This window comes from Rhodococcus jostii RHA1 (assembly GCF_000014565.1).
Taxonomy (GTDB): Bacteria; Actinomycetota; Actinomycetes; order Mycobacteriales; family Mycobacteriaceae; genus Rhodococcus_F; species Rhodococcus_F jostii_A.
On the sequence record NC_008268.1, the window covers coordinates 7619873 to 7677543 of the forward strand.

Annotated in this window: 55 protein-coding genes (1 of these 55 cut by a window edge); 47 read left to right on the forward strand and 8 right to left on the reverse strand. The window is 69.3% G+C overall.

Annotated elements, in window-relative coordinates; translation table 11 throughout:
* Nucleotides 1-99 precede the first annotated feature (99 nt).
* Nucleotides 100-489, reverse strand: a complete 390-nt coding sequence (locus tag RHA1_RS34750; protein WP_423816270.1) for a RidA family protein — start codon at nucleotides 487-489, stop codon at nucleotides 100-102.
* A 117-nt stretch (nucleotides 490-606) separates the two neighbouring features.
* Here RHA1_RS34750 and RHA1_RS34755 point away from each other — a divergent pair, with 117 nt between their 5' ends.
* The gene (locus RHA1_RS34755) at nucleotides 607-1650 is read left to right on the forward strand and encodes an Rv2578c family radical SAM protein (protein WP_011598846.1); all 1044 of its coding nucleotides are present in this window, start codon (nucleotides 607-609) and stop codon (nucleotides 1648-1650) included.
* Here the strand turns inward: RHA1_RS34755 and RHA1_RS34760 are convergent.
* Complete coding sequence (locus tag RHA1_RS34760; RefSeq protein ID WP_050787543.1) at nucleotides 1637-2059, reverse strand: PPOX class F420-dependent oxidoreductase; 423 nt, start codon at nucleotides 2057-2059, stop codon at nucleotides 1637-1639. The genes RHA1_RS34755 and RHA1_RS34760 overlap by 14 nt on opposite strands.
* Before the next feature lie 130 nt (nucleotides 2060-2189).
* Here RHA1_RS34760 and RHA1_RS34765 point away from each other — a divergent pair, with 130 nt between their 5' ends.
* Nucleotides 2190-2645, forward strand: coding sequence for a hypothetical protein (locus RHA1_RS34765; RefSeq protein WP_011598848.1), 456 nt, complete (start codon nucleotides 2190-2192; stop codon nucleotides 2643-2645).
* A 17-nt stretch (nucleotides 2646-2662) separates the two neighbouring features.
* Here the strand turns inward: RHA1_RS34765 and RHA1_RS34770 are convergent, their stop codons facing one another.
* From RHA1_RS34770 to ypfJ, 3 genes are all read right to left on the reverse strand, one after another.
* Complete coding sequence (locus RHA1_RS34770; RefSeq protein ID WP_009480399.1) at nucleotides 2663-3379, reverse strand: SRPBCC family protein; 717 nt, start codon at nucleotides 3377-3379, stop codon at nucleotides 2663-2665.
* A 2-nt stretch (nucleotides 3380-3381) separates the two neighbouring features.
* Entirely contained in the window at nucleotides 3382-4008 is a 627-nt protein-coding gene (locus tag RHA1_RS34775) for an ArsR/SmtB family transcription factor (protein ID WP_011598849.1), read from the reverse strand.
* Between the two features lie 65 nt (nucleotides 4009-4073).
* A complete protein-coding gene (gene ypfJ / locus RHA1_RS34780; protein WP_016880313.1) occupies nucleotides 4074-5000 on the reverse strand; it encodes a KPN_02809 family neutral zinc metallopeptidase in 927 nt (308 codons plus the stop codon).
* A gap of 143 nt (nucleotides 5001-5143) precedes the next feature.
* Here ypfJ and aspS point away from each other — a divergent pair, with 143 nt between their 5' ends.
* From aspS to aroB, 14 genes are all read left to right on the forward strand, one after another.
* Nucleotides 5144-6952 carry an aspartate--tRNA ligase gene (gene aspS, locus RHA1_RS34785; protein WP_011598851.1) on the forward strand — a complete coding sequence of 603 codons (1809 nt, stop codon included), beginning with the start codon at nucleotides 5144-5146 and terminating at the stop codon, nucleotides 6950-6952.
* A gap of 70 nt (nucleotides 6953-7022) precedes the next feature.
* Entirely contained in the window at nucleotides 7023-7994 is a 972-nt protein-coding gene (locus RHA1_RS34790; protein ID WP_011598852.1) for a DUF389 domain-containing protein, read from the forward strand.
* Complete coding sequence (locus RHA1_RS34795) at nucleotides 7994-10573, forward strand: circularly permuted type 2 ATP-grasp protein (protein ID WP_011598853.1); 2580 nt, start codon at nucleotides 7994-7996, stop codon at nucleotides 10571-10573. The genes RHA1_RS34790 and RHA1_RS34795 overlap by 1 nt, the downstream gene beginning before the upstream one ends.
* A complete protein-coding gene (locus RHA1_RS34800; protein WP_011598854.1) occupies nucleotides 10570-11520 on the forward strand; it encodes a transglutaminase family protein in 951 nt (316 codons plus the stop codon). Before RHA1_RS34795 ends, RHA1_RS34800 begins: the two co-directional genes overlap by 4 nt.
* Before the next feature lie 65 nt (nucleotides 11521-11585).
* Nucleotides 11586-12761 carry a phosphotransferase family protein gene (locus RHA1_RS34805; protein ID WP_009480406.1) on the forward strand — a complete coding sequence of 392 codons (1176 nt, stop codon included), beginning with the start codon at nucleotides 11586-11588 and terminating at the stop codon, nucleotides 12759-12761.
* A 54-nt stretch (nucleotides 12762-12815) separates the two neighbouring features.
* Nucleotides 12816-14252: a replication-associated recombination protein A gene (locus RHA1_RS34810; protein WP_009480407.1), complete on the forward strand. Its 1437-nt coding sequence runs from the start codon at nucleotides 12816-12818 to the stop codon at nucleotides 14250-14252.
* A gap of 88 nt (nucleotides 14253-14340) precedes the next feature.
* On the forward strand, nucleotides 14341-17013 hold the full coding sequence (gene alaS, locus RHA1_RS34815) for an alanine--tRNA ligase (RefSeq protein ID WP_011598855.1): 2673 nt from the start codon (nucleotides 14341-14343) through the stop codon (nucleotides 17011-17013).
* A 2-nt stretch (nucleotides 17014-17015) separates the two neighbouring features.
* Nucleotides 17016-17552 carry a Holliday junction resolvase RuvX gene (gene ruvX / locus RHA1_RS34820; protein WP_009480409.1) on the forward strand — a complete coding sequence of 179 codons (537 nt, stop codon included), beginning with the start codon at nucleotides 17016-17018 and terminating at the stop codon, nucleotides 17550-17552.
* Nucleotides 17549-19288: an endolytic transglycosylase MltG gene (locus RHA1_RS34825; protein WP_011598856.1), complete on the forward strand. Its 1740-nt coding sequence runs from the start codon at nucleotides 17549-17551 to the stop codon at nucleotides 19286-19288. The genes ruvX and RHA1_RS34825 overlap by 4 nt, the downstream gene beginning before the upstream one ends.
* The gene (locus tag RHA1_RS34830; protein ID WP_011598857.1) at nucleotides 19278-20105 is read left to right on the forward strand and encodes a shikimate dehydrogenase; all 828 of its coding nucleotides are present in this window, start codon (nucleotides 19278-19280) and stop codon (nucleotides 20103-20105) included. The genes RHA1_RS34825 and RHA1_RS34830 overlap by 11 nt, the downstream gene beginning before the upstream one ends.
* Before the next feature lie 34 nt (nucleotides 20106-20139).
* Entirely contained in the window at nucleotides 20140-20799 is a 660-nt protein-coding gene (locus RHA1_RS34835) for a prepilin peptidase (protein WP_011598858.1), read from the forward strand.
* A 75-nt stretch (nucleotides 20800-20874) separates the two neighbouring features.
* Complete coding sequence (gene aroC / locus RHA1_RS34840; RefSeq protein WP_009480413.1) at nucleotides 20875-22062, forward strand: chorismate synthase; 1188 nt, start codon at nucleotides 20875-20877, stop codon at nucleotides 22060-22062.
* Nucleotides 22063-22100: 38 nt separating this feature from the next.
* Complete coding sequence (locus RHA1_RS34845; RefSeq protein WP_005241678.1) at nucleotides 22101-22607, forward strand: shikimate kinase; 507 nt, start codon at nucleotides 22101-22103, stop codon at nucleotides 22605-22607.
* Nucleotides 22608-22672: 65 nt separating this feature from the next.
* Nucleotides 22673-23785, forward strand: a complete 1113-nt coding sequence (aroB, locus tag RHA1_RS34850; protein WP_029537754.1) for a 3-dehydroquinate synthase — start codon at nucleotides 22673-22675, stop codon at nucleotides 23783-23785.
* Nucleotides 23786-23872: 87 nt separating this feature from the next.
* On the opposite strand, the gene RHA1_RS34855 is transcribed toward aroB, so the two are convergent.
* Nucleotides 23873-24619 carry a B-4DMT family transporter gene (locus tag RHA1_RS34855; RefSeq protein WP_011598859.1) on the reverse strand — a complete coding sequence of 249 codons (747 nt, stop codon included), beginning with the start codon at nucleotides 24617-24619 and terminating at the stop codon, nucleotides 23873-23875.
* 135 nt (nucleotides 24620-24754) lie between these two features.
* On the opposite strand from RHA1_RS34855, the gene RHA1_RS34860 reads away from it, so the two are divergent.
* The 19 genes from RHA1_RS34860 to RHA1_RS34950 all read left to right on the forward strand — a co-directional run bounded on the left by RHA1_RS34860 (nucleotide 24755) and on the right by RHA1_RS34950 (nucleotide 45576).
* A complete protein-coding gene (locus RHA1_RS34860) occupies nucleotides 24755-25858 on the forward strand; it encodes an aminopeptidase P family protein (RefSeq protein WP_009480416.1) in 1104 nt (367 codons plus the stop codon).
* 34 nt (nucleotides 25859-25892) lie between these two features.
* The gene (gene efp / locus RHA1_RS34865; protein WP_009480417.1) at nucleotides 25893-26456 is read left to right on the forward strand and encodes an elongation factor P; all 564 of its coding nucleotides are present in this window, start codon (nucleotides 25893-25895) and stop codon (nucleotides 26454-26456) included.
* Complete coding sequence (gene nusB, locus RHA1_RS34870) at nucleotides 26457-26966, forward strand: transcription antitermination factor NusB (protein ID WP_009480418.1); 510 nt, start codon at nucleotides 26457-26459, stop codon at nucleotides 26964-26966.
* Nucleotides 26967-27108: 142 nt separating this feature from the next.
* Nucleotides 27109-27738 carry a bifunctional pyr operon transcriptional regulator/uracil phosphoribosyltransferase PyrR gene (gene pyrR, locus RHA1_RS34875; protein ID WP_009480419.1) on the forward strand — a complete coding sequence of 210 codons (630 nt, stop codon included), beginning with the start codon at nucleotides 27109-27111 and terminating at the stop codon, nucleotides 27736-27738.
* On the forward strand, nucleotides 27739-28683 hold the full coding sequence (locus RHA1_RS34880) for an aspartate carbamoyltransferase catalytic subunit (protein ID WP_009480420.1): 945 nt from the start codon (nucleotides 27739-27741) through the stop codon (nucleotides 28681-28683).
* Nucleotides 28680-30023 (forward strand): dihydroorotase, encoded by a 1344-nt coding sequence (locus tag RHA1_RS34885; RefSeq protein WP_011598860.1) that lies wholly within the window; start codon nucleotides 28680-28682, stop codon nucleotides 30021-30023. Before RHA1_RS34880 ends, RHA1_RS34885 begins: the two co-directional genes overlap by 4 nt.
* Complete coding sequence (locus RHA1_RS34890; RefSeq protein WP_009480422.1) at nucleotides 30020-30586, forward strand: PH-like domain-containing protein; 567 nt, start codon at nucleotides 30020-30022, stop codon at nucleotides 30584-30586. The genes RHA1_RS34885 and RHA1_RS34890 overlap by 4 nt, the downstream gene beginning before the upstream one ends.
* A complete protein-coding gene (gene carA / locus RHA1_RS34895) occupies nucleotides 30583-31743 on the forward strand; it encodes a glutamine-hydrolyzing carbamoyl-phosphate synthase small subunit (RefSeq protein WP_009480423.1) in 1161 nt (386 codons plus the stop codon). Before RHA1_RS34890 ends, carA begins: the two co-directional genes overlap by 4 nt.
* Nucleotides 31743-35111, forward strand: coding sequence for a carbamoyl-phosphate synthase large subunit (gene carB / locus RHA1_RS34900; protein ID WP_011598862.1), 3369 nt, complete (start codon nucleotides 31743-31745; stop codon nucleotides 35109-35111). Before carA ends, carB begins: the two co-directional genes overlap by 1 nt.
* Nucleotides 35108-35947, forward strand: a complete 840-nt coding sequence (gene pyrF, locus RHA1_RS34905) for an orotidine-5'-phosphate decarboxylase (RefSeq protein WP_011598863.1) — start codon at nucleotides 35108-35110, stop codon at nucleotides 35945-35947. The genes carB and pyrF overlap by 4 nt, the downstream gene beginning before the upstream one ends.
* Before the next feature lie 126 nt (nucleotides 35948-36073).
* Nucleotides 36074-36394, forward strand: coding sequence for an integration host factor, actinobacterial type (mihF, locus tag RHA1_RS34910; protein WP_005262298.1), 321 nt, complete (start codon nucleotides 36074-36076; stop codon nucleotides 36392-36394).
* A gap of 8 nt (nucleotides 36395-36402) precedes the next feature.
* Nucleotides 36403-37026 (forward strand): guanylate kinase, encoded by a 624-nt coding sequence (gene gmk, locus RHA1_RS34915; protein ID WP_011598864.1) that lies wholly within the window; start codon nucleotides 36403-36405, stop codon nucleotides 37024-37026.
* A 41-nt stretch (nucleotides 37027-37067) separates the two neighbouring features.
* Nucleotides 37068-37373, forward strand: coding sequence for a DNA-directed RNA polymerase subunit omega (rpoZ, locus tag RHA1_RS34920; RefSeq protein WP_009480427.1), 306 nt, complete (start codon nucleotides 37068-37070; stop codon nucleotides 37371-37373).
* Nucleotides 37374-37387: 14 nt separating this feature from the next.
* The gene (gene coaBC, locus RHA1_RS34925; RefSeq protein WP_009480428.1) at nucleotides 37388-38692 is read left to right on the forward strand and encodes a bifunctional phosphopantothenoylcysteine decarboxylase/phosphopantothenate--cysteine ligase CoaBC; all 1305 of its coding nucleotides are present in this window, start codon (nucleotides 37388-37390) and stop codon (nucleotides 38690-38692) included.
* Nucleotides 38693-38824: 132 nt separating this feature from the next.
* Complete coding sequence (gene metK / locus RHA1_RS34930) at nucleotides 38825-40039, forward strand: methionine adenosyltransferase (RefSeq protein ID WP_011598865.1); 1215 nt, start codon at nucleotides 38825-38827, stop codon at nucleotides 40037-40039.
* Nucleotides 40040-40085: 46 nt separating this feature from the next.
* The gene (locus RHA1_RS34935; protein WP_011598866.1) at nucleotides 40086-42104 is read left to right on the forward strand and encodes a primosomal protein N'; all 2019 of its coding nucleotides are present in this window, start codon (nucleotides 40086-40088) and stop codon (nucleotides 42102-42104) included.
* 172 nt (nucleotides 42105-42276) lie between these two features.
* Nucleotides 42277-43704: a rifampin monooxygenase gene (gene rox / locus RHA1_RS34940; RefSeq protein ID WP_041812255.1), complete on the forward strand. Its 1428-nt coding sequence runs from the start codon at nucleotides 42277-42279 to the stop codon at nucleotides 43702-43704.
* Nucleotides 43705-43843: 139 nt separating this feature from the next.
* Nucleotides 43844-44500 (forward strand): PadR family transcriptional regulator, encoded by a 657-nt coding sequence (locus tag RHA1_RS34945; protein WP_011598868.1) that lies wholly within the window; start codon nucleotides 43844-43846, stop codon nucleotides 44498-44500.
* Between the two features lie 98 nt (nucleotides 44501-44598).
* Nucleotides 44599-45576, forward strand: a complete 978-nt coding sequence (locus RHA1_RS34950; RefSeq protein ID WP_011598869.1) for an esterase/lipase family protein — start codon at nucleotides 44599-44601, stop codon at nucleotides 45574-45576.
* A gap of 59 nt (nucleotides 45577-45635) precedes the next feature.
* Here RHA1_RS34950 and RHA1_RS53720 read toward each other — a convergent pair whose 3' ends face one another.
* Nucleotides 45636-45833 (reverse strand): hypothetical protein, encoded by a 198-nt coding sequence (locus RHA1_RS53720; protein WP_041812532.1) that lies wholly within the window; start codon nucleotides 45831-45833, stop codon nucleotides 45636-45638.
* Between the two features lie 145 nt (nucleotides 45834-45978).
* Here RHA1_RS53720 and fmt point away from each other — a divergent pair, with 145 nt between their 5' ends.
* The 3 genes from fmt to RHA1_RS34970 all read left to right on the forward strand — a co-directional run bounded on the left by fmt (nucleotide 45979) and on the right by RHA1_RS34970 (nucleotide 49313).
* Entirely contained in the window at nucleotides 45979-46902 is a 924-nt protein-coding gene (fmt, locus tag RHA1_RS34960) for a methionyl-tRNA formyltransferase (protein ID WP_041812534.1), read from the forward strand.
* Nucleotides 46899-48326, forward strand: coding sequence for an RsmB/NOP family class I SAM-dependent RNA methyltransferase (locus RHA1_RS34965; RefSeq protein WP_011598870.1), 1428 nt, complete (start codon nucleotides 46899-46901; stop codon nucleotides 48324-48326). Before fmt ends, RHA1_RS34965 begins: the two co-directional genes overlap by 4 nt.
* Before the next feature lie 129 nt (nucleotides 48327-48455).
* On the forward strand, nucleotides 48456-49313 hold the full coding sequence (locus RHA1_RS34970) for a mycofactocin-coupled SDR family oxidoreductase (protein ID WP_011598871.1): 858 nt from the start codon (nucleotides 48456-48458) through the stop codon (nucleotides 49311-49313).
* A 61-nt stretch (nucleotides 49314-49374) separates the two neighbouring features.
* Here the strand turns inward: RHA1_RS34970 and RHA1_RS34975 are convergent, their stop codons facing one another.
* Nucleotides 49375-49713, reverse strand: coding sequence for an MmcQ/YjbR family DNA-binding protein (locus RHA1_RS34975; RefSeq protein ID WP_011598872.1), 339 nt, complete (start codon nucleotides 49711-49713; stop codon nucleotides 49375-49377).
* Nucleotides 49714-49771: 58 nt separating this feature from the next.
* Between RHA1_RS34975 and rpe the strand changes: the two genes are divergently transcribed.
* The 9 genes from rpe to RHA1_RS35020 all read left to right on the forward strand — a co-directional run.
* On the forward strand, nucleotides 49772-50455 hold the full coding sequence (gene rpe, locus RHA1_RS34980; protein ID WP_005241758.1) for a ribulose-phosphate 3-epimerase: 684 nt from the start codon (nucleotides 49772-49774) through the stop codon (nucleotides 50453-50455).
* Between the two features lie 29 nt (nucleotides 50456-50484).
* Entirely contained in the window at nucleotides 50485-51537 is a 1053-nt protein-coding gene (gene ribD / locus RHA1_RS34985; RefSeq protein ID WP_011598873.1) for a bifunctional diaminohydroxyphosphoribosylaminopyrimidine deaminase/5-amino-6-(5-phosphoribosylamino)uracil reductase RibD, read from the forward strand.
* An 11-nt stretch (nucleotides 51538-51548) separates the two neighbouring features.
* On the forward strand, nucleotides 51549-52157 hold the full coding sequence (locus RHA1_RS34990; RefSeq protein WP_005241761.1) for a riboflavin synthase: 609 nt from the start codon (nucleotides 51549-51551) through the stop codon (nucleotides 52155-52157).
* 80 nt (nucleotides 52158-52237) lie between these two features.
* Nucleotides 52238-53491: a bifunctional 3,4-dihydroxy-2-butanone-4-phosphate synthase/GTP cyclohydrolase II gene (locus RHA1_RS34995; protein WP_009480441.1), complete on the forward strand. Its 1254-nt coding sequence runs from the start codon at nucleotides 52238-52240 to the stop codon at nucleotides 53489-53491.
* Nucleotides 53488-53979 (forward strand): 6,7-dimethyl-8-ribityllumazine synthase, encoded by a 492-nt coding sequence (gene ribH / locus RHA1_RS35000; RefSeq protein ID WP_005241766.1) that lies wholly within the window; start codon nucleotides 53488-53490, stop codon nucleotides 53977-53979. The genes RHA1_RS34995 and ribH overlap by 4 nt, the downstream gene beginning before the upstream one ends.
* Nucleotides 53980-53992: 13 nt before the next feature.
* A complete protein-coding gene (locus tag RHA1_RS35005) occupies nucleotides 53993-54445 on the forward strand; it encodes a PH domain-containing protein (RefSeq protein WP_005241776.1) in 453 nt (150 codons plus the stop codon).
* Nucleotides 54446-54513: 68 nt separating this feature from the next.
* The gene (uvrC, locus tag RHA1_RS35010) at nucleotides 54514-56697 is read left to right on the forward strand and encodes an excinuclease ABC subunit UvrC (RefSeq protein WP_011598874.1); all 2184 of its coding nucleotides are present in this window, start codon (nucleotides 54514-54516) and stop codon (nucleotides 56695-56697) included.
* 44 nt (nucleotides 56698-56741) lie between these two features.
* Entirely contained in the window at nucleotides 56742-57608 is an 867-nt protein-coding gene (gene rapZ / locus RHA1_RS35015) for an RNase adapter RapZ (protein ID WP_050787545.1), read from the forward strand.
* Nucleotides 57605-57671, forward strand: partial view of a gluconeogenesis factor YvcK family protein gene (locus RHA1_RS35020; RefSeq protein WP_011598875.1) — the 5' end (the start) only. Its footprint extends 959 nt past the window's final position; 67 of the gene's 1026 nt are visible here — the first part of the coding sequence; the start codon lies at nucleotides 57605-57607; the stop codon falls past the right edge of the window. Before rapZ ends, RHA1_RS35020 begins: the two co-directional genes overlap by 4 nt.

Here is a 57671-nt window from a genome sequence, read left to right on the forward strand (position 1 = left end):
CCCACCACGGTGGCGACCCGGTCGGAAGTCGAGGCGGTGCTCAGCACGCAGTTGCGTGCGTCGTGAACGGGTGGGTGAGGTGCCACCTCTCCGCGTCGGTCAGTCGCCGATGACGGCGTCGGCCTCGATCTCGATGAGCAGGCCGGGGGCAATCAGCGCGCTGACCTCGAGGATCGTGGTGGCGGGTCGGATTTCGCCGAAGACCTCGCCGTGCGCGATGCCGGCCTCTTCCCACCGGCTCATGTCGGTGAGGTACATGCGGGTGCGGATCACATCGGTCGTGCTCGCTCCGGCCTCCGTGAGTGCTGCGTCGATCCGGCGCAGTGCTTCCCGGGTCTGTTCACCGAGATCGTTTCCGCCGACGGGGCCGTCGGGACCCGACGCCGTGGTGCCCGACACGGACACGAGCTGGCCGATGCGCACGGCGCGGGAGTAGCCGATCTTGGCTTCCCATTCGGAACCGGACGAGACATTGTTTCTGTTCGACATGGGCAACATTGTCGCAAGCCCAGATCCGGCGCTCACCAGCGCGGTCTTTCCCCACGATCCGGTCTCCGCGCGGGTCGAAGCCTTGACACCGGTTAGAACAAATGTTCGCATGTACTCATGAGGTGGGATGGGCAAGCGGTCGACGCCGACGACGGTGCATTGCCGGGGCTGGAGCGTGCCGGGCTCGTGCGCAGTGTGCAGACGCCCGAGTTCGACGGCATCACCTTCCACGAGGTGCTCTGCAAGAGTGCGCTGAACAAGATGCCCGAGGAGTCACAACTGCCTTTCCGGTTCACCGTCAATGCATTTCGCGGATGCTCGCACTCCTGTCGCTACTGCTTCGCGCGGCCCACCCACGAGTACCTCGACCTCGACGCGGGCCGTGATTTCGACAGTCAGATCGTCGTGAAGACCAACGTCGCGGCGGTGCTGCGCAAGGAGCTGGGGCGTCGGTCGTGGAAGCGGGAGCACGTGGCGCTCGGCACCAACACCGATCCCTATCAGCGAGCGGAGGGCCGGTACCGTCTGATGCCCGGCATCATTCGCGCGCTGGCCGAATCCGCCACCCCGTTCTCGATTCTGACCAAGGGGACATTGCTGCGGCGCGACCTCCCGCTGCTGACGCTCGCCGCTCAGCAGGTGCCGGTCAGCATCGGCGTGTCGCTCGCGATCCACGATCCCGACCTCCAGAAGTCGATCGAGCCGGGAACGCCCACCCCGAAGGCGCGCCTCGATCTGATCCGGGCGATCACCGACGCCGGCCTGCCCTGCAATGTGATGGTGGCCCCCGTCATTCCCTTCCTGACCGATTCGGTGCGGCATCTCGACGGACTACTCGAATCCATCGCCGATGCCGGCGCCTCGGGTGTGACCGTCTTTCCGATGCACCTGCGCGGCAGCACCAAGGGCTGGTTCATGAACTGGCTGTCGACCGAGCATCCGGCGCTCGTCCGTCAATACCGGCAGTTGTACGGGCGGGCGGCCTACGTTCCGCCCGAATACAAGTCGTGGCTGAAGCAGCGCGTCGACCCTCTCGTCGACCGGTACGATCTGGGCGGCGGGGCGAACCATCGGGAGGCCGGGCACCCCGAGTCCGTCGAGTCCGATCGCGGTGAACTGGTCGGGGTCGGTCGTCCCGGACCGGCGCTCACTCTCTTCTGACGTGAACGGTCCGCCTCGGCTCGTACCATTCGGCGCCGGCAGGTTCTCCCGCCATGTTCCAGCTCCACGAGATGGTCGGTGCGATGCGCACATAGAGGCCGGGGCCGACCATTCCGTCCCGTTCCACCGGCTGATCGGCCGTGCCGTAGACCCGGATGGACCGCGCGACGAAAGGTTCGAACGACACCAGGTCGTCGACGACCAGCGACACCTTGTCGTTCCCGGCCCGGATGTTCCGGAACTTGCTGGTACCGGCGACGGACGGTCCGGAGCCTCCCACCCAGAAGTCCGTTCCGTCGAACTCGAAGGCGAGTGGAACGACGTCGGGTTGCCCGTCAGCGCCTACGGTGGCGACGCGCGCGAGCGGCTGCGACCGCAGGTAGGCGATCTCTTCGTCCGTGAACGACATGGAAATCTCCTCGTCGATGTCGACCGATGTCTCTGCGTCGACACTAACCAAGCGGATGAGTAACGCTCGCCGCCTTCCCAGAGACAAGGGGGAGAGAGGTTCGCCCGACGCGGACCAGCCGAGGAGCACCATGCCTGTGGGAGATCTGGTTGTCCGATCGGCGGTGGTGGGTTCGCTCGCCGTGGCCGCACTACTCGGTGCACCGGCCGCCGCCGGGGCGGATGCTGCGACGCTGACCCCCACCTACACGATCGGACACGGTCTGAACCCCGGCGACTTCAGCGTGTGCGGTGGGCGCATCGACGCCCACGCGTCATCCGGCTACCCGGAGCCGTACGGGCCGAACTACGTGCTGTTGACGACGTACTTCGTGGGCCCCTCCCGGGTCTGCATGGTCGACGGAACCCTGCATTGGCGCAACCTCGACACCGGTGCCTCCGGGACGAAGCAGTGGGCGTTGAGCGGATGGGACGGTCCGGGCGCGCCGACAGCCGTGTACTTCGATCCGGGGGCGGGCCGGGTCGGCATCGAGATCACCACGAGCACCCCGAACATTCCGGGTACGGGCGAGTTCACGGCGTCCTGAGCGCAGGTGCGGCGGGTTCAGGCGAACACGTTGGCCAGCCAGGACTTCCACGCGTCCTGCGACTTCTCCTGGTCGGCGCCCGCAGCGAACAGGTGGTGCGCCGCGTCGACCGTTCCGCCGAACGCGTTGCGGCCGTAGAACCGGTACAGCGCATCGGCGGTCCGGATGCCGATGAAGTGCGGCGTCAGGTAGTCGACGACACCGTCCACGGTGCCGAAACCGGGGACGTCCACGGACACGGCGTCGCCTGCGGCGGAGGCGTCGGTCAGACTTAGCGCGCCGCGGAGGGTGGCCATCGCGCCAGGACCGGTGGACGTGTCCGGGCCGGCGGTCGTGATGTAGGTGGCCGCGCGGCCGGCGAAGTACTGGACATACTGGCCGAGGCTGTGGAGGTAGAACGTGGTGTGCTTGTCGGCGCCGTCGTACTGCGCGTCCCAGTCGTCGGTGAAGATGCCGCTGTGGACGTAGCGCAGCGCCGCGGTGCCGCCGTCGCGAGCCTCGATGAGGTATTCGAGGGCGTTGAACCAGCCGCCCGGACCTTCCTGCCGCACGGCGAACTTCTGCGGCGGCTCCCACGCGACGACGGTGGGGTCGTCCGGTCCCTCGCTGCCCACACCGGGATCCAGTTCGGAGGGGAACATCCAGCCGCCGGTGCCGGTGGTGACGGCGGCGAACACCTCGTCCGGGCCGGCGTTCAGGACGACCTCGCGGCGAATCTCGAAGTTCTGGGACATGGCTAGCTCTCCTCGTGACGGTTGTCCGGTGACTTAGCTTGTGCAGGAGGTATTTTCAGGCTGGGGTGCAGTGCGACGACGAGCCGGTGCCTGCGTCCGTTCGGGGCGTTCTCGTCGTGGTACCGGGCCACCAGGTGCTTCACGGACTCGCCGAGTTCGTCGGCGAAGGCGGACCGGTCGGCTGCGGACGCGAACCGGATCTCGCTGTCGATCGCGTAGGTGGCCAGCGGCTGACGCGCCGCGGTGGCGCCGGCGATCAACTCGCCGACCTCACGCACCAGTCGCGCGGCCAGTGCCACCAGCCAACGGGCCGACAGTTGGTCCGGTGACCGGTCGGGATCGGGTGCGAGGGCGGCGAACGCGGCGGGGGAGATGACGTACGACGCCGCGGTGGCCTGGAAGACCCGCTCGGTGACGTTGCCCTTCTTGCGTTCCTCGACGAGTTCGACGAGGCCGTGCTCCTCGAGTGCCCGCAGGTGGTAGTTGGCCTTCTGCCGCGTCAATCCGACCGTCGCGGCGATGGAACTCGCCGAACCGGGTTCGGCTAGCGCCGCGAGCAACCGCGCCCGGACCGGGTCCAGGGAGATCTCCGCGGCGGCCGCCTGATCGATCACTGCTACGTCCAACATGCGTCAACTGTCGCACCGACAGCAAATTCTGTCAAGACAAAAATAATTGTCGGTGCGGTGATCGGTCAGCGCAGCGCGGGCGGGTTGTTCAGATCGCGCGCCGAATAGGTGTCGCAGGCCTGGACCTGACCGGTCCGGTACCCGGTGGCGAACCACTTCTGGCGCTGCTCCGAGGAGCCGTGCGTCCAGCCCTCCGGATTCACCCGAGCGCCCGCGGACTGCTGGATCCGGTCGTCACCGACCGACGAGGCGGCGGAGAGGGCGTCGTCGATGTCGGTGTCGGTGAGGGTGTTCAGGAACGGCGGCCCGCCGTCGGGGCCGGGGAGGCTGTCGGCGTAGTGGGCCCACACGCCCGCGTAGCAGTCGGCCTGCAACTCGGTTCGCACCGCGGCCGAGTCGGCGCCCCGCGGGTCGGCCTGCGCCCGCCCGATGTCGCCGAGCTGATTCTGGACGTGGTGGCCGAACTCGTGCGCCACGACGTACTCCTGCGCCAGCGGTCCGCCGCTGGAACCGAAACGGTCGACGAGGAGCTGGAAGAAGCTGGTGTCGAAGTACGCCGTCGAGTCCGCCGGGCAGTAGAACGGTCCGACCTCGCTGGTGGCGTTACCGCAGCCGGTGTTGACCGAACCGGAGAACAGCACGACCTCCGGCGGCACGTACGCGGTGCCGGTCTGTTTCGCGAGCTCCTGCTCCCACACGGAGTCGAGACTGCCTGCGGTGAACACCACCCGGCAGTTCACGTCGCGGTTGGCGTCCGCGCCGGTCTCGCAGCCGGCGAGGCCGGCGCCGGAATCCTGGTTGGCGGAATCGGTGGTGCCGCTGAGGCCGCCGAGCAGCGATCCGGGATCGCCGCCGAGGAGCAGTGCGAGGACCAGCACGATCAGGCCGCCGGCGCCGCCGCCCATCGCGAACTTGCCGCCGAGGCCGCCGCCGCCTCCGCCGCCGACCGACACCCGGCCGGAGTCCATTCGGGCGCCCTCGTTGAAGGTCATGTGTCGTCGCTTTCTCTGCAGTTTTCCGGTGCGTGCCGATCGAGCCTCGCACGTGAAGCGGGTATGCGTTTCCGCTCACGCACGGTGTCTCCGTAGGATCTCAGCCAACGAAGTAGCTTGCCCCATGTTTCGAAAGGAATCCCGTGCTGCGCACACATCTCGCCGGTTCATTGCGAGCCGAGCAGGCCCAGCAGACCGTAACCCTCACCGGTTGGGTTGCCAGGCGTCGTGATCACGGCGGGGTGATCTTCATCGATTTACGTGACGCGTCGGGTGTCTCCCAGGTGGTGTTCCGGGAGGGCGCCGCCGCCGAGCAGGCTCACCGTCTGCGCGCGGAGTACTGCGTCAAGGTGACCGGCGTGGTCGAGGTACGTCCCGAGGGCAACCAGAACTTCGAGATCCCCACCGGGGCCATCGAGGTCAACGTCACCGACCTCGAGGTCCTCAACGAGAGCGCACCGCTGCCGTTCCAGCTGGACGACCAGGCCGGAGAGGAAGCGCGCCTGAAGTACCGCTACCTGGACCTGCGCCGTGAGGGCCCCGGTCACGCCATCCGGTTGCGGTCCAAGGTCAACGCCGCGGCCCGAGCCGTGCTCGCGCACCACGAGTTCGTCGAGGTCGAGACGCCCACGTTGACGCGGTCGACGCCGGAGGGCGCCCGCGACTTCCTGGTTCCCGCGCGACTGCAGCCGGGCAGCTTCTACGCGTTGCCGCAGAGCCCGCAGCTGTTCAAGCAGCTGCTCATGGTCGGTGGCATCGAACGCTACTACCAGATCGCGCGCTGCTACCGCGACGAGGACTTCCGCGCGGACCGCCAGCCCGAGTTCACTCAGCTCGACATCGAGATGAGCTTCGTCAACCAGGACGACGTCATCCTCCTCGCCGAGGAGGTGCTGTCGTCGCTGTGGAAGCTGGTCGGGCACGAGATCAAGACGCCGATCGCGCGCATGACGTACGCGGAGGCGATGCGTCGCTACGGCTCCGACAAGCCGGACCTGCGCTTCGGCGTCGAACTGGTCGAGTGCGCCGAGTTCTTCAAGGACACCACGTTCCGGGTCTTCCAGCAGGAATACGTCGGCGCGGTGGTCATGCCCGGCGGTGCGAGCCAGCCGCGTAAGCAGCTCGACGCGTGGCAGGAATGGGCGAAGCAGCGCGGGGCCAAGGGCCTGGCGTACGTGCTCGTCGGCGAGGACGGCACGCTCGGCGGACCGGTGGCCAAGAACCTCACCGACACCGAGCGCGAGGGCCTCGCCGCGCACGTCGGGGCGAAGCCGGGCGACTGCATCTTCTTCGCCGCCGGCACCACCAAGTCGTCGCGTGCGCTGCTCGGTGCCGCGCGTGGCGAGATCGCCCGCAAGCAGAACCTCATCGACCCGGACGCGTGGGCGTTCGTGTGGGTCGTCGACGCACCGCTGTTCGAGCCGACCGCGGACGCCACCGCGAGCGGCGACGTCGCGCTCGGCTACAGCGCCTGGACGGCGGTGCACCACGCGTTCACCTCGCCCAAGCCGGAGTCGATCGACACGTTCGACACCGACCCGGGGTCCGCGCTCGCGTACGCCTACGACATCGTCTGTAACGGCAACGAGATCGGTGGCGGCAGTATCCGTATCCACCGCAAGGACATTCAGGAGCGAGTGTTCAAGGTGATGGGCATCTCCCACGAGGAGGCCGAGGAGAAGTTCGGCTTCCTGCTCGACGCGTTCGCGTTCGGCGCCCCGCCGCACGGCGGCATCGCGTTCGGCTGGGACCGCATCACCGCCCTGCTGGCCGGGGTCGATTCGATCCGCGAGGTCATCGCGTTCCCGAAGTCGGGCGGCGGCGTCGATCCCCTGACCAATGCTCCGGCTCCGATCACCGCGCAGCAGCGCAAGGAGTCCGGGGTGGACGCCAAGCCGGAGCCGAAGGGCGACGCCGCGTCGGCCAAGCCCGACGCACCCGCAGACAAGTAGGCGGGTCCGCCGGCGGTATCTGCCGGCGGAACTCGATTGACCGGACGACGCGGAACAGCCGGGGGACACGATGTTGCACCTGCGAGTGATCTGTCCGGCCGAGCGCACCGAGGACGTCCTCGGTGTGCTCGCCGCGGAACCCGGCGCCACCCACGTGGTGGTGCTGCGCGCCGCCGCAATCGACCCCGCCGGCGACGCGATCCAGACCGACGTGGCCCGCGAATCCGCGAACGACGTCATCGACGCGCTCGAGGCCCTGGGAATCGATCGCACCGGCGCGATCACGGTGGTGCCCGTCGAAACGGTGCTGTCGAAGTCCGCACACGACGCGGAGAAGGCGGCTCCGGGCGATCCCGCGGACAGCGTCGTGTGGGAGGAACTGGTCAGCCGGACGCGCGAGGAGTCGACACTCAACGGCACCTTCCTCGCGTTCCTCACCATCGCCTGCCTGCTGGCCGCGGTCGGTGTGGTGACCGACTCGCCGATCACCGTCGTCGGGGCCATGGTGGTGGGGCCGGAATTCGGCCCGCTCGCCGCACTCGCCGTCGCGCTGATGCGGCGCAAGCTCGGTCTGGCCCGGCGGTCGCTGATCGCCCTGCTCGTCGGTTTCCCGTTCGCGATGGCGGCCACGCTGGTCGCGACGCTGCTGATGGAGCGGGTCGGCTGGATGGAGTTCGAGAGCATCGAGTCCCTCGACCAGGTCGATTTCATCTACCGGGTCGGACCGCTCTCGCTGATCGTCGCGCTCCTCGCCGGCGCGGCAGGCATGCTCGCGCTCGTGTCCGCGAAGTCGGCGGCACTCGTCGGCGTGTTCATCTCGGTCACCACCGTTCCCGCGGCGGGATTCGCCGCCGTCGCGGTCACCGTGGGCGAATGGCGCGTCGCGGCGCTGGCGGCGCTGCAGCTCGGTGTCAACATGGTGGGCATCGTGATCGCAGGGGTTCTCGTTCTGGCACTGCGATTGCGCAGCGGCGGCGATCCCCGCCGGCTACTCGAGCAGGCGCGGAAAGAGCGGTCCGTGGCACAGAGGCGGAGGGCCTGATGATCGTGTCACCGCACGACGGCGCGGGCTACGACGAACTCTTCGGCGACGGCGGCGACGTCCGGGAACCGTGGGCGGAGCTGGCCCGGGACTTCACCGGCGGCGGGCCGGACTCCGTCCGCCGCCTGCAGTCCCGCATCCGGCTTCTCGTCGACAACCACGGGATCACCTACAACCCCCTCGACGGATCGGACGCCCCGACCGTGCCGCCGCGGTGGGAGATCGACGCGGTCCCGCTGATCGTCGCGGCCGAGGAATGGGAACAGCTCGCAGCGGGCTTCGTGCAGCGCTCCCGCCTCCTCGACGCGGTACTCGCCGATCTGTACGGACCGATGGCGCTCGTCCGGAGCGGCGCCGTGCCGGCCCGCACGGTGTTCGGGCACCCGGGGTACGTCCGTGCGGCGCACGGCATCACGGTGCCGGGCCGCCATCAACTGTTCCTGCACGGACTCGACGTCGGCCGCGGGGCCGACGGCACGTTCCACGCGCTGCGCGACCACACGCAGTCCCCGGCAGGCGCCGGTTACGCGATGGCGGATCGCCGCGTCGTCGCCCGCGCGATGCCCGGCATCTACGAGACCGTCGGCCCGCGTCCGCTGTCCTCCTTCGCCCAGTCGATGCGGCTCGCGGCGATCGACGCCGCCCCCGCGGGCACCGAAGACCCCCTGGTCGTCGTCCTCAGCCCCCGCACCCGGTCCGAGGCGGCATTCGATCAGGCGTATCTCGCGACCGTCCTCGGCTTCCCGCTGGTGGAGAGCGCCGACCTGGTGGTCCGCGACGGCCACGTGTGGATGCGCTCGCTCGGCAATCTGGAACGCGTCGACGTGATCGTCCGGCGGGTGGACGCCGACCTCGCCGACCCCCTCGACCTGCGCCCCGACTCCCGGTCGGGCGTGGTCGGGCTCGTCGAGGTGCTGCGACGGGGAGCGGTGACCGTCGTCAACCCCCTCGGCAGCGGAATCCTCGAGAACCCGGCCCTCACCAGGCTGCTCCCGGACCTGTGCCGTCGTCTCCTCGACGAGGACCTACTCCTGCCGTCGGTTCCGAGTTTCTGGGGTGGCGACCGGTCGGAGCTGTCGCACATCCTCGCGAACGCCTCGTCGATGGTGCTGCGCGCGGTGCACGGGGGGTCGCCGATCGTGCCAGCCGAGCTCGGTGCCGCTGACCGGGACACCCTGCTGGACCGGGTGCGGGCCGAACCCGAGCGGTGGGTCGGGCAGATCGTCCCGGACCCCTCGTATGCGCCCGCGGCCGACGGATCCGGCGACGTCTTCCTCGCACCGGTCGGGGTGCGGCTGTTCACCGTGGCGCAGCAGGTCGGATTCACCCCCATGGCCGGAGGTCTCGGCACGTCTCTCGTTCCCGGGGCCGAGCGCGGCGACCGGCGTCACGTCGGCGCGAAGGACGTCTGGATCCGGTTGGCCCAGCGCACCGCGTCCACCGATCCGGGGGACGCCGCCGACCGCGACGGGGAAGCCCTGCCCACGTATGCGGCGACGACGTCCGACCTGATGACGTCGCCGCGCGCACTGACCGAACTGTTCTGGATGGGCCGGTTCGCCGAGCGCGCCGAGGGTGCGGCACGCCTGATGATCGCCGTCGGCGAGAAGTACCGCGACTACCGCCTGCGACCGTGGCTCGCGGGCGGCGGAAGCCTCCCGATCCTGCTCGACACGGTCCTGTTGGTCGCCGACGCCGGGAACCGCCCGGAGGAGCCCGGTCGCTGTGCCGAGTCCGGCTCGGATCCGGTCGCCGACCAGTTGCGGGTGCGCTCGGAGTTCCGTTCGCTGACGGTCGACCCCGGCCGGGACGGGTCGCTCGCGCACGCGGTCCGTGGCGTCGAGCAGGCCGCGCGGGCCGTGCGCGGGCAACTGTCCACCGACATCTGGGCCGTCCTCAGTTCCGTCGAACGCGCACTCGGACAGGTCGCCGCCGACACGGCCGACGACGGGTCCGTGCTGTTCGAGGCGCAGTCCGCAGTACTCGGTGGGATGCTCGCTCTGTCCGGAGTCGCCGCGGAATCGCTGGTCCGGGACACCGGCTGGCACGTCATGGACATCGGGAAGCGAATCGAGCGGGCAGCCACCCTGACCGCGCTCGTGGAGTCCACGCTGCGACGGAAGACGGACCCGGCGACCGAGCGGGCGGTGATCGAATCGCTCCTCGTCGCCACCGAGAGTTCCGTCGTCTATCGCCGCCGCAATCGGAGCATCCGCCCGGCCGCCGTGGCCGAGTTGCTGCTGTTCGACGTGAAGAACCCGCGGTCGCTGGCGTTCCAGCTCGAGGCGCTCCGTGCGAATCTGACCGCACTGCCGGACGCCTCGGGTGCGTCGCGTGCGGAGCGGCTCGTCGAGGACATGGTCAATACCGTGCGGCGCGTCGACCCTGCTCGACTCGAATCGGTCGACGCGACCGGGTCCCGGAAGGAGCTGGGTGAGCTGACGGCCACGATGCGCGCACTGCTGAGCGAACTGTCCGACGTGATGTTGAAAGGTCAGCTGTCGCTGCCGGGCGGCACCCAGCCGCTGTGGGGCAGCGGGACCACGTGGAGCGCCGCGCAGGGCGGGGTTCCCGCATGACCGACGTGTCGCCCCGCACAGACGAGGCAGCGGAACGGCCGGTGCTGCGCCGATACAGGATCACCCACCGCACCACGTACACGTACTCGGGGCCGGTGTCCTCGTCGTACGGCCGGGGTTATCTCCTGCCCCGCGACACCGAGGAACAGCGATGCGTGAGTTCCGTCGTCGACATCTCGCCGGTGCCCGCGGACCGTTCCACCGGGTCCGACGTGTACGGCAACCGGGACCTGTACTTCCAGGTGAGCACGCCGCACGAGGAACTGGTCGTGGCGGCCGAATCCGAGATCGAGGTCTACGGACCCGACAAGACCGGACTCGCCGCCGCACCCGCGAACGCGCCGTGGGAATTGTCCCGCCCCGTGGGAACCGAGGGGGCGATGGCGCAGGAGTTCGTGCTCGACCTCGAACCCCCCGAGATCAGCGACGCAGTCCGCGAGTACGCGGCGCCGAGTTTCCCACCGGAACGGCCCCTCGCCGACGCGGTGGTCGATCTCACCACGCGCATCCACCGCGACTTCCAGTACAAGTCGGGGTCGACGTCGGTCTCCACGCGCGTCGCGGAGGTGCTCGAGAAGCGGTCGGGGGTGTGCCAGGACTTCGCTCGGCTCGCCATCGCCTGCCTGCGCTCGCGGGGACTCGCGGCCCGGTACGTGTCCGGCTATCTGGCGACGCAACCGCCGCCCGGCAAGGAACGGATGATCGGCGTCGACGCCACCCACGCCTGGGCGGCCGTGTGGATGCCGGGGGACCGGTGGCTCGCCTTCGACCCCACCAACGACCAGCTCGTCGACGAGCGGTACACCGTGGTCGCGTGGGGCCGGGACTACGCGGACGTGCCGCCCCTGCGCGGTGTCATATACACAGAGGCACGAAACAGCACCATTGCGGTGTCGGTTGACGTGGCGCCGATCGAAGTGCTCGCGCCGGATCAGCCGAAATGCTGAAATTCATCCGGGCTTCCGGTGGAGGACTCGATGATCCGTGTCACTAGCAGGTAAGTTGGTCCGCGATGACTGCAATACTGGCAGACCCCGTTTCAGAGGTAGTTGCCGCAGCCGAGAAGCTGCTCACCCGTCGCACAGGGGCACCCGTGACACTGGTGGATCCCGTGGATCTCGGCGGTAGTGGCCGCACCATCGTGCTCCGTGTGCGCGTGGCGGAGAATCCGTTCTCCCTTCCGCGGACGTTGGTGATCAAGCAGGTCCGCGAGGAGTCCGGGGTGTCCGGCGCGCGGGCCGTCGATCCCGACGATCTCACCGGCGACAGCCGCAGCGCCTTCCTCCGGGAGGCCGTCTCGTACCAGTTCGCCACGGCGCTGGCGACGGACAGCCGCCCCGGAGCCGAACTGCTCGCATCCGACCTCGACGCCCGGCTCCTCGTGCTCAGCGACCTCGGGGACGCCACCCCGATCAGCGCCCTGCTCGAGCACTCCGACTCCGACACCGTCACCAACACCCTGATGGCGATGGCCCAGGCGCTCGGCCGCATGCACGCGGCCACCGTGGGCCGCGAGGAAGACTTCACCGCCCTGCTGCGCCGCGCCGAGGTGGCGCACTGCGACGACACCGTGGCCGAGCAGGTGGAGCGTGCGGTGCCCGCCGTGCCCGGCCTGCTGTCCGAGATCCTCCGCGTCGACGTCTCCCCGGACCTGACCGATCAGGTGGCGCGTGCCGCGAAGCTGTTCGAGAGCGGCCGCTTCCGGGCGTTCAGCCCGTCCGACCTGTGCCCGGACAACATCATCGTCAACGACGAGGGCGTGCGGTTCCTCGACTACGAGTGGGGCGGTTTCCGCGACGCCATGCTCGACATCGCGTACGCGCTGGTCTCGTTCCCCGGCTGCCTGTGCAGCATCGAACTGTCCGAGGACCGGACGCAGGCGATGATCGAGGCCTGGCGTGCGGAGGTCGTGGGGATGTGGCCTGCGCTCGCCGACGACAACGTGCTCGCCGCCCGCATGGTCGAGGCGCAACTGATCTGGGTGTGGCTCAGCACCTACCTGTTCCTGCCGGAGAACCACACGCGCATCGCGGCCGTCCGCGAACACCACCTGTCCGTGCCGCGGTCCGAGGCGCTGACCCAGCGCTGGGACAAGCTGGCCCGCTCGGCCGATCACGCCGGGAACACGGTGGTCGCCCACCACGCCCGCGTCATCGCCGACAAGATCCGGGGACTGTCCGTCGGCTGACCCGCGGTCCGGCCGGACTGGGTCCGACGGTGCGGTTCCAGTAGCGTCGAACTTGTGAGCGATCTTTTCGGTTCGGATGTCGGCGAGGACGAGTCGGCAGGCCTGTTCGAGACGGCGCAGCCCGACGAGGCGGCGTCGGCCCCGCGATCGGTTCCCGGTCCCGTGTCGCTCGACCACCACGCACCGCTGGCAGTGCGCATGCGTCCCCGGACGCTCGGTGAGGTGGTCGGGCAGCAGCATCTCCTGGGCCCCGGTGCGCCGCTGCGGCGCCTCGTGGAGGGGTCGGGGGCCGCGTCCGTCCTGCTGTACGGTCCGCCCGGCACCGGCAAGACGACGCTGGCGTCGCTGATCTCGGGGGCCACCGGCCGCCGTTTCGAGGCACTGTCCGCGTTGTCCGCCGGGGTGAAGGAAGTGCGCGGCGTCATCGAACTGGCCCGCCGCCGCCTGCTCGCGGGCGAGCAGACGGTGCTGTTCATCGACGAGGTGCACCGCTTCTCGAAGACCCAGCAGGACGCCCTGCTGGCGGCAGTGGAGAACCGGATCGTGCTCCTCGTGGCTGCCACCACCGAGAATCCCTCGTTCTCCGTGGTGTCCCCGCTGCTGTCTCGCTCGCTCGTCCTGCAACTGCAGTCGCTGACGGCGGACGACATCGAGAACCTCCTGGAGCGGGCCCGCACCGACGAGCGGGGTCTCGGCGGGGAGATCGAGATCGCGGGTGACGCGATGGACCATCTGGTGCGCCTCGCGGCCGGCGACGCCCGCCGGGCGCTCACCGCGCTCGAGGCGGCGGCGGGCGCTGCGCTCGACCAGGCCGGTGACACGGACCGTCCGGTGCTGCTGGACCTCGCGACCGTGGAAGCGAGCGTCGACAAGGCGGCCGTCCGCTACGACCGTGACGGCGATCAGCACTACGACGTGATCAGCGCCTTCATCAAGTCGATCCGCGGTTCGGACGTCGACGCCGCCCTGCACTACCTGGCCCGGATGCTCACGGCGGGCGAGGACCCCCGCTTCATCGCGCGGCGGCTGGTCGTCCATGCCAGCGAGGACATCGGGATGGCCGACCCCACCGCATTGCAGACCGCGACCGCCGCCGCGCAGGCAGTACAGCTGATCGGGATGCCCGAGGCCCGCCTGGCCCTCGCCCAGGCCACGATCCACCTCGCGACCGCACCCAAGTCGGGGGCCGTCATCGCGGCGCTCGGTGCCGCGATGGCGGATGTCGCGGCCGGAAACGCCGGGCTCGTCCCGCCGCACCTGCGCGACGGCCACTACGCGGGGGCGGCGAAACTCGGCAACGCCGTCGGGTACCGCTATCCCCACGATCATCCCGACGGGGTACTGGCGCAGCAGTATCCGCCGGACGAGCTGGTCGGTGTCGACTACTACCAGCCCACCACTCACGGCGGTGAGCGGGACATCGCGGGGCGTGTGGACAAATTGCGCGCCATCGTCCGCGGCACGAACCGTCAGGGTGGCCGGTTAAGCTGAATGTTGCCGAACTGCGCGGTGGACGCGTGGTTCGCTCCGCTTGTTCGACCCATCGTTGCCCTCGAGACAGACAATAAGGATCACTGACGTGCAGACCCACGAGATTCGCCGGCGCTTCCTCGACCATTTCGTCAAGGCAGGCCACACCGAGGTACCCAGCGCCTCGCTGATTCTCGACGATCCGAACCTGCTGTTCGTCAACGCCGGGATGGTGCAGTTCGTGCCGTTCTTCCTCGGCCAGCAGACGCCGCCGTACCCGAGGGCGACCAGTGTCCAGAAGTGTGTGCGCACCCTCGACATCGAGAATGTGGGCATCACCACACGGCACAACACGTTCTTCCAGATGGCCGGCAACTTCTCGTTCGGCGACTACTTCAAGCGCGACGCGATCAAGCATGCGTGGGCGCTGCTGACCTCTAGCGTCGACGACGGGGGTTACGGCTTCGATCCCGAGCGCATCTGGGTGACGGTCTACCTCGACGACGACGACGCCCGCGACATCTGGCGCGACGAGGTCGGCGTTCCCGAATCGCGGATCCAGCGCCGCGGCATGGCCGACAACTACTGGTCCATGGGCATTCCCGGCCCCTGCGGCCCGTGCTCGGAGATCTACTACGACCGCGGCCCCGAGTACGGCAAGGAAGGCGGCCCGGAGGCCGACGAGGACCGCTACATCGAGATCTGGAATCTCGTGTTCATGCAGAACGAGCGTGGCCTCGGCATCAGCAAGGACAACTTCGAGATCCTCGGCCCGCTGCCGAAGCAGAACATCGACACCGGCATGGGTGTCGAGCGCGTCGCGTTCCTGCTCCAGGGCGTCGACAACGTGTACGAGACCGACCTCGTGCGCCCGGTCATCGCGAAGGCCGAGGAACTGTCGGGCCGCAAGTACGGCGCCGTCCACGACGACGACGTGCGCTTCCGGGTCATCGCCGACCACGCGCGCACCGCGGCGATGCTCATCGCCGACGGCGTGAACCCCGGCAACGACGGGCGCGGCTACGTCCTGCGCCGCCTGCTGCGGCGCATCGTCCGGTCCGCGAAGCTGCTCGGCGCCGACAAGCCCAGCATGCGTGAGTTCATCACCGTCGTCCGCGACACGATGGCGCCGTCCTACCCGGTCCTCGACACCGACTTCGGCCGCATCGAGACGGTCGCGGTGGGGGAGGAGACCGCGTTCCTCAAAACCCTCACGTCCGGCTCGAAGCTGTTCGAAGGCGCCGCCGAGTCGGTGAAGGCGTCCGGCAAGTCGACGATCGGCGGCGACCAGGCGTTCGCGCTCCACGACACGTACGGCTTCCCGATCGATCTGACCCTGGAGATGGCGGCCGAGGCCGGCCTGACCGTCGACGAGGAGGGCTTCCGCACGCTGATGGCGGAACAGCGGCAGCGCGCGAAGGACGACGCCCAGGCCCGTAAGCACGCGCACGCCGACCTGACCGTCTACAAGGAACTCCTCGACCGCGGACCCACCGAATTCACCGGATTCCACGAATTGGTCTCCGAGGCACATGTTCTCGCGCTGATCTCGCAGGGGCAGCGGGTCCCCGTCGCGACGGCGGGCCAGGACGTCGAGGTCATCCTCGACCGCAGCCCCCTGTACGCGGAGGCGGGTGGCCAGATCGCCGACCTCGGTACCCTCACCGGCCCGGGCCTGCGGGTGAAGGTCAACGACGTCCAGAAGATCGCCAAGAAGCTGTGGGTCCACAAGGTGACCGTGCAGGAGGGTCAGCTCACCGAGGGTGACGTCGTGCTCGCGCAGGTCGACGCCGCGTGGCGCAAGGGTGCCACGCAGGGGCATTCCGGCACCCACATGGTGCACGCCGCGCTGCGACAGGTGCTCGGCCCCAACGCGGTTCAGGCCGGCTCGCTGAACAAGCCGGGCTACCTGCGTTTCGACTTCTCCTGGCAGGGCGCGCTGACGGAAGCGCAGAAGCAGGACATCGAGGTCGTCGCGAACGAGGCGGTGGCCGCCGACTACTCGGTGAACACGTTCGTCACCGATCTCGACAAGGCGAAGTCGATGGGCGCGATGGCGCTGTTCGGCGAGAACTACGGCGACGAGGTGCGGGTCGTCGAGATCGGCGGACCGTTCTCGATGGAGCTGTGTGGTGGAACTCATGTGGGCAGCTCCTCGCAGATCGGCAACGTCACCCTGCTCGGTGAGCAGTCCGTCGGTTCCGGTGTGCGCCGCGTCGAGGCATACGTCGGGCTCGATTCGTACCGCTACCTGGCCAAGGAACGCGCGCTCCTCGCCGGTCTGTCGTCGTCGCTGAAGGTGCCCTCGGAAGAAGTGCCTGCCCGCGTCGAGGCGCTGGTGGAGCGACTCCGGGTGGCGGAGAAGGAACTCGAGCAGACCCGCGCGCAGGCGGTTCTCGCCGCGGCGGGCACGTTCGTCGACAAGGCGCAGAGGGTCGGGCCGGTGCTGCTGGTCGCGGATTCCGCCCCGGCCGGTGTCGGCGGCAACGACCTGCGTGGGCTCGTCACCGACATCCGTGGCCGGTTCGGCACCCAGCCCGCCGTGGTCGCGCTGCTCGGCGACGTCGACGGCAAGGTTCCGTTCGTGGTGGCCGTGAACAAGGCGGCACAGGAACTCGGCCTGGCGGCCGGCGACCTCGTGAAGGGATTCGGTCCGAAGATCGGCGGCCGCGGAGGCGGAAAGGCCGACATGGCACAGGGCTCCGGTTCGGACACCAGCGGAATTGCGGCTGCCCTCGACGCAGTCCGGGGACAAGTGGCGGACAAGGTGGGGAGCCAGTAACGGTGGATCACGCGGAACAGGGTCCGGATCGACCGGGAGTCGACGACCCTGGGCGTGGTCGGCGCATCGGCATCGATGTGGGCAGCGTCCGGATCGGGGTCGCGTCGAGCGACCCCGACGGGATCCTCGCCACCCCCGTGGAGACGGTGCCCCGGTCCAAGGAACGGGGACCCGACGCGCCGGATATCCGGCGCATTGCCGACATTGTCGAGGAATACGAGGCCGTGGAGGTTATCGTCGGTCTGCCGCAGACCTTGCGGGGTGAACGGGGGAAGGCCGCCTCGATCGCTACTGTGTTCGCGAAGCGATTGCGAAGGAAGGTCGACCCGATACCGGTGCGGATGGCGGACGAACGTCTGACGACCGTCACTGCCGCGCGGGCGCTTCGCGAGAGCGGTGTCAGTGCGAGGGGCCAGCGTCCTGTGATCGACCAGGCTGCGGCGGTGGCGATCTTGCAGGGATGGTTGGACGAGCGGAGCAGGTCGGTGAATGCAGGGGATTCAGGTGGGGACGCGCAGCTACCGGAGGGGGGCCAGTGAGCAATCATCGGCGACCCGCAGGTGAGCGACCCGAATTCCAGTACGTCCCGCGCGAACCCCGACGGCACCGCTACCTCGACGAGGACGACGACCAGGTCGACTACGCGCCGCCCCCGGAGGACGACGACGTCGTCACCACGGGGCGCCACGCGGTGGTGTACGACGACCGTGACGTCGACGAACCCCCCGCCCACTACACGGAGCCGGTGTTCGAGCAGCCGGTGTATGAGGACCCGGTGTACGAGCGCCCGGTGTACGAGCGCCCGGTGTACGAGCAACCGTTCGACCCCGAGCCCGTCTACGAGGACGGATACGGTCCCCGTTCGTACGGCGACGCCCGCGCCTACCGGGAACCGGCAGCCGACGACCACGCGTACGACGAGCCCGCCTACGTCGAAGAGCCCGCGTACGTCGACGAGCAGTACGGTTCCCACACCCATCCCGACGACCGCTACGACACACCGCCCGACCAGCCCGATGTCGCGTTCGCGGAGGCCGAGACACAGATAATCTCGGCGATCCCCGAGGAGATCCCGCCGACTCGCGCCCACGCCCGCACGCAGGCCCGCCGGCGCAAACAGGCCACAGGACGCGCACGCCGAGGCAAGCTGTTCGGCGCCCTCGCAGCCGCGACGGTCCTGACAGTGCTGATCGGCATCGTGTTCGTCGGCGGCAGGATGTTCTTCGGCGGTCCCGACGCCCCTGCGGACTACGCGGGCCCGGGTGGTCCCGACGTGGTCGTGCAGGTTCATCCCGGCGACACCGCGGAGGAGATCGCCTCCACTCTGGCCGAGCGGGACGTCGTCGCCAGCGGATCGGCCTTCTTCAACGCCGCGGTCCAGAGCAACGCGATGAACTCGGTGCAACCCGGCTTCTACAGCCTCCCGACCCAGATTCCGGCGGATGACGCCGTGCAGGAACTGATCGACCCCACCTCCCGCGTCGGGCAGATGATCATCTCCGAGGGCAGGCAACTCCACGACACCACCGATGTGCAGACCGGGGCCAAGAAGAAGGGGATCTACACCCTGATCTCCGAGGCCAGTTGTATCGGTGAGGCCGGCCAGGAGCAGTGCATCGGTTACGACGACCTCAACGCCGCCGGTGCAGGCGACCTGTCCGCGCTCGGGGTTCCCGACTGGGCGAAGGACGCGGTCGCCGGTGTTCCGGACCGGGATCGTCAGCTCGAGGGCCTCATCGCCGCGGGCAGCTGGGATTTCGATCCGACCGCCGGTCCCGCCGCCATTCTCCAGAGGCTGGTCACCGAGAGTTCCGCGAGCTACGAGAAGACCGGGATCCTCACCGCGGGCGACCAGGTCGGACTCACGCCGTACAAGATGCTGATCGCGGCGTCCCTGGTGGAACGGGAGGCGATGCCGGACGACTTCTCCAAGGTCGCTCGCGTCATCCTCAACCGGCTCGCCGTCAACCAGGCGTTGCAGTTCGACTCGACGGTCAACTACGCGCTCGACACGACCGAACTGGCCACCACCGACGCCGACCGCGCACAGGTGACACCCTGGAACACGTACGCCAGCCCCGGTCTGCCCGCGACGCCGATCTCCTCGCCCAGCATCGGGGCGTTGCAGGCCGTCGAACAACCGGCACCGGGCGACTGGATCTACTTCGTGACGGTCGATTCGAAGGGCACCACCCTGTTCACGAAGAGCTACGACGAACACCTGGCCAATATCGACCAGGCTCTGAACAACGGGATTCTCAACAGTGGACGATGAAGTGGTGACCGCACGCAAAGCTGCGGTGCTGGGCAGCCCGATCGCGCATTCGCGCTCGCCGCAATTGCACCTCGCGGCGTATCGGGCGCTCGGTCTCACCGGGTGGACGTACGACCGGATCGAGTGCGACGGGGAGCGACTGCCCGGCCTGGTGTCCGGGCTCGGCCCGGAATGGGTCGGGCTGTCCGTCACGATGCCGGGCAAGATCGCCGCACTCGAATTCGCGTCCGAGCGCACCGAACGGGCCGTGGTGATCGGCTCCGCGAACACCCTCGTCCGTATCGAGGGTGGCTGGCGTGCCGACTGCACCGACGTCGACGGGGTCAGCGGTGCTCTCATCGCGGGTGGTGTCGGAACCATCGCGGGCACCGAGGCGGTCGTCGTCGGCGCCGGGGGAACGGCCAGACCCGCGCTCGTGGCGCTCGCCGACATGGGCGTGAAATCGGTGACCGTGGTGGCACGCGACGCGGGTCGCGCGGCAGGTGCACTGGGGTGCGCGGAATCGGTGGGACTCGACGTCCGGTTGCTCGGCTTCGACAGCCCGGAACTCGGTGCTCGGTGCGCGTCGGCCGCCGCGCTCGTCAGCACCGTTCCCTCCGCCGCGATCACCGAGTACGCGGACATTCTCGGGCGGGCGCCGTTCGTGCTCGACGCGATCTACGATCCGTGGCCGACCCCGCTGGCAGCGGCCGTCGAGGCGGCGGGCGGCACCGTTGTCGGCGGACTCTCGATGCTCCTGCACCAGGCGTTCGGGCAGGTCGAGCAGTTTACCGGTCGCCCGGCGCCGCGCGAGGCGATGGCGGCCGCTCTGGGCTAGTTGTCCACAGGCCGGACCGCCATTCACAGGTCGATTGTCGTGCCAGGTCACGGTGATCGACACGGTGATCCGGTCACGCATGCTGCTCGGTATGTGGTGGCTGATCGTGGCGAGTGTGGTGGCAGGTGCGGGTGCGGGATGGGCAGCCCGCCGGACGGCCGGCCTGTTCGTGGGCACGGTGCGGGCGGGCTGGTGTGAGGCGGTGTGCGCTGTCGGCGTCCCCGCCACGGTCTGGGCCGGTACCACCGCATCCACACCGGGGGTGCTGCCGTGTGCGCTCGCGTTCTGGTGGTGGTGTGTGAGTCTCGCCGCCACCGACCTGTGTGCGCGGAAGCTGCCGAACCTGCTGACCCTGCCCGGCTTCCTCGCGATCGTCGGCGTCGGCGCTGCGACCGGATCCGCGGCCACAGCCGTGATCGGCGGGTTCCTGTTGGCGTCGGCGTATCTCGCCCTGTACCTCGGCGCCCCCGGGGCGGTCGGTGCGGGTGACGTGAAACTCGCCCTCGGGGTGGGCGCAGCCGCCGGGCTCGCCGGGGGAGAAGCCTGGGTGCTCGCGGCGGGGCTCGCGCCGGCGCTGACAGCGCTGGTGGGCTGCATCGTTCTCGCCCCCCGGGGTTCGCCGCCGCCGCTCCCGCACGGCCCCGCCATGTGTGCCGCGACACTGGTTGCGCTGTTCGCCGCGCACGTCACCTGAACGAGTCCGCGCCCGGCACACGGTTGGGAGGACCACCGTCACTGCCGGGCGCGGCGACATGGAAGGATATTGGGCGTGCTGCGCTGGATAACTGCCGGAGAATCCCATGGTCCCGCCCTCGTCGCGATGCTCGAGGGGATGGTCGCGGGCGTCGAAGTGACGTCCGAGGACATCTCGACCCAACTCGCGCGACGCCGTCTCGGCTACGGCCGCGGCGCGCGGATGAAGTTCGAGGCCGACAAGGTCACCATCGTCGGTGGTGTGCGCCACGGGCGGACACTCGGCGGACCGATCGCCGTCGAGGTGGGTAACACGGAGTGGCCCAAGTGGGAAACCATCATGTCCGCGGACCCGGTGGACGCCGAACTGCTCGCCGACCAGGCGCGGAATGCGCCACTGACCCGCCCGCGCCCCGGTCACGCCGACTACTCGGGCATGCTCAAGTACGGATTCGACGACGCCCGCCCGGTTCTCGAACGCGCGAGCGCACGCGAGACCGCGGCACGGGTCGCGGCCGCGACTTTCGCCCGCAGTTTCCTCCGCCAGGTGTTCGGCGTGGAGGTGTTGTCCCACGTGATCTCCATCGGCGCGTCCGACCCGTACGTCGGCCCCGAACCCACCGCGTCGGATCTGGCGGCGATCGACGCCAGCCCGGTACGCGCCTTCGACAAGGCCGCCGAGGAATCGATGATCGCCGAGATCGAGGCGGCCAAGCGTGACGGCGACACCCTCGGCGGGGTCGTCGAGGTCGTCATCCACGGTCTCCCTGTGGGTCTCGGATCGTTCATCAGCGGCGCGGACCGCCTCGACGCCCGTCTCGCGTCCGCCCTGATGGGCATTCAGGCCATCAAGGGTGTCGAGGTCGGCGACGGCTTCGAGACCGCGCGCCGTCGCGGCAGCCAGGCGCACGACGAGATGCGTCCGGGCCCGGACGGAATCCTGCGTTCGACCAACCGCGCGGGCGGCCTCGAGGGCGGCATGACCAACGGGGAGGCGCTCCGCGTGCGCGCGGCGATGAAGCCGATCTCGACGGTCCCGCGCGCGCTGGCCACCGTCGACATGTCGACCGGTGAGGAAGCCGTGGCCATCCACCAGCGGTCCGACGTGTGCGCGGTGCCCGCGGCCGGTGTCGTGGCCGAGGCGATGGTGGCGTTGGTCGTCGCCCAGGCGGCACTCGAGAAGTTCGGGGGCGACTCGGTTGCCGAGACGACCGCCAACTACGAGCGCTACGCGTCGGGCGTCGCAGCCCGGCTCGCGCGATGACCACCCGGTCTGCCGTCGCATCGGGGCGGTGACGGATGATGGCACCGAAAGCCGTGCTCGTCGGCCCCCCGGGCGCGGGTAAGTCCACGATCGGGCGGCGCCTCGCGCAGGCCCTGGACCTTCCGCTGTTCGACACCGACGTGGCGGTCGAGGAAGAGGCGGGACGCACGATCGCCGAGATCTTCGTCCAGGAGGGCGAACCCGCCTTCCGTGCCCTCGAGGAAGAGATCGTCCGGAAGGCCATCGAGAGCCACGAGGGGATCGTGTCGCTCGGCGGTGGATCCATCCTCTCCGAGCGGACCCGGGAATTGTTGAAGGGCCACACCGTGATCTATCTCGAGATCAGCGTGGCCGAGGGGCTCAAGCGCACGGGGACCAACACCGCGCGCCCCCTTCTCGCCGGTGGCGACCCCCGCCAGAAGTACACCGAGTTGATGCGCAAGCGCCGACCGCTGTACCGGCAGGTGGCGTCCATCCGGATACGCACGGACGGGCGGAGTCCCGCCCGCGTGGTGCAGCAGCTGGTGGCGAAACTCGCCGAGTGATCGGCGGCCCCGGCGGAACAGAGACATCCGAGAATCTCGGACAAGACGGAGCGGAGCAGCAGACAGTGACCGAACCGGTACGCGTACAGGTGCAGACGGCGAACCCCTACCCGGTCATCATCGGGCGCGGATTGCTCGGCGAGCTGGTGGACGAACTCACCGGCACGAGGACGGTGGCGATCTTCCATCAGCCGCCGCTGGCCGAGACGGCGGAGGCGGTGCGCGCGGCGCTCGCCGAAAAGGGAATCGATGCGCACCGCATCGAGATTCCGGACGCGGAGGACGGCAAGGATCTGGCCGTGGCCGGATTCTGCTGGGAGGTCCTCGGCCGTATCGGGCTGACCCGCAGCGACGCCGTGGTCAGCCTGGGCGGTGGCGCGGCCACCGACCTCGCCGGGTTCGTCGCGGCGACGTGGATGCGCGGTGTGCGCGTGATCCACGTGCCCACGACGTTGCTCGCGATGGTGGATGCGGCGGTCGGCGGCAAGACCGGCATCAACACCGAGGCCGGCAAGAACCTGGTGGGCTCGTTCCACGAGCCGTCGGCGGTGCTGATCGACCTGGCGACGCTGGAGACGGTGCCCCGCAACGAGATCGTCGCCGGAATGGCGGAGGTCGTGAAGACCGGCTTCATCGCCGACCCGGTGATCCTGGACCTCATCGAGAAGGATCCCGAGGCCGCCCTGGACCCGACGGGAACCGTTCTGCCCGAACTGATCCGGCGGTCCGTGGAGGTCAAGGCCAAGGTCGTGGCCGCCGATCTGCGCGAGTCCGATCTGCGGGAGATCCTGAACTACGGGCACACCCTCGGGCACGCGATCGAGCGGCGTGAGCGTTACCGCTGGCGCCACGGTGCGGCGGTCGCCGTCGGGCTCGTGTTCGCGGCGGAGCTGGGGCGTCTGGCGGGGCGCCTGGACGATGTGACGGCGGACCGGCACCGCACCATCCTGGAACTGGTGGGTCTGCCCACCACGTACGACGCGGACGCGTTCGGCCAGTTGGTCGAGGGGATGCAGACCGACAAGAAGAACCGGGCGGGCGTTCTGCGGTTCGTCGTGCTCGACGGGCTCGCGAAGCCGGGGCGGCTCGAGGGCCCGGACCCGTCTCTGCTCGTGGCCGCGTACTCCGCGGTGGCGCGGGAGGAGAAGCCGGGCACCGGTGGTGCCGTCCTGCTGTGACGTAGCGGCACGAAGCGAGACGCGGCGGTGTGAGCGAGTGCGCTCACACCGCCGCGTCGTCTGTCGGTGTGGTGAAGCCGAGAGGTGTTACTCGCCGCGGCGAGGGTCGTCGGTGGTGCGCTTCCCGAGGTCCACAGGGTCCTGCCACGCGGTGTCCGCACCCTGCGGCTGATCGAGGTCGGACGTGTCCTCACGGTAGTTGTGCACCGGTTCGAAGACGGCCGTGTCGGCGTCGGAACCGGCGTAACCGGTGTCCGCGGTCTGCTCGTAGGCCTGGCCGGGATAGTTCTGTCCATAGCCCTCGTCGTCGGCGACGGCTGCTGCTGCGGTTCCCCCCGCTGCGGCCCCTGCGGCCGTTCCGGCGCCGCGCGCCGCCGGGTGACGCTCGCTGCGGTCCTTCTCCGTCTTCCTGGACTCGCGGCTGACGAAGAACCGGCCGAGGAACGCGGCGAGCATGGCAGGCACGAAGATCAGCAGGACCGTGAACGCGGCCCCGGACGTGATCTCGAAGAAGAACGAGTTCTGGGTGACGTTGAGGGACGGAATCAGGTTGGCCAGCCAGCTCCCCACACCCGCCACGATGCCGCCGAGCAGGGCCGCCTTCAGCCACAGCATCGTCAGGTCGGCGCCGTCCTCCGGCTCGGGGTTCCGGCGACGGTCCCGGATGCCGTCGATGCCGGCCCAGATCAGCGCCACGAACACGACGACCAGCAGTGCGAGCCATCTCAGAGCGGATCCCTGAAGGGGCCACTGTGTGATCGACACACCGAGGATCACACGAACGAAAACATGTATCAGGGCCATGCCGAGGCCGCGTACCACCCACGCATTCATGGGCACAGCGTAACGAGCGGGTTTTCACCCGTGTGGTCTAACCCACACGGCGCGCTCTGAAACCCGTTCTCGCCACCGGACGGGTGCCGTCGATCCGCGCCCTCCGGGTGGCGATTTGCCGGTACGTTTGACGACATGCCTGCTGATCATGGTTCGCGGCGCGCGGCGCTGCGCGCGGCCCTCGCCGCCCGGGATCTCGACGCACTTCTGGTGACGAATCTGGTGAACATCCGCTATCTCACCGGGTTCACCGGATCCAACGCAGCCCTGCTCGTGCACGCCGCCGACGCCGAGGGGGCCGAGGAGCGCACCGTCATCTGCACCGACGGCCGCTACCTCACGCAAGTCGGGGAACAGGTTCCCGATCTGCGCGCCGAGATCGCCCGCGCCAGCGCCGCGCACCTCATCGAATCGGTGGGACGGCGGAGCCCGTCCTCGCTGGCGTTCGAGAGCCACGTCGTGACGGTGGACGAGTTCGCGGCCTGGTCGGTGCTCGCGCCGGACGCGCGGCTCGATCCCGTTCCGGGTCTCGTCGAGGAACTGCGGATGGTGAAGGACGATTTCGAGGTCGGATTGCTGCGGGCGGCGTGCACGGCCGCCGACTCCGCGCTCGCCGACCTGATCGAACGTGGTGGCCTCCGCCCTGGACGCACCGAGAAGGAGGTGGGCCGGGAACTGGAGGCGCTGATGCTCGCGCACGGCGCCGACGGCATCTCGTTCGAGACCATCGTCGCGGCCGGCGCCAACTCGGCGATCCCGCATCACCGCCCCACCGAGGCAGTCCTCGCCGGCGGCGACTTCGTGAAGCTGGACTTCGGCGCCGAGGTCGGCGGATACCACTCGGACATGACCAGAACGTACGTCCTGGGGCAGGCCGCCGACTGGCAACGGGACGTGTATGCGCTGGTCGCGCGGTCGCAGGAGGCCGGGCGGGACGCGCTGCGCCCGGGCGCCGAGGTGTCCGCCGTGGACGGTGCCGCCCGCCGGGTCATCGAGGACGCGGGCTACGGGGAACTGTTCCTGCACGGGCTCGGACACGGCGTCGGCCTGGAGATCCACGAAGCTCCGGGAATCGGCAAGCTCGGCACCGGTACACTTCTGGACGGTGCGGCGGTGACCGTCGAGCCGGGCGTGTACTTCTCCGGGCGCGGAGGCGTGCGGATCGAGGACACGCTCGTGGTTCGTGAGCAGGGACCGGAGCTGCTCACACTCACCACCAAAGACCTGACTGTCGTGTAGACGGTTTCGACCTTATCGAGGAGACGCGAAGCAAGTGGCTTCCACTAGTGATTTCAAGAACGGCCTGGTCCTGCAGATCGAGGGCCAGCTGTGGACGATCATCGAGTTCCAGCATGTGAAGCCCGGCAAGGGTCCCGCGTTCGTGCGCACCAAGTTGAAGAATGTGCTCTCGGGCAAGGTCGTCGACAAGACGTTCAACGCCGGCGTCAAGGTGGAGACGGCCACGGTCGACCGCCGCGACATGACGTACCTGTACCACGACGGCACCGACTACATCTTCATGGACGGCGACACCTACGACCAGATCTCGATCAGCGAGGCCACCGTCGGCGACGGTGCACGCTTCATGCTCGAGAACATGGCCGTGCAGGTTGCGACGCACGAGGACGTCCCGCTGTTCGTGGAACTGCCCGTCACCGTCGAACTGGTGGTCCAGCACACCGATCCCGGTCTGCAGGGCGACCGCTCCACCGGTGGCACCAAGCCCGCCACCCTCGAGACCGGTGCCGAGATCAACGTGCCGCTGTTCATCAACACCGGTGACAAGCTGAAGGTCGATTCCCGCGACGGCAACTACCTCGGGCGTGTGAATTCCTGAGTGTCCGGTACGCATAAGAAACTCGGCGCACGGCACAAGGCCCGCAAGCGCGCCGTCGATTTCCTCTTCGAGGCCGAGGCGCGAGATCTCGATCCGGTCGATCTCGCCACCGAACGCGCGGAGCTGTCCGGCAAGGACGACTCCGTGGCGCCGGTTGCTCCGTACACCGTCACCGTGGTGACCGGGGTGGCGGAGAACCTGGACCGCCTCGACGAGGTGATCAGATCCCACCTGCAGGACTGGACGCTGGAGAGGCTGCCCGCCGTCGACCGCGCCATCCTGCGCATCGCCGTGTGGGAACTGTTCCACGCCACCGACGTGCCTCCGGTCGTGGCCGTGGACGAGGCGGTGGAGCTGGCGAAACAGCTGTCCACCGACGAGTCGCCGGGGTTCGTGAACGGCATCCTCGGTCAGGTCGTGCTGGTGGCGCCGCAGGTGCGGTCGGCTGCGGCCGCCACGTCGCGGCGCACCGAGACCGCCGGCGGCGAGTCGAACGACGCCGGTTCGTAAGTTCGTGTCCCGCTGCGGGCCCGTGACTGCGCGGGCCCGCAGGTCAGGGGTCCGGGCCTGGCGCAGTCGACGCGCTGATAAGCTGTCCGCGTCAGGCATCCTTTAACGATCCGTCCAGTGAGGCGGAGAAGGAGGTCGTTGTATGCGTGTGCCCGAAGGGTCTCGCCCCGCCGGGGAACCGGCGGATTCAACACCAGAGTCGTCCCCGTCCGTAGAACCCGCACGCGAGCTGCTGTCCGCAGCCGATGTGGGACGGACCATTGCGCGAATCGCGCACCAGATCATCGAGAAGACCGCGCTGGACGCCGCCGACGGTGACGCGCCGCGGGTCGTCCTGATCGGCATCCCCACTCGGGGCACGACGCTCGCGGCCCGCCTCGCCGGGAAGATCGAGGAATTCTCCGGGGTGCGCCCATCGGTCGGCTCCCTCGACATCACCCTCTACCGCGACGACCTGCGCACCAAACCGCACCGTCCCCTCGAACGCACGTCGGTGCCCGAGGGCGGCGTCGACAACACCCTGGTGGTACTCGTCGACGACGTGCTGTTCTCCGGCCGCACCGTCCGCTCGGCTCTCGACGCCCTCCGCGATCTCGGGCGGCCCCGCGCCGTTCAGCTGGCCGTCCTCGTCGACCGCGGCCACCGGGAACTGCCGCTGCGCGCCGACTACGTGGGCAAGAACGTGCCCACCGCCCGCACCGAGGACGTCAAGGTGCTCCTGAGCGAACACGACGGCCGCGACGCGGTCATGATCTCCGGGGGGAAGAGCTAAGTGAAGCACCTGTTGTCGATCGCGGACCTGACACGGGAATCGGCTGTCGAACTCCTCGACGAGGCCGAACGCTTCGAACAAGCCCTCCTCGGACGTGAGGTGCGGAAGCTCCCGACGCTGCGTGGCCGGACGGTCATGACCGTGTTCTTCGAGAACTCGACCCGGACCCGGGTGTCGTTCGAGGTCGCCGGGAAGTGGATGAGCGCGGACGTCATCAACGTCAGCGCCTCGAGTTCGTCGGTGTCCAAGGGGGAATCCCTCCGGGACACGGCGATGACGCTGCGCGCCGCCGGCGCCGACGCCCTGATCGTGCGCCACCCCGCATCGGGTGCGGCCCACCAGATCGCGAAGTGGACCGGGCATCAGGACGACGGCGGGCCGGCGGTCATCAACGCCGGCGACGGTACCCACGAACATCCCACCCAGGCGCTGCTCGACGCGCTCACGCTGCGTCAGCGTCTCGGTGACATCGAGGGCAAGCGCATCGCCATCGTCGGCGACATCCTGCACAGCCGGGTGGCGCGGTCGAACGCCTTGCTGCTGTCGATGCTCGGTGCCGAGGTGGTCCTGGTCGCGCCACCCACGTTGCTCCCCGTGGGGGTGTCCGCTTGGCCGGTGTCGGTGGCGCATTCACTGGACGCGGAGCTTCCCGGCCTCGACGCGGTCCTCATGCTGCGTGTGCAGGCGGAACGGATGAACGGCGGATTCTTCCCGTCCCAACGGGAGTACTCGATCAATTACGGCCTGTCGGAGAAGCGGCTCGCGCTGCTTCCCGACCACGCGGTGGTGCTGCACCCCGGCCCGATGCTGCGCGGCATGGAGATCGCGTCGGCGGTGGCCGACTCGACGAGGACCGCCGTGCTGCAGCAGGTGACCAACGGTGTGCACATGCGGATGGCGGTGCTGTTCCGGCTGCTGGTCGGAGCGGAGGAAGTTGCGGGATGAGTGACAGTGCAGTGACAGGAGAGACAGTGCTCATCAAGAACGTGTTGCTGTACGGCGAGGGCGAACCCACCGACGTGCTGCTCGGGGACGGCGTCATCGCCGCGATCGGTGCGGACGCGGGCAAGGACAGCGGGCCGGACGTCGAGGTGATCGACGCGGCGGGGCAGATCCTGCTCCCCGGTTTCGTCGACCTGCACACCCACCTGCGTGAACCCGGCCGCGAGGACACCGAGACCATCGATTCCGGTTCGGCCGCCGCCGCGCTCGGTGGATACACCGCGGTGTTCGCGATGGCCAACACCAGCCCGGTCGCCGATTCGGTGGTCGTCACCGACCACGTGTGGCGCCGCGGCCAGGAAGTCGGGCTCGTCGACGTACACCCCGTCGGCGCCGTCACCGTCGGGCTCGAGGGCAAGCAGCTCGCCGAGATGGCCACGATGGCGTCGGGGATAGGCCGGGTGCGGATGTTCTCGGACGACGGCCACTGCGTCTACGACCCGCTGATCATGCGCCGGGCGCTCGAGTACTCCAGTTCGCTCGGGGTGCTCATCGCGCAGCACGCGGAGGAGCCGCGGCTCACCGTCGGCGCCGTCGCACACGAGGGCCCCACCGCCGCCCGGCTCGGGCTCGCGGGCTGGCCGCGCGCCGCCGAGGAGTCGATCGTCGCCCGCGACGCGCTGCTCGCCCGCGACGCCGGGGCGCGGGTGCACATCTGCCACGCCTCCACCGCGGGCACCGTCGAACTGGTGAAGTGGGCACGCGGCCAAGGCATTTCGATCACCGCCGAGGTCACCCCGCACCACCTGCTGCTCGACGACTCCCGGCTCGAGACGTACGACGCCGTGAACAAGGTGAATCCGCCGCTGCGGGAGGCGAGCGACGTCGCCGCGCTCCGGGCCGGACTGGCCGAGGGGATCATCGACTGCGTCGCGACCGATCATGCGCCGCACGCCGAGCAGGACAAGTGCTGCGAGTTCGCGGCCGCCCGCCCCGGAATGCTGGGTCTGGAGACCGCACTGTCGATCGTTGCGCAGACGATGGTCCGCACGGGTCTGCTCGACTGGCGCGGAGTCGCGCGGGTGATGAGTGAGCGGCCCGCCGAGATCGTCGGACTCGACGACCAGGGTCGCCCGATCGAGGTCGGCGAGCCCGCCAACCTGGTGCTGATCGATCCGGACGCCGAATGGACGGTCCACGGCCCCGATCTGGCCAGCGTCGCCCACAACACGCCGTACGAGTCGATGACGCTGCAGGCGCGGGTGACCACAACGTTCCTGCGTGGCCGGGTCACCGCGAGCGACGGCCACGCCCGCGTCCCGGTGCGGAACGGCAGGGGATGACGGTGGAGAGAATTCTGTGGATAGTCGGCCTCGTCGCGTTCTGGGCGCTGGCCATCTTCCTCATGTACATCGGGTGGCGCGGTCGTGCCCGCCGTCAGGCCGACCGGGTCGGGCAGCTTCCCGCCGTGCCCGCGCACCTCGGCAAGCAGACGATCGCCCCGGCCACCGGACTGTACGTGGGCAGCACCCTGGCCCCGAGCTGGCAGGACCGGATCGCGGTCGGCGACCTCGGTTTCCGGGCGACGGGGGAGATCTCCCGCTACGCGACCGGGATCCTGCTCGAACGTGACGGGGCGTCGGCGATCTGGATTCCGCAGGACGCGGTCCGCGCCGTCCGCACCGAGCGCGGTCTCGCGGGCAAGGTCATGAGCAAGGACGGCGTGCTCGTGATCCGATGGGAACTGCCGACCGGCACCGAGATCGACACCGGTTTCCGCAGCGACGACAAGTCCGTGTACCCCGCCTGGGTCGGCGCAGCGGCGCCGGACGGCAAGACAGACAGTGAAGATTCAGCGAATGCGGCGAGCTCTGGTGAGGTCGAGCAGAACGGAGAGAACGCATGAGCGGCTACGACACCGACTCTGCAGTACTGGTCCTCGAGGACGGACGGGCATTCCGGGGCACCACGTTCGGTGCCGTCGGCCAGACACTCGGTGAGGCCGTCTTCAGCACCGGCATGACCGGCTACCAGGAGACCCTCACCGACCCCAGTTACCACCGCCAGATCGTCGTGGCCACCGCGCCGCAGATCGGCAACACGGGATGGAATGACGAGGACGACGAATCCGTCGGCCCCACCGGCAGCAGCGCCGAGGCGAAGATCTGGGTCGCCGGGTACGTCGTCCGCGACCCCGCCCGCCGCACCTCCAGCTGGCGCGCCACCGGCTCCCTGCAGGACGAGCTCGTGAAGCAGGGCGTCGTCGGGATCGCCGGCATCGACACCCGCGCACTGGTCCGCCACCTGCGTACCCGCGGCTCGATGCGTGCCGGGGTGTTCTCCGGTGACGCACTGGCCGACACCGACGTGCTGCTCGACCGCGTGAAGAGCCAGCCGTCGATGCTCGGCGCGGATCTCGCCGGCGAGGTCAGCACCACCAGCGGGTACGTCGTCGAACCGACCGGGGGAGACGCGCGCTTCACCGTCGCGGCAATCGACCTCGGTATCAAGACCAACACCCCCCGCATGTTCGCCGAGCGCGGCATCCGGGTGCACGTGCTCCCGTCCAACGCGACGCTCGAGCAGATCCTCGACCTGAAGGCCGACGGCGTCTTCCTCTCCAACGGTCCCGGCGACCCGGCGACCGCCGACGGCGCCGTGCACCTCACCAAGGAAGTCATCGGGCAGGGCCTGCCCTTGTTCGGCATCTGCTTCGGCAACCAGATCCTCGGGCGTGCTCTCGGTCTCGGCACCTACAAGATGAAGTTCGGTCACCGGGGCATCAACATCCCGGTCGTCGAACACGAGACGGGACGCATCGCGATCACCGCGCAGAACCACGGGTTCGCGCTCGAGGGCGAGGCCGGGCAGGAGTTCGATACTCCGTTCGGCAAGGCCGTGATCAGCCACACCTGCGCCAACGACGGTGCCGTCGAGGGGGTCCGCCTGCTCGACGGATCCGCGTTCTCGGTGCAGTACCACCCCGAGGCCGCGGCGGGCCCGCACGACGCCGCGTACCTGTTCGACCGCTTCACCAGCCTGCTCGAGGGAGTCAAGAACTAATGCCACGCCGTACAGATCTCTCCCACATCCTGGTGATCGGCTCCGGGCCGATCGTCATCGGCCAGGCCTGTGAGTTCGACTACTCCGGAACCCAGGCCTGCCGGGTGCTGCGCGAGGAGGGCCTGCGGGTCAGCCTCGTCAACTCCAATCCGGCCACGATCATGACCGACCCCGAGTTCGCGGACGCCACGTATGTGGAGCCGATCACCGCCGAATTCGTCGAGAAGGTCATCGCCCTCGAGGCGGAGAAGGGTCATCCGATCGATGCCGTCCTCGCGACGCTCGGCGGCCAGACGGCCCTCAACACCGCGGTGGCGCTGCACGAGCAGGGCATCCTCGAGAAGTACGACGTCGAGCTGATCGGCGCCGACTTCGACGCCATCCAGCGCGGCGAGGACCGGCAGAAGTTCAAGGACATCGTCGCCAAGGTCGGCGGCGAGTCCGCACGCTCCCGCGTCTGCTACACGATGGACGAGGTCCGCGACACGGTCGCCGAACTGGGCTTCCCCGTCGTCGTGCGGCCGTCGTTCACGATGGGCGGGCTCGGCTCCGGCATGGCCTACGACGACGAGGACCTGACGCGGATCGCCGGCGGCGGCCTGGCGGCGTCACCCACTGCCAACGTGCTGATCGAGGAATCGATCCTCGGGTGGAAGGAATACGAGCTCGAGCTGATGCGCGACGGCCGCGACAACGTCGTGATCGTGTGCTCGATCGAGAACGTCGACCCGGTCGGGGTGCACACCGGTGACTCGATCACCGTCGCCCCCGCCATGACGCTCACGGACCGCGAGTACCAGGCGATGCGCGACCTCTCGATCGACATCCTCCGCGAGGTCGGCGTCGACACCGGCGGCTGCAACATCCAGTTCGCGATGGATCCCACCGACGGGCGCCTCGTCGTCATCGAGATGAACCCGCGCGTGTCGCGGTCCAGTGCGCTCGCGTCCAAGGCGACCGGCTTCCCGATCGCGAAGATCGCCGCGAAGCTCGCCATCGGCTACACCCTGGACGAGATCGTCAACGACATCACCAAGGAAACCCCGGCGTGCTTCGAGCCGACCCTCGACTACGTCGTCGTGAAGGCGCCCAGGTTCGCGTTCGAGAAGTTCCCCGGCGCCGACGACACGCTCACCACCACGATGAAGTCGGTCGGCGAGGCCATGTCGATCGGCCGCAACTTCACCGAGGCGTTCGGGAAGGTGCTGCGCTCGCTGGAGACCAAGCGGGCCGGGTACTGGACCGGACCCGACGTGGAGGCCGCCGACCTGGACAGTCTCCTGACGGAACTGAGCATCCCCCGCGACGGACGCGTGTACGGCCTCGAGAAGGCGTTCGCTCTCGGCGCCACCGTCGAGCAGCTGTTCGACGCCACGAAGATCGACCCGTGGTTCCTCGACCAGATCCTGCAGATCCACGAGCTCGGCGACGCGCTGCGCGAGGCGCCCGAGGTGACCGAGCGGGTACTGCGCCGCGCCAAGCACCACGGCCTGTCGGATCGGCAGATCGCGGCCCTGCGCCCCGAGATCGGCGGCGAGGACGCCGTCCGGGCGCTGCGTGATCAGTGGAACGTCCACCCCGTCTACAAGACGGTCGACACCTGCGCCGCCGAGTTCGAGGCGAAGACGCCGTACCACTACTCGACGTACGAACTCGACCCGGCGGCCGAGTCCGAGGTGACCCCGCAGACCGAGCGTCCGAAGGTCCTGATCCTCGGTTCCGGACCGAACCGCATCGGTCAGGGCATCGAGTTCGACTACTCCTGCGTCCACGCCGCACTGACGCTGTCGGAGGCCGGCTACGAGACGGTGATGGTCAACTGCAACCCGGAGACCGTCTCCACCGACTACGACACCGCCGACCGCCTGTACTTCGAGCCGCTCACGTTCGAGGACGTGCTCGAGGTGTACCGGGCCGAGTCGCTGTCGGGCACCGTCGCCGGCGTGATCGTGCAGCTCGGCGGTCAGACCCCGCTGGGTCTGGCGAAGCGGCTGAAGGCCGCGGGCGTGCCGATCGTCGGCACCAGCCCGGAGGCGATCGACCTCGCGGAGGATCGCGGCGAGTTCGGCAAGGTGCTGGTCGAGGCCGGTCTGCCCGCTCCCAAGTTCGGCACCGCCACCACGTTCGCCGGGGCCCGCGAGATCGCGGCCGGCATCGGGTACCCGGTGCTGGTGCGGCCGTCGTACGTCCTCGGTGGCCGTGGCATGGAGATCGTCTACGACGAGGCGTCGCTGGAGAGTTACATCTCCCGCGCCACCGAGATCTCCGACGACCGGCCCGTCCTGGTCGACCGGTTCCTGGAAGACGCCATCGAGATCGACGTCGACGCGCTCTGCGACGGCTCCGAGGTGTACCTCGGCGGTGTGATGGAGCACATCGAGGAGGCCGGCATCCACTCGGGCGACTCGGCCTGCGCGCTGCCGCCGATCACCCTCGGCCGCGCCGACCTCGAGAACGTCCGCCGCTCGACGGAGGCGCTCGCCAAGGGCATCGGCGTCAAGGGCCTGCTCAACGTCCAGTACGCCCTGAAGGACGACATCCTGTACGTCCTGGAGGCGAACCCCCGCGCCAGCCGCACCGTGCCGTTCGTGTCGAAGGCGACGGCGGTGCAGCTCGCCAAGGCGTGCGCCCGTGTCATGCTCGGCGAGTCCATCGCCGATCTGCGTGCGAGCGGCGTGCTCCCGGCCACCGGCGACGGCGGCTCGACCCCGGCGGACGCACCCGTCGCCGTCAAGGAGGCCGTGCTGCCGTTCAACCGGTTCCGGCGTGCCGACGGCACCGGCGTCGACACCCTGCTGAGCCCGGAGATGAAGTCGACCGGCGAGGTCATGGGCATCGACGCCGACTTCGGCACCGCGTTCGCGAAGAGCCAGACGGCCGCGTACGGCTCGCTGCCCACCTCGGGCTCGGTGTTCGTCTCCGTCGCCAACAAGGACAAGCGGTCGCTGATCTTCCCGGTCAAGCGACTCGCCGACCTGGGGTTCCGGATCCTGGCCACCGAGGGCACCGCGGCGGTGCTCCGCCGGAACGGGATCACCTGCCAGGAGGTGCACAAGCACTCCGGCGAGAAGCTGGAGGCGGGTGAGCGCACCATCGTCGAGATGATCCGCGACGGCGAGGTGGACATGGTGATCAACACGCCGTACGGCAACTCCGGACCGCGCGTCGACGGCTACGAGATCCGCAGCGCGGCCGTCGCCATGAACATCCCGTGCGTCACCACCGTGCAGGGCGCGTCCGCCGCGGTGCAGGGCATCGAGGCCGCGATCCGCGGCGACATCGGGGTCCAGTCGCTTCAGGCCCTGCACGCACGGCTGCGGTCGCCCGCAGTGGTCGTGGCTCCCGCGACCGGGTCCGCCTCGTCGTGAGCGGACACCATCACCACCACTCCTGGGTGCATCGGCTGACATCGGCGGTCGAGCACCGGGGGCGGTTGTGCGTCGGGATCGATCCGCATCCGGGCCTGCTCGAGGCGTGGGGGCTGCCCGTCTCCGCCGAGGGGCTGGAGACGTTCGCGGAGATCTGCGTGGAGGCCTTCGTCGGTGAGGTGGCCGTCGTGAAGCCTCAGGTGGCGTTCTTCGAAGCGTACGGCTCCGCCGGGTACGCGGTGCTCGAACGGACCATTTCGGTCCTCAGAGAGGCGAGGACGCTCGTCGTCGCCGATGCCAAGCGCGGGGACATCGGGTCGACTATGGCGGCGTACGCGCAGTCCTGGCTGGGTGCGGAGTCGGCCCTGTCCTCCGATGCGGTGACGGTGTCGCCGTATCTGGGATTCGGTGCGCTCGACCCGGCGCTGTCGCTGGCGGCGGAGCAGGGCCGCGGGCTCTTCGTACTGGCCCGGACGTCCAATCCCGAGGGCGGCGACCTGCAGGCGGCGCAGACCGCCGGGGGAGCGTCCGTGGCCCAGTCCGTGGTGGACGCGGCAGTCCGGTACAACGACGCGCAACCCGGTCTGGTGGGTCTGGTGGTGGGCGCGACACGCGGACACGGCCTGGATTTGTCGAATTTTTCCGGACCGATTCTCGCGCCCGGTCTCGGCGCCCAGGGCGCGACTCCCGGTGACCTCGCCGACATTTTTCCCGATTCTCGAAAACTGTTGTTGCCGAACAGTTCTCGTGGTGTTCTCGGTGCCGGACCGTCGGTGACGGCACTGCGTGAGGCGGCAGTGAAGGTCCGCGACGAGATCGAGTCCGCGCTCTCATAGCCCACCCGAATCCGGCTCTGACCTCGGGGGGTGGGTTCGCAATCGGCGCCGGGCGTGAGTACGGTCGCTATCGCTGCTGGTTATCCAGTGGTTTGGACTATTTGCCAACGACGAGACGGAGGAACCGTGGCCCTTCCCCAGTTGACTGATGAGCAGCGCGCTGCTGCTTTGGAGAAGGCAGCTGCTGCCCGCAAGGCCAGGGCTGAGCTCAAGGAGCGCCTGAAGCGTGGTGGCACCGACCTCAAGCAGGTTCTCAAGGACGCCGAGGACGACGAGATCCTGGGCAAGATGAAGGTGTCGGCACTGCTCGAGGCGCTGCCCAAGGTGGGCAAGGTCAAGGCGCAGGAGATCATGACCGAGCTGGAGATCGCTCCGACCCGTCGCCTCCGTGGCCTCGGCGATCGGCAGCGGAAGGCCCTGCTCGCCAGGTTCGACTTCGAGGCCTGAGCACGACAGTGGTAGCTGACGCACAAGTGTCAGAGAGCAAGACCGCAGTGCGGAGGGGTCGGCTGGTAGTACTGGCCGGCCCCTCGGCCGTCGGTAAGTCCAGCGTGGTGCGACTCCTGCGTGAACGGATGCCGGAGCTCGTCTTCAGCGTGTCCGCGACGACGCGCGACCCACGCCCGGGCGAGGTGGACGGCAAGGACTACCGGTTCACCTCTCGCGACGAGTTCCAGCGGATGATCGAATCCGGTGAGCTGCTCGAATGGGCCGAGATCCACGGCGGACTCCAGCTGTCGGGAACCCCGGCCGCACCCGTCCGCCGGGCCATCGAGCAGGGCAAACCGGTGCTGGTCGAGGTCGATCTCGCCGGTGCGCGGGCCGTCCGCGCCGCGATGCCGGAGGCTCTGCTCGTCTTCATGGCACCTCCGAGCTGGGATGTGCTGGTCGAGAGATTGACCGGCCGGGGCACCGAATCCGCCGAGGTCGTGGAGCGGCGTCTCGCGACCGCGAGAGTCGAGCTGGAGGCGCAGGACGAGTTCGACGAGGTCATCGTGAACGAGGATGTCAGCCGATCGTGCGACGAGTTGGTATCCTTGTTGGTTGGACGACCGGAACAGTCCGAGTCGACCCACTAGATCTCACATCAACTAGCCAGAACTATTTCAGGAGATACCGAGTGAGCAGCACCCCCGCAGCAGCGTCCGCAACTCCCAGCCACGGCGCCCTGCCGGCTTACGACACCCCGCTCGGCATCACCAATCCTCCGATCGACGAGCTTCTCGCCCGCACGTCGTCGAAGTACGCGCTGGTGATCTACGCGGCCAAGCGTGCGCGTCAGATCAACGATTACTACAACCAGCTCGGTGACGGCATCCTCGAGTACGTCGGCCCCCTCGTCGAGCCGGGCCTGCAGGAGAAGCCGCTGTCGATCGCGCTGCGTGAGATCCACTCCGATCTTCTCGAGCACACCGAAGGCGAGTGAGCGGAGGATCTGCCGTGCCTGAACAGGCAGCGGGCCCGGGCTCCGGGCACGCGACGGATTCACCGGAACCGGTTCTCTCGGGGGCAGCCCGCAAGCGGATCGTCGTCGGTGTCGGCGGCGGCATCGCCGCGTACAAGAGCTGTGCCGTTATCCGGGCCTTCACGGAGGCCGGTCACCACGTGCGGGTCATCCCGACGGAGTCCGCGCTCGAGTTCGTCGGCAAGGCGACGTTCGAGGCGCTGTCGGGCAACCCCGTGCACACGGGTGTGTTCACCGACGTTCCACAGGTTCCGCATGTTCGTCTCGGGCAGGAAGCGGATCTCGTCGTCATCGCGCCCGCCACCGCCGACCTCATGGCGCGGGCCGTGGCGGGACGCGCGGACGACCTCCTGACCGCGACGCTGCTCACCGCACGATGTCCCGTGGTGTTCGCTCCCGCGATGCACACGGAGATGTGGGAGCACCCGGCCACCGTCGCCAACGTCGCCACCCTGCGCGCTCGCGGCGTGACCGTGATCGAACCGGCGTCCGGCCGCCTCACCGGCAAGGACACCGGCGCAGGCCGGCTGCCCGAACCCGACGAGATCGTCGGGTTGGCGTCGCTGCTGGTCGAGCGTCCCGACGCGCTGCCTCGTGATCTCGAGGGCCGGCGGGTCCTCGTGTCCGCGGGCGGCACCCGCGAACCACTCGACCCGGTGCGATTCCTCGGTAACCGCAGTTCGGGCAAGCAGGGCTATGCCATCGCCCGGCTCGCCGTGCAGCGCGGGGCCGAGGTCACCCTCGTCTCCGGCTATACCGCCGGACTCGCCGACCCGGCCGCTGTCGACGTGGTGCACGTCCGCACGGCCGAAGACATGCGGGTCGCGGTCGCCAAGCACGCGCCCGGGTTCGACGCCGTGATCATGGCCGCGGCGGTGGCCGACTTCCGGCCGTCGACGACGGTGGCGAGCAAGATCAAGAAGGGTGCGGGCGAGCCCGACTCGATTGCACTCACCAAGAACGAGGACATCCTCGCCGGCCTGGTCCAGTCGAGGAGGGACGGCGAGATCCCGTCGAAGACCGTGATCGTCGGATTCGCGGCCGAGACGGGCGACGCCGACGGCGACGTCCTCACGTACGCGCGGGCCAAGCTCGCGCGAAAGGGCTGCGACCTCCTCGTCGTCAACGCGGTCGGCGAGGGCAAGGCGTTCGAGGTCGACCACAACGACGGGTGGCTGCTCGGAGCCGACGGTTCCGAGTCCGCGCTCGAGCACGGATCGAAGGCGTTGATGGCCAGCCGGGTACTCGACGCCGTCGACCAGCTGTTCCGGACACTCTGACGGAAAATCCGGCAGAGTTTCGGTGATTCGAAAGGTGTCACTCCCGCCGGGGTGGCGCTAGGGTCGTTCGCGGTATTACGCAGCTAAGCTGTTTTCACGTGCTGTTCAGGACAACTGTCGAGAGGGAATTCTGTGAGCCAGTCCGGTAGTCGGCTATTCACCAGTGAGTCTGTGACCGAGGGGCACCCGGACAAGATTTGTGATGCGATCAGCGACTCCATCCTCGACGCGCTCCTCACCGACGACCCGCGCGCCCGCGTCGCCGTCGAGACCCTCGTGACCACCGGACAGGTCCACGTCGCCGGTGAGGTCACGACCAGCGCATACGCCGACATCCCCAAGATCGTGCGCGACACCGTGCTCGAGATCGGGTACGACTCCTCGGCCAAGGGCTTCGACGGCAACTCCTGCGGAGTCAATGTCGCGATCGGTGCACAGTCCCCGGAGATCGCCCAGGGCGTCGACCACTCGCACGAGGTCCGCACCGGCGAACTGAGCGACGACGAGATCGACCGTCAGGGCGCCGGCGACCAGGGACTGATGTTCGGGTTCGCCACCACCGACACCCCGGAACTGATGCCGCTGCCGATCGCGCTGGCGCACCGCCTGTCGCGGCGTCTCACCGAGGTCCGCAAGTCCGGTGTCCTGCCGTACCTGCGCCCGGACGGCAAGACCCAGGTCACCATCGAATACGACGGTGACAAGGCGGTTCGCCTCGACACCGTGGTCATCTCGACGCAGCACGCCGCCGACATCGACCTCGACAACCTGCTCACCCCGGATCTGCGGGAGAAGGTTCTCGGATCGGTTCTCGCCGAGATCGACATGCCCGAACTCGACGTCTCGGACATCCGTCTGCTCGTCAACCCCACCGGCAAGTTCGTGCTCGGCGGCCCGATGGGTGACGCCGGCCTGACGGGTCGCAAGATCATCGTCGACACCTACGGCGGAATGGCCCGCCACGGCGGCGGCGCGTTCTCCGGCAAGGACCCCTCGAAGGTCGACCGGTCGGCGGCCTACGCCATGCGCTGGGTGGCCAAGAACGCGGTCGCGGCAGGCCTCGCCGACCGGATCGAGGTCCAGGTGGCGTACGCGATCGGCAAGGCGGCGCCGGTGGGTCTGTTCGTCGAGACGTTCGGTACCGAGAAGACGGATCCGGCGCGGATCCAGCAGGCCATCACCGAAACGTTCGACCTGCGGCCCGGCGCCATCATCCGCGACCTCGACCTGCTGCGTCCGATCTACGCGCAGACCGCGGCCTACGGCCACTTCGGTCGCACCGACATCGACCTCCCGTGGGAGAGCATCGACCGGGCGGAGAAGCTGCGGGCAGCCGCAGGCCTCTGATCGGTAGTCACGGCGCGACGGGCGCCGCTCCGGTAGGGGCCGTCGCGTGAGCGCGGAAAAGGTTGCGGCAGAAGTCGATCCGGTTGCCCGGGTGCTGCCGCTGCTTCCGCTTGCCCACCTCGACCGCGAATTCGACTACCTCGTTCCGCAGGACCTCGACGAGCAGGCGCGGCCCGGGGTCCGGGTGCGCATCCGGTTCGCCGGGCGTCTGGTCGACGGGTTCGTCGTCTCCCGGAACGCGACGAGCGACCATCAGGGCCGTTTCGGCTGGCTCGAACGGGTGATCTCGCCCGAGCGGGTCCTGACCGAGGAGATCACCCGGGTGGTCGACCTCGTCGCCGGCCGATATGCCGGAACCCGCGCGGACGTCCTGCGGCTCGCGATCCCGCCGAGGCACGCGCGGGCGGAGTCCGAGGCGGCGTCCGAACCCCCCGAGGTGCCGGACAGCGCGATCGAGACCGAGGCGTGGGACCGGTACGTGCACGGCGGCGCATTCCTGACCGCACTGTCGGGGGAGCGTGCCCCGCGCGCGGTCTGGCAGGCGCTCCCCGGCGAGGACTGGCCTGCGCGTCTCGCGGAACTGTCGGGGCTCGTCGCCGCCACCGGGGCGAGCACCGTCGTCGTCGTTCCCGATCAGCGTGATCTCGACCGTGTGGTCGCGGCGGTGGAAAAGCTCCTGGGCAAGGACGCGGTCGTCGGACTTGCCGCCGGTCTCGGTCCGGCCCTGCGGTACCGGCGTTGGCTGGCGGCGCTGCGCGGGACGGCCAAGGTCGTCGTCGGGACCCGGAGTTCGGTGTTCGCGCCGACGCCGCGCACCGGGCTGATCGTGGTCTGGGACGACGGGGACGACAACCATTCCGAGCCGCGCGCACCCTATCCGCACGCCCGAGAGGTGGCGCTGCTCCGCGCGTACGCCAGTGGTTGCGCGGTGGTGCTGGCCGGTCACGCGCGCACCGCGGAGGCGCAGGCCCTGGTCGACTCGGGGTGGGCGCACGACCTCGTGGCCTCCCGGGACTCGGTGCGGGCGGCCGCCCCGAAGATCACCGCACTCGCGGACAGTGACCACGCCCTGGCCCGCGATCCCGGTGCGCGCGCGGCCCGGTTGCCCGCGATCGCGTTCGCGGCTGCCCGGGAGGCGCTCGGCGCCGGCCGGGGAGTGCTGGTCCAGGTGCCCCGGCGCGGCTACGTGCCCAGCCTCGCGTGCGGCAAATGCCGGGCGCCCGCGCGATGCCGACGATGCAACGGACCTCTCGCGCTGCCGTCCGCGGCCGGCCCGGACGGGGCGGGGACGCCCGCGTGCCGATGGTGTGGCGTCGCCGACGCCGCACACCGCTGCCACGCGTGCGGAGCGAAGGCGCTGCGGGCCGTCGTGGTCGGTGCCGGACGGACCGCCGAGGAACTGGGTCGCGCGTTTCCCGGGGTGCCCGTCCGGATGTCGGGGGGCACGGACGTCGTGGACGAGGTGAAGCAGGGTCCCACCCTCGTGGTGTCGACGGTCGGGGCCGAACCGGTGATGCCGGGCGGCTACGGCGCGGCGTTGCTGCTCGACGGCTGGGCGCTGCTGGGCCGTCCCGACCTGCGCGCCGCGGAGGAGACGCTGCGCCGGTGGATGACGGCGTCGTCGCTCGTGCGGCCGTTCGCCGAGGGCGGTCAGGTGGTCGTGGTCGCCGATTCGGGGATTCCGACCGTGCAGGCGCTGGTTCGCTGGGATCCGGTCGGTCATGCCCGTGCGCAGTACGAGGAGCGGGCCGAAGTCGGATTTCCGCCCGCCATCCACCTCGCGGCGATCGACGGCAGTGCGAAGGCGATCGCCGATCTCCTGGACCTCGCCGACCTGCCGGCGAATGCGGAATTGCTCGGCCCGGTCGAGTTGCCTGCGGGGGAGCGGCTGCCGTTCTCCGGCGACGCGCCCGAGCCCGCGGACGTGGAGCGCATGCTGATCCGGGTGCCGCGGGGCGAGGGGAAGCCTCTGGCCAAAGCGCTGGGAGAGGCGCAGTCGGTGCGCAGTGCGCGCAAGGACTCGCAGCCTGCCCGCGTCCAGATCGACCCCATTCGCATCGGCTAGTTCGGCCCCGGGGTGACCAGAAGGAATGGCAAGGAAATTATCCACTCCCTGCCACTCTCAACATATAACGCACCGGGGGCCTTGCGGCAAGACCCGGGTCGTGCCGCAGAATCTCCCACCGAAGCCAGGACCAGCGGAAATCGGTATTCGCGGCATACGTGTGGGGGTTTTCATGATCGACGTGATCGTTGCGGGCAGCGGACCGACCGGGTTGATGCTGGCCTGCGAGTTGCGGTTGCACGGCGTTCAGGTGCTCGTGGTGGAGAAGGACACAGAGCCGACCAGGGTTGTCCGTTCGCTGGGCCTGCACGCGCGCAGCATCGAGATGATGGACCAGCGCGGTCTGCTGGAGCGGTTCCTCGCGATCGGTACGCAGTACCCGGTCGGTGGCTTCTTCGCCGGCATCAGAAAGCCGGCTCCCGAGCGGCTGGACACCGCACATCCGTACGTTCTGGGTATCCCGCAGACCACCACCGAGCGCCTGTTGACCGAGCACGCCACCGAAGTCGGCGTCGAGATCCGGCGCGACTGCGAACTGGTCGGCCTGACTCAGGACGAACACGGGGTGACCGCCCTGCTGGCCGACGGCACCCAGCTGCGCTCGCGCTACCTCGTCGGCTGCGACGGCGGCCGCAGCACGGTGCGGAAGCTGCTCGGCGTCGGCTTCCCCGGCGAGCCCGGCAGAGTCGACACACTGCTGGGCGAGGTGGAGCTGACCGCGCCGCAGGAGACGCTGGACGCCGTGGTGGCCGAGGTCCGCAAGACCCAGCTCCGGTTCGGCGCCATGCCGCTCGAGGACGGGGTGTACCGCATCGGTGTGCCCGCCGCAGGGGTGGCCGAGGACCGCACGGTCGCGCCGACCCTGGACGAGTTGAAGCAACAGCTGCGGGCAACCGCGGGCACCGACTTCGGCGTGCACTCGCCGCGGTGGCTGTCCCGCTTCGGCGACGCCACCCGGCAGGCCGAGCGCTACCGGGTCGGCCGGGTGCTGCTGGCCGGCGACGCGGCGCACATCCACCCGCCGGTCGGCGGTCAGGGGCTCAACCTCGGTATCCAGGATGCGTTCAACCTCGGCTGGAAACTGGCAGCCGAGGTCGGTGGCTGGGCCCCGGAGGGGCTGCTGGACAGCTACCACACCGAACGGCACCCGGTAGCCGCCGACGTGCTGACCAACACCCGCGCCCAGATGGAGCTGATGTCCCTCGAGCCGGGGCCCCAGGCGGTGCGCCGGCTGGTGTCGGAACTGATGGATTTCGAGAACGTGAACCGGTACCTGACCGAGAAGATCATCGCGATCGGGGTCCGCTACGACTTCGGCGAGGGGCACGAACTGCTCGGCCGGCGCCTACGGGACGTGGGGCTGAAGCGGGGACGTCTCTACGAGCTGATGCACGACGGCCGCGGACTACTGCTCGACCAGACCGGCCGGCTGTCGGTGACGGGCTGGGCGGGCCGGGTCGACCACGTCGTCGACGTCAGCGAGGAACTGGACGTGCCCGCAGCGTTGCTGCGACCGGACGGGCATGTGGCGTGGGTCGGTGACGACCAGCAGGATCTGGTCGGCCGGCTCCGCGAGTGGTTCGGCGCCGCTGCCGACTGAGCGCGAACGCCTCCGGACTCGGCAGGCGCAGCGCCCGCGAGTCCGGGGGCGACTTGACCACCGTCACAGAAAAGGACCTTGCCGAGTGTCAATTGACGATATATCGTTGATGCATCATCGATACAGAAGGAGGCTGATGATGGAAAACTTCCATTTCGAACACAGGGGTCCCCGACGGGACCGATTCGCGCGCGAACGGACGGGGCGGCCCGAGGGGCCCCACCGTCACGGACACCGGCGAGGCCGCTTCGGGCCCGAGGGCGATCCCGGGTTCGGCCCGGGAATGCACTTCGGCCGCGGACGCGGACGGGGTGGCAGGGGGCGGCGCGGCGATGTCCGCTCCGCGATCCTGCTGTTGCTCACCGAGGAGCCGATGCACGGCTACGAGCTGATTCAGCAGATCGTCGAACGCAGCGACGGGGTGTGGAAGCCAAGCCCGGGCTCGATCTACCCCGCGCTGTCACAGCTCGAGGACGAGGGTCTGGTGCTGATCGAAAAGGTGGCGGGCCGCAAGACCGCACGCCTGACGGACGAGGGCGAGGCCTTCGTCGAAGCGAACAAGACCGAACTCGGCACCCCGTGGGACGACGTGCGGGAGAGTGTCGGCAGGCCAGCCGAGGACCTGCGGGGTCTGATCGGGCTGCTGATGGGTGCTGCGGGGCAGGTCGCCGCCGTCGGTGACGACGAACAGGTCCGGCGTGCCGGCGAGATTCTCACCGAGGCGCGTCGCGCGATGTATCGCCTTCTCGCGGAAGACGATCAGAGCGAAGCCGGCAAGGATGACACCGACTCGTAGGGCGTCGCGACTCACCGCGGGCCCGCCGTCTCGACGCGACAGCGTGTGCACATTCTGGGAAAGTTCACGGAGATGTCACGGCGAAGTCGGGAGAGATCATGAGATTTCGGGGTGCCGGTGCGGTCGTCGCGGGTGTTGTCCTGCTGATGTCCGGCGCAGTGTCCACCGCCCATGCGGACGACGCCTCACCGCCCCAACCCGTCGTGCCCGCCACGGCCGGGCTTCCCCAGACCGGACGTAGTGCCGCCGCCGCATATGCGCACGAGCACCCGGGCACCGCGCCCGCGGGATCGAACGACTTCTCCTGCACACCTTCCCCGGACCACCCCGAGCCGGTGGTGCTCGCACACGGCACCGACGCCAGCGCCTACGCGGACTGGGCCGCCCTGTCGCCGATGCTCGCCGCGGACGGCTACTGCGTGTTCGCACTCAACTACGGCGGAGCGCCGGGTGCCGATACGTACGGCACCGAGGACATCGTCGCGAGCGCGGAGCAGTTCGGCCGATTCGTCGACCGGGTCCGCGACGCGACCGGCGCCGACAAGGTCGACACGGTCGGATACTCGCAAGGTGCGAACGTCACGCGGTACTACGTCAACAAGCTCGGCGGCGCCCCGTTCGTCGACCACTGGGTCGGACTGGCGTCGCCCAGCTACGGGGGAGTGATGTACGGCCTCGTTCCGATCGTCCAGGCGCTTCCCGGCGGACCGGATTTCGCCCGCACGGTGACATCGGTGGCCGTCAGCCAGCAGATGCAGGGCTCGCCGTTCATGAACGCCCTCAACGCGGGCGGTGACACCGTGCCCGGTGTCGCGTACACGACGATCGGGTCTCGGTACGACGAGATGATCCAGCCGTACACGAACATGGCGCTCCACGGCGCCGGGGCCGACAACATCCTGATCCAGGATCGATGCCCCCAGGACGGCACCGGACATTTCCAGGCGCCCTACGATCCGTTCGCGCTCGACCTCGTCCGGGCGGCGCTCGACCCGGACGCGACTCCGCTGGCTCGTTGCGAGTTCGTCCCGGTCGGTGCGGGTATTCCGCAGGTGATTCTCGACAGCAACAGATAGACCCACGAATGAGGCGGGGAGCCGTGCGCTGTACGGCTCCCCGCTTCCTCGTGTGTGTGCTACTCCGCCAGTTTCGCGGCGGCCTGCGCCCACAGGAAGTACTTGTCGGTGCCGAGGTCCTTCACGGTCTCGATGTCGAACGCGGCCGCGAGGTGTTCGGCGTCGGAATCGCTCACGCCCTGCAGGGCGGCGACGGGGGCACCGGCCTCGGAACAGTCAATACCCGTCCGCCGTCGCTGTGTGCGGTTCTGCGGAATCGATTCGCCGACTGTTCGCCGAGTGTTATGGCCCGGGGCCGACTCCCTAGACTGGTCGGCACATCGTCGATCAAAGGGGAGCTTTCTTCGTGAGTATCGTTTCGGCCCGCGCAGCGGTCCACCGTCCGTCGTGTGGGTCGCCGACGTGCGCATAGTCTTCGCCGGAACCCCCGAGCCCGCTGTTCCCTCGCTCGAACGCCTGATCCGTTCGCCGCGCCACGACGTCGTGGCGGTCATCACCCGCCCGGACGCGGTCGCAGGCCGCGGACGCAAGGTGGTCCGTTCACCTATCGGTGCACTCGCCGACTCCCACGGCATCGAGGTGCTGACTCCCGAGCGGCCCTCGGAGCCGGACTTCCTGGCGCGTCTCGCCGACCTCGCACCCGACTGCGCGCCCGTCGTCGCCTACGGGGCGCTGCTGCCGCAGAAGGTCCTCGACATCCCGGCCCACGGCTGGGTGAACCTGCACTTCTCGCTGTTGCCGGCGTGGCGCGGGGCAGCCCCCGTGCAGGCCGCGATCGGTGCGGGCGACGACATGACCGGCGCGAGTGCGTTCCGGCTCGAGGCGGGGATGGACACCGGGCCGGTCTACGGGGTGGTCACCGAGAGGATCCGCGATTCCGATACCGCCGGGGATCTGCTGGGGCGCCTGGCCGACAGCGGTGCGGTCCTCCTGGAGTCGGTTCTCGACGGGATCGAGGACGGCGCGATCACCGCGGTCCCGCAGTCGGCCGACGGGGTGTCGCACGCGCCCAAGGTGAGCGTCGAGGCGGCCCGGATCCGGTGGGACAGAACAGCTGCCGTGGTGGACCGGCACGTCCGCTCGGTGACCCCCGCGCCCGGCGCCTGGACCATGATCGGCGATCTGCGCGTCAAGGTCGGGCCGGTCACTCCGACGGAGGAGCGACTGGAGCCGGGGGAGATCTCGGTGACCAAGGCCGGATTCCTGATCGGCACGTCCACGGTGGCGGTGCGGCTCGACCGCATCCAACCGCAGGGCAAGAAACAGATGGCCGCCCTGGACTGGGCGCGAGGCGCACGACTCGACGCGGAGGTACGGGCACAGTGAGCGAATCCAGAAGGCCTGCACGTCGCGGCCAGTCCGGCTCGGGGGCCCGCAACAACCGTCCCCGCCAGGCCCGCCGGCCCGACGCGTCGCAGTCCGGTCTCGACCAGCCGCGGCTCGCCGCGAGGGACGTGCTGCGCGCCGTCCGGGAACGCGACGCCTACGCCAATCTCGTGCTGCCCGGGCTGCTGCGTGAGCGGCGCCTGGACGGACGTGACGCGGCCCTCGCCACGGAATTGGCCTACGGCGCCGCCCGCGCCCGCGGGCTCCTCGACGCCGTGATCGCCGACTGCGCAGGCAGGCCGATCGCGGAGATCGACGGACCGCTCCTCGACGTCCTCCAGCTGGGCGCCTACCAGCTGCTGCGCACCCGCGTCGCCCCGCACGCCGCCGTCGCCACCTCCGTCGATCTCGTGCGCGCGGAGGCCGGCCCGGGGAAGGCCGGCTTCGTCAACGCCGTGCTGCGCCGGGTGTCGGAGCGGTCCGAAGCGGAATGGGTGGAGCGCCTCGCCCCGGCCGACCCGGTGGGGCGGCTGGCGTTCGAGCATGCGCATCCCACGTGGATCGCGCAGGTGTTCGCCGACGCGCTCGGTGCCGACGCCGGCGAACTCGAGGACGTCCTCATCGCCGACGACGCCCGGCCGGTGGTGCATCTCGTCGCCCGCCCGGGGGAGATCTCGTCGGAGGAACTCGCGCTCGCCACCGGCGGCGAGGTGGGGCGCTACTCGCCGTACGCGGTCTATCTGGACGGCGGCGACCCGGGGCTGCTCGACGCCGTCCGTGAGGGGCTCGCAGGAGTGCAGGACGAGGGCAGTCAGCTCGTCGCCCGGGCGCTGTCGCTGGCACCGCTGGACGGTCCGGACGCGGGCCGCTGGCTCGACCTGTGCGCGGGCCCGGGCGGCAAGGCGGCCCTGCTCGGCGCCCTCGCCGGAATCGAGGGCGGACGCCTCGACGCCGTGGAGCCGGTGGAACACCGCGCGGACCTGATCCGCAAGACGACGAAGGAACTCCCGGTCGACGTGCACGTCGCCGACGGGCGGGATCCCGGGCTGGCGGGCGGGTACGACCGCATCCTGGTCGACGCGCCGTGCACCGGACTGGGTGCGTTGCGCCGACGTCCGGAGGCGCGGTGGCGCCGGCAGCCGTCGGACGTGGCTGGTCTCGCGAAACTGCAGCGCGAACTCCTGGCGTCGGCCGTCGAGTTGGTTCGTCCGGGCGGCGTGATCCTCTACGCGACGTGTTCGCCGCACCTGTCCGAGACGGTGGCCGTGGTCGCGGACGCGGTGCGCCGCTACGGGCTCACGGCACTCGACACGCGTGAGCTCGTTCCCGGTGTGCCGGGTCTGGGAGACGGTCCGGGAGTCCAGCTCTGGCCGCACCGGCACGGCACCGACGCGATGTTCATGGCTGCGTTGCGCAAGCCGTAGGGCGGGGGCGTCCCCGCTACCTGGACATCTGCCCGACTCCTGGTAGAACCTGTTCCACTTTTACGTGAAACGTGTTCTAATTCTTCTCGCGACAGAGACGTACGTCACGAAGCGAGTGGAGGACTTCAGATGAATCGGGTAGCGGGGAAGGTCGTTCTGATCACGGGAGCGGCGCGGGGTCAGGGGCGTAGTCATGCAGTGCATCTCGCCGACGAGGGCGCCGACATCATCGCCTTCGACCTCTGCGAGGACATCGCATCCAACGAATACCCGCTGGCGACCGAGGCCGATCTCGCGGAGACGGGACGGCTCGTCGAGAAGGCGGGGCGCCGGGTCGTGACCGCCAAGGTGGACGTGCGCGACCGCGCGGCCCTGCAATGTGAACTCGACGCCGCCGTCGCGACGCTGGGCCGGCTGGACGTCGTGGTCGCCAATGCCGGGATCGCGCCTCTCGGGAACGACGTGCCCGTCGAGGGATTCGTCGATGCGTTCGACGTCGACTTCGTCGGAGTGATCAACACGATTCACTCCGCCCTTCCGCACCTGGACGCCGGCGCGTCGATCATCGCGACGGGATCGGTGGCCGGGCTGGTCCCGCAGACCGGTCTGAACGGCCAGCAGGCCCTGCAGGGGCCGGGCGGCGACGGCTACGGTCTCGCCAAGAAGATGCTGTGGACGTACACCAACTCGCTCGCGCTCACCCTGGGCCCGAAGTCCATCCGCGTCAACGCGATCCATCCCACGAACTGCAACACGGACATGCTGCAGAGTCCGCCGATGTTCCGCACGTTCCGCCCCGACCTGGAGAACCCGACCGCCGAGGACGCGAAGGTCACGTTCCCGTTCATGCAGGCCATGCCCACCCCGTGGGTCGAGCCTGAGGACATCTCGCACGCGGTGGTGTTCCTGTCGTCGGACGAGTCCCGGTTCGTCACCGGTCAGCAACTCCGGGTCGATGCGGGGGCGGGCCTCAAGCTCGGCGTCTGACGCCGATCCGATGAGGGTCCGGGCCGGTGTGCGGGCGCCGTCCGGGCCCTCGCCGTTCGCGTCAGGTCTGGTCGAACTGCTTGCGCAGCTTCGCCGGTGCCTTGATCCGCCAGGCATCCTGCAGCAACTCGGTCAGCTGCGGAACGTCGACGTTCTCGAGGTCGACGAGGATCGAACTGTGACCGCCGTAGTGCGGAGTGGTGTAGAACGGTGCGCCCTGGGCCAGCAGGGCCGCCTTCTCGTCGAGGTCGCACATCACCACCAGGCCCCCGTCCGACTCGGCCCGCAACCGGGCGAGCAGCTTGCCCGCCACCTTCAGAGCCGGGGTGCGGTACGACGTGCTCTCCTGCACGTCCGGCAGGGCGACACCGATCGCCACGACGTCCGTCCAGGTCGGCATGAGCCCAGTATGGACCGCGGGACCCGGCCCCGGCACGCGTACGACTAAACTGCGGCCCGTGGCAACCCCGATGATCGCACCGTCCATTCTGTCTGCCGATTTCGCGCGTCTCGCCGAGGAGGCGGACGCCGTCGCCGGTGCCGACTGGCTGCACGTCGACGTGATGGACGCACATTTCGTGCCCAATCTGACGCTCGGCCTTCCCGTCGTGCAGAGCCTGCTCGCGGCGACGGACATCCCGCTCGACTGCCATCTCATGATCGACGACCCCGGCCGCTGGGCGCCGCCCTACGCGGAGGCGGGCGCGCACAACGTCACCTTCCATGCGGAGGCGACCGACGACCCCCGGTCCGTGGCCCGTGACATCCGCGCCGCCGGCGCCAAGGCCGGTCTCAGCGTCAAGCCCGGCACGCCGATCGAGCCGTACCTCGAGATCCTGAAGGACTTCGACACGCTCCTCGTCATGAGCGTCGAGCCCGGCTTCGGTGGTCAGTCGTTCATCCCCGAGGTGCTGTCGAAGGCGAAGGCGGTCCGCCGACTCGTCGACTCGGGTGAGCTGAGACTGGTCGTCGAGATCGACGGTGGCATCAACGCCGACACCGTCGAGGCCGCTGCCGAGGCGGGCGTCGACTGCTTCGTCGCCGGGTCCGCCGTCTACGGGACGAGCGATCCCGCGGAGGCCGTGCGCGCCCTGCGCGCCAGCGCCGCCAAGGCGTCACCGCACCTGAGCCTGTCGCGGTAACGGCGCTCCGGCACATCGTGAACTCCCACGTGCGGCACGAGAATTCGGCGGCGGACCTCGACGCCGCGATGCAGATCGCCATCGGCGCCGCGGAGTCGGCGCGCGGATTCACCAGCCCCAATCCGGCGGTCGGCGCAGTGGTCCTCGACGCCGCGGGACGCATCGCCGGTGTCGGGATGACGCAGCCTCCCGGCGGTCCCCACGCGGAGGTCGTCGCACTGCGGGAGGCGGGGGACGCTGCACGCGGCGGCACCGCCGTCGTGACGCTGGAACCGTGCAACCACCACGGCCGGACCGGGCCGTGCTCGCAGGCGCTGCTCGATGCCGGTGTGGTTGCGGTGCACTATGCGGTGGGTGATCCGAACCCCGAGGCCGCGGGCGGCGCGGAAACCCTCATCTCGGCGGGTGTCGAGGTGACGTCCGGGCTGCGGGCCCAGGACGTCGAACGCGGGCCGCTCCGGGCCTGGCTGCACCGGCAGCGCACCGGACGGCCGCACGTGACCTGGAAGTACGCGGCCACCCTGGACGGGCGCAGCGCCGCCGCCGACGGCACCAGCCAGTGGATCACCGGTCCCGAGGCCCGGGAACGCGTCCACGCCGACCGGGCGAAACTGGACGCGATCGTGGTCGGCACCGGGACGGTGCTCGCCGACGACCCGCGGCTGACCGCCCGGATGCCCGACGGATCGCTCGCGGCCCACCAGCCGGTGCGCGTCGTCGTCGGACTCGGCGACATCCCGGCGGACGCCCGGGTCCTCGACGACTCCGCGCCCACCCTGCTGCTGCGCACGCACGATGTGGACGAGGTCCTCGCCGCACTCGCCGAGTACACCGATGTGCTGCTCGAGGGCGGGCCCCGGCTGGCGGGCGCATTCCTCGCCGCGGGCCGGGTCGACCGCATCCAGGCGTACCTCGCCCCGCTGATCCTCGGCGCCGGCACGTCCGCGGTCGCGGAGGCAGGAGTGCACACGATCGACGGCGCGCTGCGGTTCCGTCACGAGTCGGTCGAAACAATCGGCTCCGAGCTGTTGTTGAGTCTGGTTCCAGCAGTGTCCGAAAACCCTGACAGTCACCGAACGTAGGAGAAGCCACAGTGTTCACCGGGATCGTCGAAGAATTGGGTGAGGTCGTCGCCAAGGAGGAACTGGCCGACGCCGCACGGTTCACCGTCCGTGGTCCGGTCGTGACTTCCGACGCGTCACACGGGGATTCGATCGCGGTGAACGGTGTGTGCCTGACCGTCGTCGAGGTGCTGGCCGACGGCTCCTTCACGGCCGACGTCATGCAGGAGACGCTGAACCGGTCGAGCCTGCAGAAGATCGACGTGGGCAGCCGCGTCAACCTCGAGCGTGCCGCCGCCCTGAACAGCCGCCTCGGCGGCCACCTCGTCCAGGGCCACGTGGACGGCACCGGGCACATCATCAGCCGCAGCCCGTCCGAGAACTGGGAGGTCGTGCGCATCGCGCTGCCCGACGCCATCTCCCGGTACGTCGTGGAGAAGGGCTCGATCACGGTCGACGGTGTGTCGCTGACGGTCTCGGCGCTCGGCGGGGAACGCGGCGAGGAGTACTTCGAGATCTCGCTCATCCCCACCACGCTGCAGCTGACCACGCTCGGAGCGGCGTCCGTCGGGACGCCCGTCAACCTCGAGGTCGACGTGATCGCGAAGTATGTGGAGCGGCTGCAAGCGGCCGGCCGCTGAGTCGTACTGTTGAGGAGCATCCCACGGATGCATCCGTTGTATTCGAAGATGCCTAAGTCAAGACTTTGGAGACCGAGCACGTGACCAGGTTCGACAGTATCGAGCGCGCCGTTGCGGACATCGCCGCAGGCAAGGCAGTCGTCGTCGTCGACGACGAGGACCGCGAGAACGAGGGAGACCTCATCTTCGCCGCGGAGAAGGCCACCCCCGAGTTGGTTGCCTTCATGGTTCGATACACGTCCGGCTATCTCTGTGTGCCGCTCGACGGCGCCGACTGCGACCGCCTCGGCCTGCCGCCGATGTACGCCACCAACCAGGACAAGCACGGCACCGCGTACACCGTGACCGTCGACGCCCGGGAGGGCATCGGAACCGGCATCTCCGCGTCCGACCGCGCCGCCACCATGCGGTTGCTGGCCGACCCGTCCAGCGGCGCCCAGGACTTCACCCGGCCCGGCCACGTCGTGCCGCTGCGCGCCAAGGAGGGCGGCGTGCTGCGCCGTCCCGGCCACACCGAGGCCGCCGTCGACCTCGCCCGGATGGCCGACCTCCGGCCTGCGGGTGTGATCTGCGAGATCGTCAGCCAGAAGGACGAGGGCCACATGGCCCAGACCGACGAGCTGCGGGTCTTTGCCGACGACCACAACCTTGCCCTGATCTCGATCGCCGACCTGATCGCGTGGCGCCGCAAGCACGAGAAGCACGTGGAGCGGGTCGCGTCGGCGCGCATCCCCACCCGGCACGGCGAGTTCACGGCCGTCGGCTACCGGAGCATCTACGACGACGTCGAGCACGTGGCGCTGGTCCGCGGCGACCTGCCCGGCCCGGACGGCGACGGCAGCGACGTGCTCGTGCGCGTGCACTCCGAATGCCTCACCGGCGACGTGTTCGGTTCGCTGCGGTGCGACTGCGGTCCCCAGCTCGACGCCGCGCTGGACATGGTCGCGCAGGAGGGCCGCGGTGTGGTCCTGTACATGCGCGGGCACGAGGGCCGGGGCATCGGCCTCATGCACAAGCTGCAGGCCTACCAGTTGCAGGATGCGGGTTCGGACACCGTCGACGCCAACCTCGAGCTGGGGCTGCCCGCCGACGCCCGCGACTACGGCATCGGCGCGCAGATCCTCGTGGATCTGGGCATCTCCTCGATGCGTCTGCTCACCAACAACCCAGCCAAGCGGGTCGGTCTCGACGGCTACGGCCTGCAGATCACCGAGCGGGTGTCGATGCCGCTGCGGGCGAACGCCGAGAATCTGACGTACCTGCGCACGAAGCGCGACCGCATGGGCCACGACCTGATCGGGCTCGACGACTTCGAAGCGGGAGAAATGCTGTGAGTGGTGAGGGACTGCCGGAGCTGCAACTCGGTGAGGCGGGCGACCTCCGGCTCGCCATCGTCGCCGGCAGCTGGCACGCCGAGATCTCCGAGGCGCTGATCGCCGGCGCGCAGCGGGTGGCGGCCGAGGCGAACGTGAAGAACGTCACCCTGGTCCGGGTCGCCGGTGCCATCGAACTGCCGGTGGTGGCGCAGGCCCTGGCCCGCACCCACGACGCCGTCGTCGCGCTCGGTGTCGTGATCCGCGGCGGGACGCCGCACTTCGAATACGTCTGCGACGCCGTCACGGCCGGTCTGACCCGGGTCTCGCTGGACGAGAGCACCCCGGTCGGGAACGGTGTGCTCACCACGGACACCGAGCAGCAGGCCGTCGACCGCAGTGGCCTGCCCGGCTCCGTCGAGGACAAGGGCGGTCAGGCGTGCGCGGCCGCGCTGGACACCGCAGTCACGTTGGCGCGACTGCGCCGCGCCGAGGAGTCCTTCGTATGATCCGGATCCATCCATGACCACTCCCGAATCCGAGTGGACACTCGTCGCGACGCCACGCAAGTCGCGTCGATACGCCATCGGTGTCGCGATTCTTCTCGTCGTCGTACATGTGACGTTCGCAATCCTGCTGCGCGGCGATTCCACGGGCGTGTACTTCCGGCTCGCCGACCAGCTGGCGTTCGCGGGAATCGGCTGCCTCCTCGCGGCAGCCGTCCTGCTGCTGACCCGGCCCCGGTTGCGGGTCGGGCCCCGCGGCATCGCCGTCCGCAACGTCCTCGGGGAGCGCATCGTCGACTGGGACCTGTACGAGGGGTTGTCGTTCCCGGACGGCGCGGCGTGGGCCCGGATCGAGCTGCCCGACGACGAATACCTGGCTGTGATGGCCATCCAGTCGAACGATCGCGAATACGCCGTGGACGCCGTCGACCGCTTCCGCGCACTCGCGTCGGAGTACGCACCGTCCTGAACCGGGGGTCGGCCCTCCGCGACGTCGCGGATGCGGGGTTGGTCGGTGGCGCCGACTAACGTGGAGGGGTGCCCGATCCTTCGACATATCGCCCCGCGACCGGAACGATTCCGGTCGACCCGGGTGTGTACAAGTTCCGCGATCCGCACGGCCGGGTCATCTATGTCGGGAAGGCGAAGAGTCTTCGTTCACGGCTGAATTCCTATTTCGCCGACGTCTCGACGCTGCACCCGCGCACCCGCCAGATGGTGACCACGGCCGGCAGCGTCGAGTGGACCGTGGTGAGCACCGAGGTCGAGGCTCTCCAGCTCGAGTACAACTGGATCAAGGAATTCGATCCCCGGTTCAACGTCCGCTACCGCGACGACAAGACGTACCCGGTTCTCGCGGTCACCCTGAACGAGGAGTACCCCCGGCTGTTCGTCTACCGCGGGCCCAGACGCAAGGGTGTCCGCTACTTCGGTCCCTACTCGCACGCGTGGGCCATCCGTGAAACCCTCGACCTGCTGCTGCGGGTCTTTCCCGCCCGCACCTGCTCGGCCGGGGTGTTCAAGCGTCACAACCAGATCGGCCGTCCCTGCCTGCTCGGCTACATCGACAAATGCTCCGCGCCGTGCGTCGGACGGGTGTCCGCGGCCGAGCACCGCAAGATCGTCGAAGACTTCTGCGACTTCCTGTCGGGACGCACCGACCGGCTGGTCCGGCAGCTGGAGGCCCGGATGCAGGAGGCGTCCGAAGAACTCGACTTCGAGACGGCGGCGCGGCTGCGAGACGACGTGGGCGCGTTACGGCGGGCGCTCGAGAAGCAGGCCGTCGTGCTCGGCGACGGTACCGACGCCGACGTCGCCGCCTTCGCGACCGACGAACTCGAGGCCGCGGTCCAGGTCTTCCACGTCCGGGGCGGCCGCGTGCGCGGCCAGCGCGGCTGGGTCGTCGAGAAGGCCGGTGACGTCATCGACTGGGCCAGCGTCGATTCCGAGGCGGGATCGGACCTGCCGCTGCTCGTCGAGCAGTTCCTCACCCAGTTCTACGGGGAGCAGGCGGCGCTGTCGGGCGCGACCGACCAGGAGGCCGGCACCAGCGGCGTGCCGCGGGAGGTCCTGGTGCCCGTGCTGCCGCCCGACGCCGAACAGGTGCAGGAGTGGCTCAGCGGTCTCCGCGGCTCCGCGGTCCGCCTCCGCGTGCCCCAGCGCGGCGACAAGAAGGCCCTCGCCGAGACCGTGCAGCGCAACGCCACGGAGGCGCTGCAACAGCACAAGCTGCGCCGCGCCGGCGACTTCACGTCCCGGTCGGCGGCACTGCAGGGCATCCAGGAGGCCCTCGACCTGGATTCGGCGCCTCTGCGCATCGAATGCGTCGACATCAGCCACGTGCAGGGCACCGACGTGGTGGCCTCCCTCGTCGTCTTCGAGGACGGCCTGCCCCGCAAGTCCGACTACCGCCACTACGCGATCAAGGAGGCGGCGGGCGACGGTCGCTCCGACGACGTCGCCAGCATTGCCGAGGTCACCCGGCGACGGTTCCTCCGGCACAACCGCGACGTCGGGGTGCTACGTGCCGAAGCGGCCGGGGCGGACGCCGACCAGGTGTCGGGCGGGGACGGCGGCGACCTGGCCCCGGAGGCGGCGATCGATCCGCAGACCGGCAGGCCGCGGCGGTTCGCGTACCCACCGAACCTGTTCGTCGTGGACGGCGGAGCCCCGCAGGTGGCCGCGGCCTCGGCGGTCCTCGACGAACTGGGCATCACCGACGTCGCCGTGATCGGGCTGGCGAAACGGCTCGAGGAGGTGTGGGTGCCGGGGGAGGAGGACCCGGTCATCCTCCCGCGCACGAGCGAGTCGCTGTACCTGTTGCAGCGGGTGCGCGACGAGGCACACCGCTTCGCGATCACGTTCCACCGCAGCAAGCGGTCCCGTCGGATGACGGCGTCCGCACTCGACTCGGTCCGCGGGCTCGGCGAGACCCGGCGCAAGGCCCTGGTGACGCATTTCGGTTCCGTCGCCCGCCTCAAGCAGGCGTCCGTCGAGGAGATCACCGCGGTGCCGGGCATCGGAACGGCCACGGCGAAAGCGGTACTCACCGCTCTCGGGGCGGAGGAACCGTCTGCGGACGTCGTGGGAGTGGGGGATGATGAACCAGATCGGAACGGGCCGGGCACGGCAGAACGGAACGGCGCGGACATTCCCCGCGAACCGGTAGAACAGCACGGCCCGGCAGCACAGAGCGCTTCGCAACGGACAGGTGTCGAGTGAACGAGCAGCACGCGCAGAGTGACCGTCCACCCACGGTTCGGCCGATGGACTTCCTTCTCGTCACCGGGCTCTCCGGGGCGGGTCTGCAGACTGCGGCGAAGGTCCTCGAGGACCTCGGCTGGTATGTCGCGGACAACCTTCCCCCGGAACTGATTTCCCGGATGGTGGATCTGAGCCTGGAATCCGATTCGCGGCTCGAGCGGCTCGCCGTCGTCATCGACGTGCGCAGCCGGTTGTTCACCGGCGATCTCGGCTGGGTCCTCACCGAACTGGAGAGCAAACCCGTGCACACGCGGGTGCTGTACCTCGACGCGTCGGACGAGGTCCTGGTGCGACGTTTCGAACAGGTGCGCCGCAGTCACCCGCTGTCGGGGGGAGGCGCCGAGGGCACCCTGTCGGAGGGCATCGCCGCCGAGCGCGATCAGCTCGCGAAGGTGAAGGCCGCCGCGGATCTGGTGATCGACACGTCGTCCCTGGCCGCGCACCAGTTGCGGCAGAAGATCGAGGACGCGTTCGGCGACGCCGAGAACCGGACGATGCAGGTAACAGTCCAGTCGTTCGGTTTCAAGTACGGTCTTCCGATGGACGCCGATCTCGTCTGCGACGTCCGCTTCCTGCCCAACCCGCACTGGATTCCCGAGTTGCGTCCGCACACCGGGCAGAGCGAGGACGTGCGGGACTACGTGTTGTCGCAGGACGGTGCCGAGGACTATCTGGCCACGTATCACCACCTGCTGGATCTGACGATCGCGGGATATCGTCGGGAGGGGAAGCGCTACATGACCATCGCGGTGGGGTGCACCGGGGGGAAACATCGGAGTGTCGCGATGTCGGAGGCCTTGGCGAGCCGACTCGGAAAGGACTCCGGGCTGAACGTGCGCGTCGTCCATCGTGATCTGGGGCGCGAATGAGGCCGGTGAACCAGCCGCCTGCGATCGTCGCGCTCGGCGGGGGCCACGGACTGTTCGCCACCC

Bases quoted from the DNA above. Each gene is read 5' to 3' on its own strand.
- rox (WP_041812255.1), top strand. From the start codon at position 42,277: ATGATCGACGTGATCGTTGCGGGCAGCGGACCGACCGGGTTGATGCTG.
- RHA1_RS34795 (WP_011598853.1), top strand. From the start codon at position 7,994: ATGATCGTGTCACCGCACGACGGCGCGGGCTACGACGAACTCTTCGGC.
- rapZ (WP_050787545.1), top strand. From the start codon at position 56,742: ATGGACTTCCTTCTCGTCACCGGGCTCTCCGGGGCGGGTCTGCAGACT.
- RHA1_RS34760 (WP_050787543.1), bottom strand. From the start codon at position 2,059: ATGTCGTTCACGGACGAAGAGATCGCCTACCTGCGGTCGCAGCCGCTC.
- RHA1_RS34755 (WP_011598846.1), top strand. From the start codon at position 607: ATGAGGTGGGATGGGCAAGCGGTCGACGCCGACGACGGTGCATTGCCG.
- RHA1_RS34805 (WP_009480406.1), top strand. From the start codon at position 11,586: ATGACTGCAATACTGGCAGACCCCGTTTCAGAGGTAGTTGCCGCAGCC.
- RHA1_RS34890 (WP_009480422.1), top strand. From the start codon at position 30,020: ATGACGGTGGAGAGAATTCTGTGGATAGTCGGCCTCGTCGCGTTCTGG.
- RHA1_RS34765 (WP_011598848.1), top strand. From the start codon at position 2,190: ATGCCTGTGGGAGATCTGGTTGTCCGATCGGCGGTGGTGGGTTCGCTC.
- ypfJ (WP_016880313.1), bottom strand. From the start codon at position 5,000: ATGACCTTCAACGAGGGCGCCCGAATGGACTCCGGCCGGGTGTCGGTC.
- pyrR (WP_009480419.1), top strand. From the start codon at position 27,109: ATGCGTGTGCCCGAAGGGTCTCGCCCCGCCGGGGAACCGGCGGATTCA.
- RHA1_RS34790 (WP_011598852.1), top strand. From the start codon at position 7,023: ATGTTGCACCTGCGAGTGATCTGTCCGGCCGAGCGCACCGAGGACGTC.
- RHA1_RS34950 (WP_011598869.1), top strand. From the start codon at position 44,599: ATGAGATTTCGGGGTGCCGGTGCGGTCGTCGCGGGTGTTGTCCTGCTG.
- RHA1_RS34800 (WP_011598854.1), top strand. From the start codon at position 10,570: ATGACCGACGTGTCGCCCCGCACAGACGAGGCAGCGGAACGGCCGGTG.
- RHA1_RS34970 (WP_011598871.1), top strand. From the start codon at position 48,456: ATGAATCGGGTAGCGGGGAAGGTCGTTCTGATCACGGGAGCGGCGCGG.
- RHA1_RS34885 (WP_011598860.1), top strand. From the start codon at position 28,680: ATGAGTGACAGTGCAGTGACAGGAGAGACAGTGCTCATCAAGAACGTG.
- RHA1_RS34855 (WP_011598859.1), bottom strand. From the start codon at position 24,619: ATGAATGCGTGGGTGGTACGCGGCCTCGGCATGGCCCTGATACATGTT.
- RHA1_RS34975 (WP_011598872.1), bottom strand. From the start codon at position 49,713: ATGCCGACCTGGACGGACGTCGTGGCGATCGGTGTCGCCCTGCCGGAC.
- RHA1_RS34845 (WP_005241678.1), top strand. From the start codon at position 22,101: ATGGCACCGAAAGCCGTGCTCGTCGGCCCCCCGGGCGCGGGTAAGTCC.
- RHA1_RS35005 (WP_005241776.1), top strand. From the start codon at position 53,993: ATGACCACTCCCGAATCCGAGTGGACACTCGTCGCGACGCCACGCAAG.
- RHA1_RS34770 (WP_009480399.1), bottom strand. From the start codon at position 3,379: ATGTCCCAGAACTTCGAGATTCGCCGCGAGGTCGTCCTGAACGCCGGC.
- RHA1_RS34750 (WP_423816270.1), bottom strand. From the start codon at position 489: ATGTCGAACAGAAACAATGTCTCGTCCGGTTCCGAATGGGAAGCCAAG.
- RHA1_RS34775 (WP_011598849.1), bottom strand. From the start codon at position 4,008: ATGTTGGACGTAGCAGTGATCGATCAGGCGGCCGCCGCGGAGATCTCC.
- carA (WP_009480423.1), top strand. From the start codon at position 30,583: ATGAGCGGCTACGACACCGACTCTGCAGTACTGGTCCTCGAGGACGGA.
- RHA1_RS34860 (WP_009480416.1), top strand. From the start codon at position 24,755: ATGCCTGCTGATCATGGTTCGCGGCGCGCGGCGCTGCGCGCGGCCCTC.
- carB (WP_011598862.1), top strand. From the start codon at position 31,743: ATGCCACGCCGTACAGATCTCTCCCACATCCTGGTGATCGGCTCCGGG.
- RHA1_RS34945 (WP_011598868.1), top strand. From the start codon at position 43,844: ATGGAAAACTTCCATTTCGAACACAGGGGTCCCCGACGGGACCGATTC.